Consider the following 51,297-nt stretch of genomic DNA (forward strand, 5'->3'; position numbering starts at 1 on the left):
TATCACTGTCTGTATATAAACCGTTGGAAGCCTGTAACCCCAGCTCCCGTATCCTCTGCAGACTGTCTGATATAGAGCCTAAAGCCCCATCTGCGATTTTTGTCATATCCTGGAATGTCGCTGCATTATCCGTTGCCTTATTCAGGCTGTTGCTCTGGCTTAAGAGCTTCTGGGCAATGGCTAATCCAGCCGCATCATCCGCTGCCGTATTAATTTTCTTACCGCTGCTCATCTGCTGGTATGAGCGGTACATATTTTGATTTGATATAGAAGAAATCCTCATAATCTGCCTCCTCCCTATAATTTTACACCTTATTTTAACATAACTATAACACGCCCTTTGATTTTACACAAGGGATTTTTTGCCAAAAATAATAAAAAAATTTTTATGATTTTTTACAAAACACTATAAATTAATTTATGATTTTATACGATATAAAAGTATAGGGATTGAAAAAATACGTGCATTTTGTCACCTTTTCAATGAAAAATCATATAATGTAAATGGATTTATAATTTTACCCCGCGCTTAGGCGTAATTTCATGGAAGAAAGGAGGGGTTTTCTATGGCTACCATCGATAATGCCTATCAATACTACTTAAATACCTATGGACATACTGCTGTTTCGCGTTATGATACCCATAAGAAAAGCGAGCTGCGCAGCGTCTATACCCGTATGCTTAAAGTGAACAAAGATTCCCCCCTCTATAAGATAAAACGTTCGGAGGATGTTCCAAGATTTCTCATTGACATCAAGGAAAATGCCCGGCACATTAAAAACGTTGTGGCATCACTGTCTGATGGGGAAGGGCTTGAGAACTCTTTCCAGAAAAAAGTTGCGGTCTCCTCGGATGACGGCATTGTAACTGCGTCTTATGTAGGCGGATCTTCCGATGACAGCGCTTTGCAGAATTTTGATTTGGAAGTGCGTCAGCTTGCAGCTCCCCAGACAAACCTGGGAAATTTTTTGAAAGACCAGGCTTTGGACATTCCGCCCGGAGACTATTCTTTCAATTTATTTACCACTGCTAATTCCTATGAATTTCAGTATACGGTAAAAAAGGATGACAACAATTTATCCGTATTAAATAAACTTTCCCGGCTCATTAACAATTCCAGGATTGAACTTTCCGCAGAGGTGATTTCGGATGAAAGCGGACAAAGCGCCTTAAAGATTGCTTCCAAACAGACCGGAATAAGAGATGAGGAAGACCATCTTTTTGACATCAGCCCTACCACCTCTTCCGGCTCCATTCAAGCCATGGATATTTTAGGTTTTAACCAAGTCAGTACGCCTGCAGTTAATTCAAGTTTCCTGATTAATGGTAAAGAGCATTCTTCCTATGCAAATACATTTACCATTAACAATATGTTTGAGTTGACCTTAAAGGGCATAAGCCCGGATAATGCTCCTGCCAAAATAGGTTTTAAGACCAGCATTGACGCTGTGGCAGATAATATCCAGGAACTTGTGGATGCCTACAACGGGTTTATCCAGACTGGTGAACGGTATTCCACCAATCAGCTTGGAAATCAGCTGCTCCACGATTTAAAAGATGTTTCCCGCTCTTATGTAAACGATTTGGAGTCCGTGGGATTGCTTATTGGGGAAACCGGGGCAATTTCCATTGACCGGGATTTATTGTCCGATGCACTGGAAACCGATAAGCCGGCAGAAACGTTTTCCGTATTAAATGCATTTAAAAATTCACTGTTAATTAAAGCGGATAATGCTTCTATTAATCCAATTAAATATATTGATAAAACGATTGTGACGTACAAGCGGCCGGGATTTAATTTTATTTCCCCCTATTCATCCTCTCTTTATGCAGGACTGATGCTTGATCATTATTGTTAAAGCAAAAAGAATCCTTTTAAATAAGGATTCTTTTTTATATGTACTTATCCAGAAGATATCTTCCCCTCTGCGCCCAGGTATGATTTTTCTTTGCATATGCATACCCCTGCTGTGCCAATTCCTCCAGATACATTTTATTTTCCAGTAAATTCCCTACCTTTTCCGGCAGTTCCCCCATCCTTGTAAGATAGAAGGGCTCTAAAAAAGGATACCCTGCGTTTGACAATTCTTCTTCCAGGTACGCTGACATATCCGTAACTACGGCAGCCTTTGCCAGCATACCGTTTATAATTCTGTCATGTATGCCGTTTTTATACCATGTCATTGTATTAAGCACAATTTTGCTGTGGTTCATCAGCTCTAAAACCTGAGGGGCCAAAACTTTTCCCCCGTACAAAAGATTGGGATTATCCGCCCAATCGCACTGATCCCATCCTCCCCCAAACACAGCCACCTGTATTCCTGCTTCCACTAAAAGCCGCACCGACTGCTCCCGGTAGAAGGATGTGGCATAGGAATCAATAAAACGCAGCTCTGTAATCCAGTAATTCAATTCTTCCTCTGAATAATCTTTTCCGGTGGAAGAAAAATAAGATTCAATGGCACTCTCCGTAGTTTTATTGGGATGGTTAATCAAATCTGACAATACTTCCTGGGTCAGGGCAAAGGCATCAAATTCTTTTATCTCACCTAAATCCGGCACAAGCCCTTCCGCCACGTATTTGGACAAACCGCCTGCATAGAGCACATCAATAGAACGCTCCCCCATTGCGGGGTGGAATCCTTCTTCTTTTGTGCAAAGATAACAGCTTCCCGGGCTGGCATGGTCTGATAAATCTGCCTCCATCCCGGCATGGGGCATATAATCTACCGTTTTTAATCCGGGATAAAAACGCTTTATAAAATCTACATGATTTCTGTCAGTGCAAAACACCACGGAATTTTCCGGTGCATGTCTCAAGGGATTTGCATAGTGAAAGGGATGATCCATAAGAATATTAATATAAGGAATCCCCTTTTCATCCCAAATATTTGTTCCCTCTGAAAATGACAGATTATAGCCAATATTATTAAATGTCACCAGGGCATCCACATGTTCATCCCTCAAAATCCTTTTCAGGCTTGGCATAAACTTAGCTTTTTCCCGAGTATCTAAAACATGGCAGGTGCACCCCATTTCCCTAAATGACTGGGATAATGCCGCTATGAACAAATCTATGGTATCGTAAATGCCCTGTATAAAAAGAATGGTTTTCATAATTCTACCCCAAATAATGCTGTATAATCTACGGTTTCCATAATTCGTTCACTCTTCCGTTCTGCATTCTGAAGCATCTTTTCTACTTTATTCTCCAATGCCACATCCACGAACCGGCTTACATCAATTCCCCGGAGTTCAAAAAACAGCAGTGGATTTTCATCAAATCTGGCTCCTATCCCATAAAGCACTGCCGCCACATGTTTGCACATTAATGCCCAGTCCGGACAGCTGCACTGGAAACTAATTTCTTTTGGCAGGGGAAACAAACCGTTCTTTTCTACAAACAGGCTCTTTAAATCTTCCGGGAAACCTCCGTTTATAAGCATTTCCAGATTTTCAATTTTATGGCCACATTTTTCCAGTATATTCTGGCACCGCTCCTCCGAAATCGGGCTGATTCTGATTTCCACCTTGTAAGGCGCCTTCCGCCGTCCCTGCACCCTGGCCAGGACTTTTCCTTTTTTTATAACCAGGTCAATCACCGCCCCGGTTCTGACATAACGTTTCCCCCGGTCCAGACGGCTTTCGTAATCTGCATAGCGCTCCAGATTTTCACACCATGCCTCCCCCCACCAGGTTTTTGCAATCTTTTTTCCCGAAATCACCACCGGTTGGTTTTCTTTCCCCCGTTTTATATCCTTTTTCATACTCTCACTGGCATTTTTCTTTAACTTTGCCTCCGTGGGCTGTTCATATGTCTGGATTTCCCAATACTGGCTCATATTTTCCTTATACCTCCAACCGCATTATAGACAACAGTTCCTCGTTGCCCATCTCTGTAAGCCATTTTTCCCCGCCTGAACCAATCACATTTTCCGCCAGTTCTTTTTTAGAAGAAATCATGGCGTCGATTTTTTCCTCAACGGTTTTCTCACAAATCATTTTGTGTACAAATACATTTTTCTTCTGGCCGATGCGAAACGCCCGGTCTGTCGCCTGGTTTTCCACCGCCGGATTCCACCATCGGTCAAAATGGATGACATGGTTAGCTTTTGTCAGGTTTAACCCTGTCCCTCCGGCTTTTACAGATAAAACCATGTAAGGCACATATTCTTCTCCATTGAATTTCTCAACCATCTGGCCTCTTTTACGAACTGAAGTTTCTCCGTTTAACACCAGCCCTTCCCTGCCGAATATCCCGGCAAGGAATTTGGATATGGGTTCTGTCATTTCTTTAAACTGTGTAAATACCAGCACCCGTTCCCTTTTATCATAGATGGTTTCGCAGATTTCCCTAAGCATAATAAACTTGCCACTTTCCTTTTCCGAAAAATCCCCGTTTCCCAGATACTGGGAAGGATGGTTGCAAATCTGCTTTAGATGCATGAGTGTGGCAAAAACCAGCCCCCTGCGCTGCATTCCGTCCAGCGTTTTCAGCTTTTCTGCTGTCTCCGCAACTACTTTCCGGTACAAAACCACCTGCTTTTTGCTGAGTCCCACGTATGCATTTGTTTCCACCTTTTCCGGCAAATCGGAGATAATCTTTTTATCTGTCTTAATCCTCCGCAGCATAAAAGGAGCAATCATCGCCTTTAAATGTGCATATTCCTCCGGTTGCTCCGTCAACTGCCTGGCATAAAGCGCAAACTCCTGGGCTGTTCCCAAAAGCCCCTTATTTAAAAAGTCAAACAGTGACCAGAGATTGGCCAGTTCATTTTCTATGGGCGTACCCGTCATAGCAATTCGCATTTTGGCGGGAATTTTTTTGATGGTGCGGGTCTGTTTTGTCAGAGGATTTTTTATCGCCTGGGCTTCGTCCAAAATCAGGCAATCCCACTCTGTCTGCTGCAGTTCCGGGATCCGCACACTCATGCCGTAGGTTGTCACCGTAAGATATGACTGATTTTCCAACACTTCCTGCCCCAGCTTTGCCGTAGGTTTCCCGTGGAGAATCCTCACCTCCATCCCAGGCACAAATTTTTCCGCTTCTTTTTTCCAGTTTCCAAGGAGCGATGCCGGGACAATTAAAAGAATCCTTTTCTTACTGCCTCCTTTTTCTTTCCGTATTTTTTCTAAAAATGTCAAAACCTGCAGTGTCTTTCCCAGCCCCATGTCATCTGCCAGGCAGGCTCCAAATCCCAGTTGGTACATAGTATAAAGCCAGGTGTAACCGATTTGCTGATAAGGTCTGAGTTTTGCATTTACTTCCGCCGGAACTCTTGCTTTTTTGATTAATTCCGGTTTCTTTAACTTCTGCAAAAAATCCGCAAGCCATTTCCCGTTGGAAATCAAAGGTCCCACATCCGGATTTTCTTTCTGCTCTTTTAAAACCCCATCTCCCCTTAATGCCTCAAGAAGCGTAATTTCCCCCTGGCTTTCTTCCATTTCCGAAAGAAGGCGGTTTAAGCGGTCATGATCCACTTCCACCCATTTTCCCTTCAAAAATGCCAGACCCTCTGTCTGGGATAAAAGATAGCGGATGTCTTCCCCTGTCAGTGGGACACCGTCTACGGTGAGGGATGGTTTCAGGCTTATAATCGTGTCAAAACCCAAAAAAGAAGGACTCTCCTCTCCCATATTTACCGTCATATTTAGGGATGATGCCTTTTTTCTCCACCAGTTTGGAATCCTGCATAAAATTCCTGTCTCCTCTATAGACGGAATATCTTTTAAGAGCCGGTATGCTTCCTCTGCCGTAAGCCGCAGGGGATGAAACATTTCTCCATTCTCAGTACTTTTAGCGACAAACTCTGAAACCTCCGCCGCCCGGTTTAAACAGGAGAGAAGCGCTAATAATTTTTCCCGCTCCGCCTTGTACTCCGTTAAGGCATAAGAAAGGGGCATATGGCGTATACTCCCGTCTTCGCACTTTGTGGCATAGGTTGCCAGAAAAGCAAAGGGGAACTCCTCCTCCTTATTTTCCACAAGATGGAAAAATATCCGCTCCGGCACATGAAGATTCTGGCTCCTCTCCGCCAAATACATGGAAACCGTTCCCTGATAAATACGAATCTCTTTTTGAAAAATTTTCTGCAGCTTACGGAACGCATGCTCCGCCCAGGACTTGTCTATATATTCCGCCCCAAGGGCATAGGGAATGGAATTTTTCAGCCGCTGCCAGGTGTCCTCACTAAGTTCTGCCCTGGTTTGTTCCCTTGACACTTCAAGATCCGGCTGGCTGGTAAGTTCTTTAAAAAAAGCATCCGCAACCATATATAAAAAAGTCATGGCATGATCGCTGTTCTCACACCTTCCCCTAAGTCCCAGCTGATACCATGCCTGATACTTATCTTTCAAAAACTCCAGATACCACTGCCGCAGATCCTCCGGCAACTTTTCATCCTTTCCGAATTCCAGATAAAAATCATCCTGTGTAAATATAAAGCCCATGTCACGCTCTCCTTTTGCGCTTATCTTTTCATCTTCATTACTTTAAGCAGCAGTTTCTGTATAGATTTATCCACATCCTCCCCTAAGACTATCTGAAATGTGGTTTTCGTCATATTTTTTATGGTCTCATGCATTTTTGCAGCATCTCTTTCCGCAGCACACTCTTTTAAGCTGAAACAGGACTTGTACTGAGGGTTTGCCATGCCCAGCTCACTGCACCTGCGTTCAAAAAAATCTTCCAGCATTTTCCACTCATCATCTGTGTAGAAAAAAGAAATGGTTTTCTCCGTGATATTTTCCACATATACACTGGGGCGCTCCCTGATAAAAAACATGGATTTCCACTTTTCCGCCGTGTTTTCCCCCGGCTTAATCTCTGCCCTGCGGCTGTTATTCATCACCAGCTTTACCATATCCATAGTTTCTACACGTGAGACTTCCATATCCGTGAAATTCAGGTAATATATCCCCCCCTCTTCCTCATTGCTGTTTTCCAGCTTTTCCCGAACAACTTCCATAGATTTCCGCACATATCCAATGTCTTTTCCGGCAATCTGATACACTCTTCCAGAGTAGGTTTGAATTTTTAAAAGATGTGGCCTGAAAAAATTCCAAAGCACCCCAAGTATCAAAGCTGTGATTCCCACCACAACAATTATCGTTCCCACAGCCTGCCACATACCTCCCGGCAGATAGAAAATCACTCCAAATACAATCAGTACCAACGCAGGTATTAAAGATGTGTCCTTTACCTCTTTTACATCTATATTTGATACCGCCTTTATGGGAATACAGGCATCCACCAGCTGGATTACCCCTTTTCCAATATAAAAGCAGGTATTTTTTTTGTTGAAAAGATTGCCTGATATCATTCTGCTTTTCCTCCGTGTTTACATAAAAATGATTCTCTGGAAATATCCTGTCCTTTCATATTGTAGCATATTTCAGATACAAGGGGAACACTTAAAAGAAATCTTGCAATTTTACAACTGTTACCCATGATCTGTACTTTTTAATTATATAAAACTTCCATTATTTCTTTCACCCGATGGACAAATGTATGCTTTTCTTCCATTTTCCCCAGGACATTTGTTGTAATCTGTCTTCGTTCTTCTTCATGAGATAAATAATAACCTATTTTTGAAAGACAATCCTCTTCACTTTCATAATATATAAAATCTTCACCGGGAACAAAATAATCTAAAAAATCTACCTGAAAATTTGTAAGTAAAAATCCACCTGCTCCCATAATATCCATGCAGCGGAGAGGAATTCCCGACTGAATACTTCTCAGTGTAATATTGAGATTTATTTTGCTGTTTTTAAAAATCAAGGGCAGACTGTTATATGGGTCTATTGTTCCTGCAAAATGAACTTTCGGCAATAGCTCTGAAGGCTGATGAGTATATAACGTTAAATTGTAGTTTTCTGATATCAGCCGCAAAAGCGAGATTCTCTCATTGGAAGTTACTTTTCTGGCCAGAAAATAATTTGCATACACATAGGCAGAACTTTCTGCCCCATCAGACATAGGAGAATAGGGAACCACTTTCTGAATATCTGAAATGATATCTGGTGTTAAAAGTTCTTCCATCAAAAAACAGCCATAAAGTTTTTGCTGCGCAGCCATCAATCCTTCAAGATACCCCCTGGTATAATCGGTAATCCCCAAAAGACGTTCGTAAAAATTATGTTCTTCATTATAAAGTGAACCCACAAAAGATACATCTGCTCCTATCTGCCTCTTCACATCTATGGGACAGGATAAGGCACGCAGACGCTTTACATTTGCTGCCAGAGGAAGATAATGCACCGTTGTGATGCCTTCTTTCCTTAAAGCTGCATAAGTGACTTGGTCAAATATAAAAACGTAATTGCAAGAATTCAGTATTGTGCAGGAATATAATGCCACCAACGGACTATCATAAACATAAGAAACATATTTCAAATTATGTTTCTGGCAGCACCTCGAAAGAATAGGATAATAATTAAATGAAAAAACAAATTCATATCTCCCCGTTTCCACTTTTTTATCAAAGGCCTCTTCGTAATCCCTGTCTATACGTTCCTTATATTTTTCATGTATAAAAAGTTCACATTCAATTCCACATTCCTCAAATGCATCTATCATATCCTGTTTTGCAAAAGCAGGTGCATCTAAAAATAGTATTTTCATATTTATATCCATTCCTTTCGCTTCGCTCAAGCACGAATATTTCTAATTGCATTATACCACATACTGAAGAATATAGAAAACTATAATGCGTAACTTTACCGAGAATCCGATATCCTTCTGCCAAACCTTGAAATCACAATAGAACTGGCAATCATTATGACGAAGAATCAAGGTATCGGATCAAGCCAACAACTACATAACCTTAACATTCTCAATATTCCGTTTTTCTATGAAACATCAAAAGATGGCTTGCTTGTGTTGCAATTTTGATAATGAATAAACTCATACTTCTCATTGTCAATCCTTTCCAACTTTTTATTCACAACTAATAAATACAATATTATTAAATACCAGATGAGAGATTTTGAATAATAACTTGACACTTATTCAGTAACCCTCTTAACTCTTCATTTTCGGTCTTAAGTAACTGAATCTTCTCCTCAGCAAGACGGCTATCCATAGAATGATAAAAAACCATCTCCAAAAGTTCCCGATAGAAAGGTGCATCTTTTGCATAATCCCACCAAACTTTCTGAATATCATAGCGAATCAAATTGATAGTCCATGGCTTTGCCGGTCCGGCAAAATGTAAAATTGAAACATTCATACGCACGTCTTCATAAGTCATTCCCATTTCATGAGCTGTAGACGCATACAAACCAATTTGCAATTCATCAACAAGCTTTACCTGCCTATAATGTACATAATTCAATAAGTCCTGATCCGGAAACTGTACCTTGTGGACAATAGTATTAAAAATTTCCATATACTTCTTAAATGTATACTCTTCCTTAAGCTTTAAAAGATTCATCAATAAAATTCCTGAACAAAAATATGTCATTCCCTTTTTTGAAAGATTGTTAAAAAAAGTATGCCAAATACGATATTCTGGCTCAGCATTATCCTCAACTGCTTCATCTCTCGCAAGAATTGAATCTGAAACCATGTCCTTGCTAGCTATTAATAGATTTCCCTCAAAATCCATACTATAAAAATCGTATATATCTTTATTTACAATAATATCAACATCTAAATACAAAATTCTATCAATTTTATCCCCTAGCAATTCCGGTAACATAAGCCTATAATACATTTCCAAACTCCAAGTCTGCGTACACGGCAAACCGGAAACTTTGGAAGAATCAATCTTTATAAACTCTATATAATTTTCCGCACTGGCTCCCCGCATTAGTGCATCCTGCAAAAATTTGAAGTCTTCTGCGTTAAGTTCACTATGTAACACATATAAATATATTGGATAAGAATTGTTATTTCTAACCAAAGAGCGTATCATAACATATGCAGGATACAATACATTTCGGTTCAGTGCAATGGCTGCATTTATTCTGTCCATTATATTTCTCCTCCTCCATTCAAAGCCATCATTTATCTTTTAAGGCAAATAGATATCTTATGCATTAGCCGAAAATTTTCGAATAATTGTTTGACACCTATTCAGCAGTTCTTTTAACTCAGAATTTTCTGTCATAAGCTCCTGTAACTTATCTTCCACAATGCTGCTTTCCATACTATCATAAAACACAGTTTCCAATAGTTCCCAGTAAAACGGGGAATCCTTGGCATATTCCCACCAGACTTTACCAATATCATACTGAATTAAATTCACCAACCATGGTTTAGAATATCCTGCAAAATGAAGAATAGAAACATTGGAACATACATCTTCATACGTCATTCCCATTTCATACGCTTTATCCACCAATAACCCAAATTTTCTTTCATCCACAATTTTTGTCTGCTTATAATGCATATAATTCAGTAAATCCTGATCTGGAAACGCAACCTTGTCAGAAATAAGACAAAAAGTATCTATATACTTTTGAAAAGGAAATTCTTGCTTTAGCCCAGAGAGATTCATCAATAAAACCCCTGAACAAAAATATATCATTCCATCCTCAACAAATTTTCCGAAAAAAGCATTCCAAACGTGTGCTTCCGGGGTATCCATGGCTACCCTCTCATCAAACCCTGCATCTTTTGCTGCTACTAACAAATTGTCTTCAAAATCGGTATTATAAAAATCTGATATATCTTTATTTACAATAACGTCCGTATCTAAATATAAAATCCTGTCGATTTCTCCTCCCAGCAATTCCGGAAGCATAAGCCGGAAATATATTTCCAACGGCCAGTACTTATGAGGCAATTCAGAGATTGTTGTAATATTGATCTCAATAAATTTCATCTGATTTCCTTTTGTATCTCTCAATAATGCATCCTGTAACAAAAGGCGATCTTTCTCATTTAATTCACTATGCAAAACATAAACATATAATTGATGGGAATTATTATTTTTTACAAGAGAACGTATCATTACATACGCCGGACGCAATACTTTTCTATTTAATGCAATGGCTATATTGATTCTACCCATTCTGTTATCTCCTTATCTTTTTAATTACATTTTACTATCTCAAAACAGAATTCATATAGTTCTGCAAATCATCTTCTGTAAAATCGCCATTTCTAATGGCTTTATATAATATCATTTTTTCCGGTATATCTTTGGCGTAAGGTGACTCATCATAATCATCTATCTCTGACTTTACCACATCCACAAGCCTAAGAAACATTTCTAACGATATATAAAATCCTCGTGATTTTACAAAAAACAACGTCTCGTATAAATAACTATGTAAAAAGTACAATTTTATTTCTTCATAATAGGTGTGAAAAAATTCTGTATTTTTCATAAATTTCCATACCGCCAACTGAACCTGAGCATGCTCCATCAATGTCTTTTCTTTCTGCATTTTACTGTACATAGTCCCGCTGGCATTCAGTCTATGATAATATAATGGCTCTTGCATTATTACCATACGGGATACATAAAAATACAATGGATAAACAAAGAGCGGTTCCTCGTATATTACATGCTCTGCAAACTGAACGTTTGCCTGCTCAATCAACTCTCGCTTGTATATCTTATTCCAACATCCACAGTGAAGCTCTCCGAATACCAGCCATTTTTTTCTTTCCTCCGGATTTGTAATATGAATGATTTTATCTGGCACAGAAGAATCTGTTTTTCTTACGATTTCATCCATATATAGGTACTGCCCAAACTGTACAATTTCTGCCTCTCCTGCCTTTGCTTTTCCATACACCTTTTCATATAAATCAATCTCTACCCAATCATCGGCATCCACAAAAGATATATATTCTCCTGTAGCATATTTAAGCCCCTCATTTCTGGCTCCGCCCTGATGCCTGTTCTCAGGGAGATCAATAATCAACACATCTTCTGGATAAGCCTGCTCCATTTCCTTCAAAAGTTCCCATGTAGCACCGTCATCCGTAGAAGCATCATTTACAAATATTAATTCCAAATTGTGTATGCCAATAGTCTGCTGGACCAAACTTAAAAAACACTGCGGCAGCCATTTCGCCACATTAAAACAGGGAATAATCACACTGATCTTTTTCATAAAAGAACCTCCTCCAATATCCTTTCCCTTACTTCCCATGTTTCATTACAGCAGGCCTTTCTCCATCCTCGCTCTGCTATTCCATGCCGTTTCTCTTCATTTTCCAGATACATTTTCAGCTTCTGAGGCAATGTCTTTAACTCATCCAACCGAAAAACAATTAAATCCTCATCCGATGCATATCTGCCATGTAAATACGAGGTATCATCTGTTACCAACACTGTTTTACAAAGCATAATATTGGCCATCCGCTCAGTAAATCCCCCTTTATGCCAAGACATTATGTTAAGAGACATCTTCGACTGCTGCCAAATCCGTACAGCTTCCTCATATCTAACATTTGGATGGCATACCAAATTCGGGTACACACTTAAAGGAGACGTTTGCCACGTTTCCCCAAAAACGTCCACCCGTAACCCTGCATCCAGCAAACTTTTAATAACACAATGCCTGTAATAATATACAGCACAAAAATACGGCCTATAAAGCTCCCAAAGCATCTCCAAAAATTCTTCATCCGTTGGCTGATATCCCTTTTTGCGATAAACCTCCGCCAATGCCTCTTCTGCTGTATAATTTGTATTTTTCCGCAATTCCAGCAAAAAATGATTTGCAATAAAACGGATTTCCCTTGGCATTTCATGGATAAGCAATGCCTGATTCCAGTAATCACCATAGGTTCCAATAAAAGAAATATCATATATTTCCCTTAAGTCTTCTAATGTTACTATTTGCCCTGCCGGTGGTAGCAAATAAGTTTTATGGTGATAATAATGTTGTGTAAATTGTACATAATTTATATCATGGGTAATAACATAAAAGTTCTTAGGTACATTTGTTAAATGATGCCTCATCCAAACCGGATGATCAAATATAAAATTAAATTTAGGTCCGATTATATAATCATGCAAATAACTTCCGTCCATCATTCTCACCCCGAAAAGATATGTTTGCATTCCAATTACTGCCCGAAAATGCCTTCCCCTAAATTTGTTAAGATCATTGATTTCCTCTGTTTCCGTATCAAAATATTCAACTTCCTGGCCCGCCCTTTCAAATGCAGCCCCTAGCTGCTCTGCAAAAATATTTAGCACATTATGACAGACATCATCACTTTTATATAGCAATACAGGACAGCCCGCCTCCTCAATCCACAAGTATTCCTCCGAACGAAGCAACATTTGTTCCATCAATGCCACCGCTTCCAGTTTTTTATTGCAAATTTCTGCTTTTTCCAAAATATTTTCTATCAAAAAGTTAAACCTATCCCAGTTTAAAAGAACATCTTTATATCTGGAAACAAGAAAACATTCTTCATAAATTTCCTTCCACAAATCATCCACAGAGCCTGCTTCTACCTTATCTGAATTTATTGGCTGCAGACACAAAATCCCCTTACATTCTTCAACATCCAAATTATTTTTTTCTGCCTGATAAAAAAGCACTTCATCCTCTTGCCTTACTTTTAACCTGCAATTTACCCTTGTCATTAATAAAATACTCTCCTTAAATGTTAACATCGTCAGATTTTATACTATTTACATAAATAGAAAGATTAAAACAGCGCTTCTTCTATTTCCTGTGCCCTCACATTCCATGTATGCTGTTTCTTTGCCCGCTGGTAACCACGGTCTGCAATTCTCTGAGCCTCTTTTAAATGTCCCAGCAAATATTTCACCTTTTCTTCCAGTTCCTGAATTTTATCCAGTTCAAAAAACACTATTTCGGCATTTTCTGTAGAATATCCTAATCCATCCGATAATTTTTCCATATCTCTAAAGTTTTCAGCCAAATATTTTGACGTATCTGCAACTACCGCTGCTCCTGCAAGCATACCATCAAATACACTGCTCTGTGTCCCATCTTTAAACCATTTTAAAATATTTATAATAATTTTGGCATCATTCATTTTTTCCAAAACTTTTTTTACCGGCAATGAGCCTTCATAGGTTAAATTAGGATGGTTTATCCAATTACATTTCTCCCATCCTTTTCCATATAAAGTAATTTTCACTCCGGAATCAGCTAAACACTTTAATACCTGTTCACAAATGCAGGACACTGCTGCTTTTTCCATATCATGGATATCTGCCATGAGAAGGCAAAAATCTTCACCTGTCAAATGCACATCATGTCGGGCTAACCATTTTAACACAATCACTTCTGTTGTATAAGATGGATTTTCCATTAAATCCTGCAATATTTCCTTCGACATTTTTTTTACATTAATAACAGGATGTGTAAAAAGACTAATTTGTGTTTTTTTATTTTCAGGCACAAATAAATCCCCTGCAAAAAGTACATCAATTTTGCGTTCTTCCATATTTTTATATGGAGCTATCTGAATACAGCCTGCATTTGGCAAAAATCCTGTTACAGAAATATTTGGATAATTCATCCCAACATACTTCATGTGATTTTGGTCTGCACATAAAACAACAGCGTTAAAAGGCGCCTTCAATAAAGCGCCGTGATAACAACAGGGATGTTCCACTAATATGTTAATACATGGTATATTTAACTGTTCCCATATATTTTGTCCTTCCACCAATTCCATGTTAAGGCCAAGGCTGTTAAAAGTGATTGCAGCTATGACCGGCTCTTTGATAAACTGTGCCAGTCTTGCCCAGTCATCATGCAAATTTCTCACATCCAATTTTAGTGTTTCATACCCCATCTGCACAAATGCATGATTTAATTCCTCTGTAAATAAGTCTAAAGTTTCATCCAGGCCGGACAAAAACAGTAATCTTTTTGGAGGCCGGACAGCTTCTTCTCCTGACCTTTTCAACTCTTTTAACCGTTTTTTCTTCCACAATACATCAATTTCTGTTAATTCTACTTTTTCTTCCCGAATGTTTTCCTGCTGCATCAATAACCAGACACGGAACAGCCTTTCAGAAAGAAATCCAAACACTCTCTGCTGATAAGAATCATATCCTGTCATATCCAGTCTCTTCTCAACCTCAAATAGAATATCAAAAAGCCATTGGCAATATCTGTCGTATACATCCTTTCTGGTAATCCACATATTGCCCATAGAAACTAAGATAGAATCCATGGAGAAATCAAAAGCATCCAAATATTCCGGATACTTTTCCTGAATTACTTCACGGCACAAATCCAAATCTTTTCCGTAATGCCGCGAAGCATAATGTTCGTAAACCTTGCTGCCCTTAGGCACGCAGGCACTGTCAGGGACAATAACAGAGTAATTTTTCATCAACATTTCTATATAGGATTTGCTTAACAATTCATCATCTTTTATAAAAAAGCGTCTGTAATGACAGATTCCCACAATATCACAAGTAACATTTTTCCAGACCCAATACATACCCGTCAATTCACAGTAATAGGGATTTTTCTCAGAAATCTCTTCCCCTGTATCGTCTCCCGGATACCCCAAATCCATTTTTCCTTTCTTTCCCACATGAAAAGGGATATACGTATCATCAGGAAGTTTTTCTATACTTTTGTGCGTCATTACATATATTCTGGTATCCATTATCTGCTCCTATAGTCTATAAAATAATAGACTTCCCCTTCTACTGTTATTTCCTGTACATTTACATCGGACAATTTTTTCACATTTTCACTCAAATAAGAATCAACCAAAAGTCGGGATACCCTGCTGCCCATCCATAAAAGTAACTCTTCACATGATACTCTGCCCTTTAATGAATCACTCCCCAGCAAAATGCCCAAATCATAATTGGACACCACTTGTATCTCAGAAAGTCTCTCCCCCTGATATATTTTATTATATATGGTTTTCCAAACCGGGAGTTGAAGCTCCGGGAAAAAATCAATTCCATCCAGACGGACATCTTCTGAAATTCCACAGCCCATCATCTGCCTGGAAACACTGCCAGCACGTTTTAAAAACATTCCTGCATCCAGTACGGAATCTGGCTGTAATTCATTTATCATTTGAAAATATAGGTACATGTCATTTTGATTATTTAATATCATCCGCTAATATTCTCCTCAATTACTGCCAGCCATCACAGCTCCTTAAGATACTCCATAAATTTCTTTTTATTTTCCATTGCAGTCGTGGTGGGCCGTCCTAAGTCCGCCCTGGCTCCAATGGCGGATTTTACCTCAATAAAACTTAAGGCATTTCTTTTTTTTGCCTCTGACAGTTCTCTGTCCAAATCTTCAAAATTATCCACACAGACCCCATAGGGGTACCCGCAGGATTTTGCAATTCCCACCAAATCTATTTTTCCGGCCACGGTAGGCATGCCTCCCACAGTTTCATGGGCGCCGTTATTAATCACAACATGCACCATATTTTTCGGCGCATTTGCCCCAAGCACAGCCATTGCCCCCATATGCATCAGCGCTGCACCGTCCCCGTCAATACACCAGACTTTTGTATTTGGCTTATGAAGGGCAACCCCAAGGGCAATGGAAGAACTGTGCCCCATAGAGCCAACGGTGAGAAAATCATACTTATGGCTCTGGCCATTTTCTTCCCGGATTTCAAACAACTCCCGGCTGGCCTTTCCCGTTGTGGATACAATGGCATCCTCCCCGGATACTTTTGTAATATGCCGGATAATCTCTTCCCTTTTCATGGAATTCCCATTTTCATATTTAACCTTACCCTCATAGGTCAATGCGCCTTTTCGGACAACAAACGCAGCGTCTTTACCGGAGGAAAGCACCTCCTGAAACTCATCCATAGCCGCCAACACCTGTTCCTCTGTAGTTTCTTTCCCAATGACAAAGGAAGGGATACCCATATCCTCCAAAAGCTTTACCGTAACCTCCCCCTGGTAAATGTGCTGGGGTTCATCATGGATTCCAGGCTCCCCCCGCCATCCCACAATAAAGAGACAGGGAATGCCATACACTTTTTCATGCAAAAGGGAAGCCGCAGGATTTATAATATTTCCCTCCCCGCTGTTTTGCATATAGACTACAGGATTTTTCCCCGTAGCCAAATGATATCCCGCTGCAAGAGCCGCACAGTTTCCCTCATTTGCAGCAATCACATGATGTTTTGCATCAATTCCAAAACGCTCCATTAAAAAATCGCAGAGAGGCCGTAACTGGGAATCCGGAACCCCTGTATAAAAATCCGATCCAATGATTTCAAACAATTTTTCTGCTTTCATAATACGCCCCCATCCCTTTCAAATTATAATTCATCTATTAGAGAAATAATATCCTTTATGGGCATCAGCCTGTCGTCCACTTCCTTTGCCCTGTGGTATTTTAAAATATCCACGGCAGTCTGCTGCATGGCAGGGAATGCGCTTCTGGTAAGCTGGTTTGCATATATGGCAATATTTACCCCATGCTCCGCCAGCTCCTCCTCCGTAATGACATTATAAGATGTGGGCACCACCACAATCGGCGTCTCTTTATCCTCTTCCCTGAATTTATCACAAAATTCAAGAATCTCATCCGGCTCCTTTTTCCGGCTGTGAATCATAATCCCATCCGCCCCGGCATCCCGGAAAGCCTTAGCCCTTTTCAGCGCATCTTCCATGCCCCGCTCTAAAATCAAACTCTCGATTCTGGCAATTATCATAAAGTCATCTGAGAGCTGTACCTTTTTTCCTGCTTTTATTTTCTCACAGAAATTTTCTATGGTTTCCTGGGTCTGCTCCACCTCTGTGCCGAAGAGAGAATTTTTCTTAAGGCCGGTTTTATCCTCAATAATCACAGCGGAAACTCCCATACGCTCCAGCGTCCTTACCAGATACACAAAATGCTCTGTCATTCCGCCGGTATCTCCGTCAAAAATAATGGGCTTGGTGGTAACTTCCATCACATCGTCAATGGTTCTGCACCGGGATGTAATATCCACCAGCTCTATGTCCGGTTTCCCTTTTGCGGTAGAATCGCAGAGGGAACTAATCCACATAGCCTGGAACTGATCATACTCACCGTCGTGCTCCACCACAGTCTTCTCCACAATCAAACCTGTAAGGCCGCTGTGAACTTCCATTGCCTTTACAATGGGGCATAATTTTAAAAATTGTTTCAATCTTCCCCGGCGGTACTCCGGCATGGCTAGCTGCTCATTTTCACACATGTCAATGTGCCTGATTTTTTCACTGCGTGTGTAAGGAACATCTACAATCTGCCCTCCGTACTCCGCCAGAAGAGATGCCACGTTGTTTCGGATTGCCCGCATAGAGCCTCCCTTCCAGTTATCCCCATGAATGACATAATCCGGTTTTAATTCATGTATCACGGCATCATACATAATCTCTTTTTGAATAATTACCTTGGAAACACCCTCGATATTTTTTGCCATCTCCACCCGCTCTTCCAGGGTAACTGTAGGGAATTTATTAAAACGGATCATGGACTCATCACTGAGCACCCCGATAATTACCTCTCCGTATTTTTTTGCCTCATTTATAATGTTCAAATGCCCTTCATGAATCACACTGGTACAAAAGCATGTATAAACTGTTTTCATTCGTTTGCTCCTTATATGTTTTTCTCAATAATATTTTTCACGATAAACTCCGCCACCTCATCTATTTCCTGAAAGGCAACTTTTTTTACCAAATCCACCCCAAAGGCTTTCTTTACCTTTTCTAACAGTTCATCAGTATACGTCAGGGTTCCCCCGGAAATATCCTCTATTCCGTCCAGATAAATGGATTCCCTGTTCTTTTGTTCCATGATTTTAAAGTCGAAATAGTCTTCACATATGTAGGAGGACACCTGCTCTTTGGCTCCGTCGATGATAACCGGATATCCCCCGATTTCCCCAAAGACTCCGGGGCAGTGAAGCTTTACTTTCTCCCCGTCTCTTACGGCAGATAAAATCCCCTGGATAATCTCAAAATTGCTGGAAGCGTTCATCATATTCCGCTTTGCGTCCACAGGCATTTTAATGCCGCATCCCGCCACAATTTCTTTTCTGTCCACATCCAGTTTTTTCCCCTGGTATCTCACATCCATCAGCATATCCACCCCTTCGGTATGGCCTTCCTTGCTGATGACAACGTCATGGAAATGGGACACTGCAAAAGTGATATCAATGTTCCAGTAATCCTCTATTCCATATTTTTCAGAAATGGCAAATTTAAATCTGGGAATGAGATGGTTGATATTTCCGCTGCCAAAATCAGGATAAGCTTTTCCTGCGGATTTCAACCAGGGAATCACTGCGTCAGAATAAGAAGTATTGATCACAACAGCGAAAGATTCCGCCTGTTCGTAAGCCTCCATAATATTTTTTGTATACTTAATGGAAAGAGGGCTCCATATTCCGTAGGCCCGCACATTGGCCCAGGAAATACTCCCGTATTTAAGCCCCGCATAGGCGCGGCTGCTGTTCACGATTATGTCCGGCTGAAAATCTCTGATGGCATCTGCAATGGAGGGAACATGGTTTAAGTCCACCCCGCCGATGACCTTTACCCTGCTTCGATTCTGCCCTCGGATAAGGGATGCCACACGGACAATATTTACATCCGACTGCATTTTCTCCTCATTGCGCCCCACAACACAGATTTCCATTCCTTCATCCTTTGAAGACATAAGATAATCCAGAAGATAATTGCCTACACTGCCCAGGCCAATAATCATAATCCTGGCTTTTCTGCCTTTTAACTCCTCCCGAAGCCTGTTTAATTTATCATCTAAATGTGTCATTTCTGTTCTCCTCATTTTCGATTTTCAAAAAATCATCTACAGTATTGCAGTTTATCCATTTTTTAAACTCTATAAGCTCATACCCTTCTTTGTCAATTCCATCAAAATACTCCTGGACAAATTTAAGATTCGTCTCTTTCCACTCCTCTTCTGTAAGACTGTCCATCACATGTAAAACCCTTTTGCGTGATACAAATTTCCAAATCTGTCCGGAATTAAAAATCCCCCGGAAAGGTTGTCCAATTTCAAGGAGGGAGTGACTGGTATCAAATATGTAATGGATATGATAATTCCTGTCATAGTAAAAGGCCACGGATTTGCTCGCCAGCACAGGCTCTCTGCTGCAGGTTATCACATCCCTCCTGCAGTCCCATACCCTGGTATAGTCCTCTCCGTCCACCCACAGGTCGCCTTCCGCAAAAACCACCTCATCAAATTCCATGTTTTTTATGGCCAAAAGCCCCATATAAAGGCTGTACCCTGACCCGTACTCTTCAAATTTTTCATTTTTTACAAGCAAAATCTTATCCTGAAATTCACCAAATTTACTGTCAATGGTTTCCTTTAATTCCTCAAATAAAAATCCCCCCACAATCACAAATTTATCCGCCTGGGGATTGCCTTTTAAAATCCGGTATAACAAAGACTCCCGGATATCCTTTTCATAGTAAATGCATTTTAAGCAGGAGCGGCCTATAGACTGGCTGAATCTGGTGGATAATCCTGCCACCGTAACAATTAAAACTCTCACTTTGCCAACTCCTTTACACACATCTCAATTCCCGCATCCAGGGTCACTGCCGGGGCCCATCCTGTTCTCTCTCTGATTTTTTCCGTATTTAAAACCCTTCTCTCAGGGTCTGACTCTCTGTAGCCTTTAAAGATAATCTGAGGATTGTCTATCCCAAGTTTCTTCCCGCAGAGTTTTACCAAATCTATAATAGAAATCTCTTCCTCTGTGGCCACATTATATACGGAGCCATCCAAAGCCTCCTCCGCCTGGGTTAAGGCAATTACCGCCGAACAGCTGTCCTCATTGTACAAAAAGGTTCTCTTGTTCACCTTTGAATTTTCCAAAAGCTCCACACTTCCCTTTTCTTTTAATTCATGGAGAATGTGAGGGATAATATGTTTGGGATACAGTTCGTTTTTGCTGTAAACATTTGCAAAACGGATAGAGCACCCCTTTATTTTATGTTCCATCACAGCGTCTTTCATAAAAAACTCCGTGAGAAGTTTCCCTGTGGCATAGCTGGTTCGCTGGCTGTGCTCCGCATTGGCCATAGTGATAAAATCAGACTCCCTCACTCCCCCGTCTGCGCTCCAGGAGTTCATGGAATATACTTCTGAGGTGGAACAGTTGATATAAATCTCCGCCCCCGCTTCTATGGCCTGATCCAAAAATGCTTTCATTCCCAAAACATTTGTCTCAAAGGTGCGGTTTACATAATAAAAATGCTCTGTGTGAACTACAGCCGCACAGTTAATATAAATCAACCGGCTGTAATCAGTTTTCATCTCTTTTACTTTCGCCTTAAGCCTGTCCATCTGTTCTGCATTGTTGATATCATACTCAAAAAATTCAAAATCCGGCTTGTCCAAAACATCTTCCACCGTATGTAAGGAAGAGGCAAAGAAATTGTCAAACCCAATCACATGATTCTCTTTTCCCACTAACTGTCTGACCAGTTCATTCCCTGTCATGCCTGTCACGCCGCTGATTACATATAAATCTTTCATATCATTACACTCCTGACTCTAAACGCTCTCTGTAAAAATCATCCACCTGCCCATGGTAAGACGCCTGCTCTTTTCCGATATCATAGGGCACCTTCCTCATATCCACCTGCCCTGTGCCCGTATTTAAGATACAATACTGGGCCATAGGATTTAAATTCCTGGGCTGTCCCACAGACCCCGGATTAATAAAAACCGTCTTTTTCTTATTCCGCATCTTGGGATTATCCGCCGGATAGAACACCTCAAAATAATGGGGGAGATGGGAATGCCCGGAAAAGACATAGTCGTATTTTCCATATTCCGGGGAATCCTCCCCGGGGAATATGGACTTCCAGTAGTTATCCTCTAAACTTCCATGGACAGCTAAACATCTCTTTTCTTCTAACATAAACTCTGACATTCCAGATGGATTTTGTATATTTTTCATATAATTCCAGGTGTTTTCATTTAACACAGAATGGGTATACATTGCGCAAGCGCTGCCCCGTTTGGAAGAAAATCTGTCATAACTTTCCGTTATAATCGCCTGCTCATGGTTTCCTCTCAGATTGCTAAGAATGGGATATTTCAGGCTCTGAATCATTTCTATCACTTCGTTGGAATGCATTCCATAATCAATCAAATCCCCCAGGAACACAGCCCCCTCAATCATGTCATCTTTCAGGGAATCCATAACCCTTAAAAAAGCTTCTCTATTGCCATGGATGTCCGATATTACCACTATCCTGATATAAATCCCCCCATATACTCTAAAACTTTATTAACTTAAATAATCATAACCTCTTTTTCTTTAAAAGTCAACAAAGGCTGGCTGCTACCGCTGTTAATCCACAGTTTTTAAATATTAAATGACAGCCCCTGCCTTCGCCTTTACATATCCATGCGAAGGCAGGAGCTGCCATATCCATTCATTCTAATATATTCTTCTTCACTTCCCCATACCCATCATCTGTTTCAAACAAATATTCCGCTATCACTTCCATCAGTGCAAAGTCATTTTCATGATCCAAGTCCAAAATCCCCGTATCCTTCATCTCAATACACTCACAGTATCCGTCTAAAACACCTTTCCCCGTCAAGAGATATTCAGGATTATATGCATAAAGGGAAGCATTCATATCAAAAACTTCCGGTGCCTGCTGCCTTGCTGTAAAATCTGATTCAATCACTTTTTTAAACCCATGCTCTGTGCGTTTCAGCTGGTTAAAATAGGGATTGCGCCTGGCATCCGTAACAGAAGTTGTCACGTCCGCATTTGTGTCCCAGTGTTTCTTTATGAGATTTTCCAATTTATATATTGAATCACAGCATTATATCTTAAAGGACATGCCACGTAATATACGGCATTTTTCGTTAAGTCCAATGCACACGCCCTTTTTAACTGCCCCAAAGAACAAATTGGTTTTTCTATAAAAAAATGGCGGCCAAATCCGGACAGCTTTTCTAACGTTTCCAAATGCAGCGCCGTGGGGTTTGTGATAAAAAACACATCATAAACTTTTTTCATTTCACTGCAGTCCTTATAGACATTGCAGATACCAAGACACTCTGTCTCTTTTGTATCGTAATCCCCGTGTCTTAAAGCATCTATTCTCAGGTAAATGTTTCGCTTTTCACAAACCTTTTTTAAATTTCGTATATGGCGCTTTGCAATCGCGCCCACTCCAACAAAACATACATTCAGTTCTGTCATCTTTCTCCCTCCAGGGAATCAATTAATTTCAAAGTTTCCATGTCTTCCTCAAATCCGTACAGCGGTTTTTTCCCCTGGAAAACAATATCAAAAAATTCCTTGATTTCATTTTTGTATGCATTTTCTGTAATAAAGGCTCTATAACCTTCCCTGTGTTCTTCCTTTTCGCATAATACGGCCTTTTTCAGTTCCTGTGCGTTAGCATCATACTCATACAGACCATCCGGCGTGCCGTCCCACCTCAGGTATTTATGTTCCCCGTAAACCTCCAGCCGCCTTACCGCTGCCGGAGAAACCACATCCACAACCAATATGCCTTTATTTCCACTCTCGTGGAAAAGCTGTATCAAATAATTATCTTTATAATCAATAGGAAGGCCAGATATTTTGTCAGAGACAACATGATAATCTGTCACTTTCCCAAATGTTTTTATCATCCACGGAAGTTCAATTGCCATGATTTCCCGGCATCCGTTCGTCCGTTTATCCCCCACAAAAAAGTCTTTGAAATTTTCCCAGTGATGCCAGTCAGGGAGGTATTGGCCCACATGGTAGACATAATTCCATTTTGTATTTTCATCTATGCAGCTGCGGATATAATTTATCTCTTCCCGGTACAAGAAGGTGGAAGATAAGAATAATTTGCACCCGTTTTCCTCTGCCGCCCTCATGTTTTCCTTATATCCGTCAGATACCAGATTTAGTTCTGTAAAGACATTCCATTTGTTGTGCAAACACTCTGCTATGATTTGGCGGTGGGATAAAGGAGCGGTACATACAAAGGCAGCGTCCACATGACATGTCTTTTCCATTTGACATATAGATTCTTCGCAACAGACCCCATACAAACTCCTTGCCTCTTCTCTCCGGTCCTGTCTTGCGTCAACGCCATATATCACAGCTTCCGGAAACAATTCCAGTATCAGCCTGATACGCCTTTTTCCCATGGAGCCAAGTCCAATCACTAAAATATTCATTGCGTTATTCTCCCAAAATTTTACTCTTACATTTCTTGCGCATTCATATCATAAAACTTTTTCTTTAGGTCGATATTGCCTGCTTTTACCGTGTCCACTATTTTTTTAGCTATCCGCTCCCCCGCATGTCCGTCTCCATAAGGGCTTACCACATTCCGGCACAATGAGCGAAATTCCTGTGTCATTGCTTTCTTTATGGCACTGGATATGCTCCCGGCGTCTGTCTCACAGTTAATAATGCTCTCTGCCTGGAGCCTGCCTTTCTGCCTGTCCCCAATATTTACTGTGGGAATTTGAAATCCCGGAGTCTCAATAATCCCGCTGGAGGAATTGCCTAAAACAAACCGGGCATGTTTCATAAGGGACAGATACCGCACCATCCCAAGGGAAGCATACACATGCATATTGGAAATAGAAGTTTCTGTTTCTTCAAGGATTTTATTGATATAAGCCCCTCCTTGGTCCGCATTCGCCTTTGTGACAATAAACTCTATTTCCGGAAACAATTTTATTGCTTTTAAAAATTCTTCCATCTGGTTTTGTGTGTTTCCATCATCTAAAGTAACAGGATGGTAAGTGCAAATGGCATATGTACATGGCGAAAGCCCAAGGCTCTTTAAAGCTTCCCCCTCAGGCATTGCGGCATTATTTAAAATATTATCCATACTGGTAGAGCCAAAATTAAAGACACGTTCCGAATTTTCCCCTAACTGAATGACCCGCCTGTAACTCTCACGATTTGTAACAAAGTGAAGGTAACTCATTTTTGTAATAGAGTGGCGAATCCACTCGTCAATGGCCCCCTCCGTTGTATCTCCGCCGCAGAGGTGAAAAATAGGGGTATTGGTAATTCCTGCCGCAACAGCTATAGCTAACATCTCATATCTGTCACCAAGAATCACTATGGCAGAATATTTTTGTTCCATAAACAGACGGGCAAACTGCTTTAAGGTCTCTGCCTGGTTCATTGCAATATCAATTGCCTCCCCTGTTTTTAATGGAATCTCTATCTCATGGTCAATGCGAAACTTAAAGTTAATGATTTCATCTATGGTGTGGCCAAATTCTTTCCTCAAATGTGTTCCGGTGACAACCAACTCTGTTCTTAGATTTGTATTTTCGTATTCCCGCAGAACTTTTAAAACTGGCATTAACAGCCCAAACTCAGCTCTTGTGGAAGTGATAACGGCAATTTTCTTCATAAAGCTTACCCTTATCTACCTAATTTATGGCTTTTACCACAGGAACTCCAATTGTTTCCATCCCAAAATGCGCATGTACAAATATAATCTTTTTCTCCATAAAATCACGGCTCATGCACCTACTCCCCCCCCCCCCCGTATCTCGAGTAATTACTGTCGCCATTTAAAAGTTTTAGAATATCCAAATCATATTTGTAGGCCAATCTGCAATAATCATAATAGCAAAAATACTCAACACGATCCATTTTGTGCTGCCTCCATATAAAGCGATCTGTTTCAAATTTTCCATAAATATCTTCATCCCCGTTATAAAATAATATTTTTTTCCAAGGAACTGATTTAAATGCCTCTATCAAAATTTCTTTATTCTTGTCAGAAATCGAAAACCTCATCTTAACAAAAATATTTTCTAAATTGATTCGTTCTTTCCTTCTGTCCCAGTTTTCTTTTCCTTCCGCAAATGTCGCATCATGTACAAGCTGCATCTTAACCTGGTTACTTCCCTTACCCAATGCAGCAATGGGAAAAATACCTTCCTGAAGGTTTCCCTCACGTACCATGGTTAATTCAGATTTCAAATAATAATCAATGTTCTGAATTAATTTCATATACTCTTCATTCTCAATATAAATATTTATAAAGGGTGTGGAAAATGGAAGCTTCAGACGATTATATACATACCCGCTCCAACAGTCGTCTGATATTATCGTGACAGGATTTTCTATTAAATTAACATATCTCTTAAAATCAAAAAATGGCAAATAAAGTACGGATGCGTCAATAATCCGGCTTTCGGAGATTCCTTCGTCCATTGCATCTTTTTTGATTTCTTCATAATAATGGCGGCTCGTGACCAAGACATAATCAAACTCCAGCACCTTAACGTCTTTTTTCGTGACAATCCGGAAACCGTCTCTTTTAGATGTAAAAATATCATCTATTTTACAAACCACAGCCTCCACAATTATATTCCCTTTATGTATTTCAAATAATATCGAATTTAAGAGATTTTCATATTCATTGCCCATTCCCCAAAGTAAAACTTTTCTGGCCATTCCAATAATTCCTCCTCTATGTCCTTTTAAATAGCATTTGATATATTTTCTTTATAATTCAATCAATTCATCTTCCTTAAAATCTCTTCCTGCAGTTTTTCCAATCACATCATACCATTGCATTGGACTGATTCCGGTTCCAGGTCTTTTCGTTGTTAAATTACTGGCTGAAAATTTTTCTCCTGCCCTGATAACTTCTTTCGCCACAATACTTTTTCTCACTGCAGCTTTATTTTCTTTCTCTAACGGTGATGCTTCTTTGTTTCCATTTCCCAGTGCTTTTTCCACATTTCGCACAGCACAGACCAGCGCTTTTAATTCTTCAGGTTCTAGGCTTGCCTTATGGTCAGGCCCCGGCATATTTTTGTCCAATGTAAAATGCTTTTCTATTACCACCGCCCCCATTGCCGCAGCAGCAACAGAAATTTCAATACCCGGGGTATGGTCTGAATATCCCGTCTTTTTATGTGACGCCTTGGCAATACTTTTCATTGCGGAAAGATTCACATCCTCATAAGGGGTGGGATACTGGGTATTGCAATGCAGCAGGACAATCTCTTTTGCACCGCAGTTTTCTAAAATTCTGACAGCATTTAAAATTTCTTCCAGATTACACATGCCCGTAGACATAATAACCTTTCTTCCTGTTTTTCCAATGGCTTCTAAATAGGGGAGATTTGTCACTTCCCCGGAAGGTATTTTCCAAAAATCCATATTAAAATTTTCAAGAAATTCTATGCTTTCCAGATCAAAAGGAGTGGAAATAAAACCGATGCCTGTTTTGTCACAATATTTTTTTAGTTCCAGAAAATTTTCATTTGTCAGCGACAGCTTCTTTAACATCTGCAACTGTGTTTCCCCTGCCCCAGTGGTTTCTTTCTGGTATTCCGCCTTTTCGGCATATCTGGAAACAAAATTTTCCGGCTGAAATGTCTGAAATTTTACATAGTCAGCCCCTGCAAGTCTCGCTGTATCCACCATTTTTTTTGCCAGGGACAAATCGCCGTTATGGTTTACCCCCGCCTCTGCAATAATTATTACATGCTCCATGAAATGCACCATCCTTTTACCGTACCACCGCCCCTGCCGGAACAATCTGATGCGGTTTTATTTTCATACCCTGAATTACTGTTGCATTTGCCCCCACAAAAGCTGCCCTGCCTACAGAAACCTCCCCACAGAGGACAGCGGCGACTGCTATATGGGAAAAATCCCCCAAAACACATTCATGCTCCACTAAAGCCATAGAATTTATAATTACCATCCTGCCAACCTGGGCCCCGGCATTTACAACAGCCCCTTTCCCGATGAATGTCCCTTCTCCAATCCTGGCGGATGAAGAAACAACCGCAGAGGGGTCTTTTATTACAGGCAGTGTAAAACCGATTCCTTTTAGTTTTTCAAATATTTTTTTCCGGATACTGCCCTTGCCCAAATATCCCACACAGACTGCCGCATTTTTTATTCCCTTTTCAAAGTAGTTAAAAAGCTCCTGGTCTGTTCCCAGATAAGGATACCCACATGACTGTTCCTTATTGTCCGTATAGCCTGCGATTCTAAAAAGCTTTTCTCTTTCAATACAATCTGCCACGCTTTTTCCATGGCCGCCAAAACCAACTAATATAATATCTTCCATACTCTAATCCGAAACAATGTTTAATTTTTCTTCCATGCGGTGCATTTCACCAAATTCTCCCATATCCAGAAAGGAATCCTCGCTGATGGGATACATACCCACTTTTCCTCTATCCCTCATAACAGAATCCACCAAGTCCGTCATGTGAAATACGGTATTCCCCGGAATTTTATCTATCACCGAAGGATTTATGACATACATTCCCGTATTAATAAAATATGACAGCTTTGGTTTTTCTTCTATCTCCGTAAGCTGGCCGTCTTCTTTTGAATGGAGCACACCATATGGAATTGTTATATTCTTTAAAGATGACACGATTGTGATATCGTTTCCCACCTTTATATGATACTGATAAATATCAAAATAGTCAGCAAAGACCAATGCATCACAATTTACAACAAACAAAGGTTTTTCAAACCTTGTTTTAATAAGTTTAATACTTCCCCCTGTACCTAAAGGCTCGTCTTCCTCCACATACCGGATATTGTATTCCGGATTTACCTCCTCAAAATAAGACTTTATCATGCTTTTTTTATAGTTCACTGTCATATAATATTCTTTTATCCCATATTTTACAAAACAGTTTAGAACACGCTCCACAATAGGTATTTCGCCTATGGGAATTAAAGGTTTGGGCAGTATTTTCGTATAGGGATACAGTCTGGTTCCCATACCTCCTGCCATAATTACCACAGGAATCCCCGACAAACTCTTATCTGTTTCTGGGGCATTACATTCCATGCTATCGGTGGAAAAAAGAATATCGGCCACAGACTTATCCTTTTTTAAAACAGGCAGTACCGAAATCAATTCAGATTTCATGATTTTATCCGCTTTGAAAACTTCCTCTTCAAAAACATATTTGGGATCTGTATGCATTGCCTCCAAGACAGACCCATTTAAATCACCAGTCTTTATGAGCCACCTGCGGATATCGCCGTCTGTAATACTGCCAAGCAAAACTCCGCCCTCATTTACTATAAACAGGATACCTCTTGCGTTTTTATCTATTTTTTCCATGGCATCCACTACTGTCATGGCCCTGTTTCCGATAAACATCGGAATCTGTTTTTTACTCACCTGCACACGCCCCCAAAACTTCTTTCACCTGCTTCGCAACATAAACAATTTCATCTCTTGTAATGCCTGTACTGCAGGGAAGATTTAAAATTCTTTCTGCATAATAGGGCGCCGCTTCCAACCGATATGCAGGCTCACTTTGATATGGTTTCTGTTCGTTGATCAATCCCCAGACAGCCCTGGTTCCGATGCCCCTTTTCTCCAATTCTATAATAATCTCCCCTATTGGAGCTGATATTTTTTCCCTGTTAATCTCCAGAGAATAAAACCACCGATTGGAGAATGTCCCTTTTCTGAAATCCATAAGCCTCCCCAACTCATATCCAGCAAACAATTTTTTGTATAACTCATAATTTTTCTGTTTGCGCCTGATAAACCCTGGCAGTTCTTCCAGCTGGGCAACTCCAAGCGCCGCCTGAAGATTTGTCATTCTGTAATTGTATCCCACCTCATTGTGGATATAAAACCTGGCATCGTCCTTTGCCTGGGTGGAAAGATACCTCATATGGTCCGTTTTCCCGGGAATGTTTGAAGTGACGGCGCCCCCGCCCCCAGTGGTGATAATTTTATTTCCGTTAAAGGAAAAAGTCCCAAAATCCCCTATGGTTCCGGCAAATTTCCCTTTATAAATTCCTTCTGTGTATTTTGAACCCAGCGCTTCCGTTGCATCTTCGATCACTTTGAAGTTATACTTTAAAGCAAGCGGCATAATACCCGCCATATCCGCCAGATTTCCAAATACATGGACAACTATCACCGCTTTTACGCATTTTCCCTTATAGGTAAGGACTCCCATATTAAAATCACATTCTTTTTCACAAAACTCCTGAAGCTTTAAGGGGTTTAGACAAAGGCTCTCGTCACAGTCAAGAAACACCGGCTCTGCAAATTGATATTTCACAGGGTTTACAGCCGCTATAAAAGTAAGGGGCGGCACCAGCACAATATCCCCCGGTTTTACCCCTGCTTCCACCAGGGAAAGATGAAGCGCCGATGTCCCGCTCTGACATGCCGCAATATCTTCCACCTGCAAAAATTCCGCCAAGTGTCTTTCCAGCTTTTCTATGTATGCTCCCCCTGTGGAAACCCAGCCCATTTCAAGGGCTTCATCCACATATTTTTTTTCATTTCCCTGAAAATTGGGAACCGATAAAGGTATAAAATTGTCCATGTTTCAAACTCCAAAGGTAAATTTACATTTTTGCATCCAGGTTTTTTCCTGTTTCCACATGTTCAAACTCAGGCAGATAATTTTTTAAAAGAGTTACAACTTCTTCCTTTTTTGTCCCACTGCCTGCAAACAATTCTTCCAGTTCCTGTATCCATGTTTCAATTTCACGTATGTTTCCGGAAATTTTCCCTTCCACTACACCCAGAGAATGAAACCTGTGGAAATTTACCTTTTCATCCTCTGTATAAAATTCTTCATAGGGCTTTTCCCCTGATGTATCCGACTGGGAAAAATATACGGGATACTGTGCGCTTTCTATGGGCCTGGATTCCATTTTGCAAAGGGCATCCTCTTCCGATGCGCAGCATAATGGCTCAAAGCCTTTCTGTCTCAATAATTCCACAGCAATTTTATCAAAAGACATCATGCATCCCTCTTCCAATTTCGGGAAAAATATTTCTCTGCTCTCCCCCAATATGCAGGACAGTAAACAAATCTGTCCGCTTTCCTCCGGGGAAACAAAATATCTTTTCACATCACAGGGAGCGCTTAAGGGCTGCTGCTTTTCTATCCTCTTTAAAAATCCTTCCGGAAGGGAACCGTTAGAAAAAGCCACATTTGCAAATCTGGCGGTTTTCACAGGGAATTTTTCAGAGTAGGAAAAAATCAAATCTTCCATAATCCGCTTACTTGCCCCCATAATATTTACAGGGTTTGCCGCTTTATCAGTGGACACGCAGAAATACGCTTCCGGCGGAAATTCGCTGAGCAAATCCAGCAATTTTTTTGCATTTATTACATTATTGTACAAAAGGGCTTCTATGGAATAGATGTCTTTTTCGCTTCTCACATGTTTATGTGCCGAAAAGTTTGCAACGATATCAAATCCCCCTCTTGCCCAGAACATTTTTGAAAAAACGCCGGAAGCGTAGTCCATGGGATATGTCACATAGTCAACGGGAACAGGGATACTGCTGGAACTTCTCAGTTCGCGGGTAAGCTCTGTCAATGCGTTTTCGTTTAGGTCAACAACCACCAGCGTCTGGGGCTCATAGGGCAAAACTGCTTTAATAAAGGAACTGCCGATGCTCCCCGCACCGCCGATGACTAAAACGGTTTTTCCCTGAATTTTATTTTGCAGTTTTTCTCGATTTTGCTGTAAATCTTCAAGAAACATGCTGCTCTGGCGTTTAGTTACATGGTCTGATATAAATCTGTCTAAGTCGAACATTTTCTACTCCAATTAATATTACAAATAAGCCTTTTTTCTTTTTCACTCTATTTCACCATCACATCAATCATTTGTATTGTTTAGCACATACTTATGATATAAATCCTCGCGCCTGTCATTTTTAACAGGAAAATTTTTTCTGAACATCATCGTGTTGTCTATTAATTCATATTCCACTATTCCTTCTGTATCAGCCAATCCTGCTAGAATCTGACCATTAGGGTCAATAATGCAACTATCCCCCGAATAATTTTGGTCACCTACCTGTCCCACACAATTAATTGCTAAAATATATACCTGATTTTCAATTGCCCTTGCCTGAAGCAAACATTTCCAATGTTCACGTCGATTTGCCGGCCAGTTGGCAGGCAATAAAATAACACTGGCTGTTTTAGACGCTATTTGAAATACTTCTGGAAAACGAAGATCATAACAAATAAAAGATGAAAAATCGATATCTTCCAATTTGAAACTTATAATATCGTTTCCAGGCCTAATTTTTTTATCTTCACCGTAAAAAGAAAAAGGATGAATTTTGGTGTAATCTGATACAATGTTTCCTTTTTTATTTATTACTGTATAATGATTTTCTGACTTCAGTCCACAGTCTTTTACCCATCCAAATCCAATTGCCATATTATATTGTTTTGCAAGTTTCCCTATTCGCTTGATACTTTCATTAGTTCCTTCTTTGGTTAATGTTGTATTCATTGAAAATCCAGTAAAACTCATTTCTGGTAATAGCAAAAAATCTATTTTGCGTTTTTTTATTGATTTCAATTTTTCTTCCAGATGCAAATAATTTGCATTCTTATTTTCCCATTTAATATTCATTTGAAACAAGGCTACTTTTATCATTTTTTATCCCGTTCAAATCCTCCATCCGAATCTTCCAGTTCCTCTAAAAGCCTTAAAACTGCTAAATCTTTATCAATCGTATTGGGATATCTTTGAGCATTCTCTATTCCATCTAAAAATGACTTTATTTCATCTATATACATGTTTTCATTAATATTTTTACTATAGCCTTTTTCATGTATCAGCCTGCCTATTTCTATACTCTTCCAATCATTACTTTTAGAATCGTATATTTCCAACTGGTTTCTATCGCATCGCCATTGTAGTTGTGCATATTCAAAATTAATGACTAAATTTCTCAATGCGTTACGTCCTACAACATCAACTAACAAGCTCCCTACCATATTTGCATAATCCAAGGAACACACATAACTATCTTCTATATCACAATCCAAATCCATTGTTTTTCTAAAATACCCCTTAATTTCTTTTGGGTATCCAAATAGACTTGTAATCCAAGTCAACTCATAGGGCACAATTTCTCTGGCCCCACCAGTCTCTCTGTTGCCTACATAAAACTCTCTTACATTTTCCCAGGGATGCCAATCTGGTAAATATTGCCCACTATGATAAGAAAAATTGCAAATTTTTCCGTAAGTTTTAGATTCAATGATTTCTTTAATTTTTCTAACTACTGGATGAAAGAGAAACGTACAAGAGGGAGCGATAAATATATTTTCTGTATTTCTTTCTTTAATCCTATTAACCTCTTTTAGAATAACGCTTGCTTCGACAAAAACCGGCTTATTATGTTTAATGGCTATTTCTACTCCCTCAAAATGCTTATTAGGTGGTAATGAAACGATTATTGCTCTAATTTCAGAAAAATCAATATTTTCTTCTATATTGGCAATAGCAACATTATATTTTTCTTTTGCTTCGAGACATCTATCCTTTCTGGCATCCATACCCCAAATATTTTGTTGGTCTATTCCCAATGCTTGCAAGCATCTTATCCTTCTTTTGCCCATTGAACCCAAACCAATAACTAAATATTTTTTCATACCATTGTCCTTCTTTCGCTTATTTAATTTATACCCATTAGTCTTTAACATACTCATCATTTAATTCCAAATTGCCCTTTTCCATCTGTAATATTGTTTCGATGCATTTAAAATCGTATATATCATCAATTTCATAACTCTGCCACCTCTCAATATAGTAAGGCAACATATTAGACGTATAAATCGTATGCTCAGCATTAAAAACAACTGTTTTTATCAAATAGCCAACTCCATAGGGAAATAAAGCTTCATCATGCTGTTGCCTCTGATATGCAACAGCTTGTCCCATCATATAAGGCACAATATTTCCTTCTTCCGAAATCTTCTTTACAATCATAGGATGTTCCAAATGGACTTTTCCCACTGAAATCACACCATCTTTGTCAGAATTATCCACTGCTAATTTAATCATATTATCTAAATCTCCTTTTTTTCGCAATGGAGACGTCGGTTCCAATAGCATAACATATTCATATTCTTGTCCATAACTTTTCAATCGTTCTAGTGTGTATACTATTACATCCATTGATGATGAGCTATCTGTTGCCAAATAAGCCGGACGCAACTCCGTTACACATTGCCCATAAATCTCACATATTTCTGCAATTTCCTTACTATCTGTTGAGATAAATAGGTAATCTATCAACTTACTGTTTTTTACATGCTCAATTGTCCAGGCAATTAAAGGTTTTCCATGCAATTTCTTAATATTTTTGCCTGGCAGTCCCTTGGATCCTCCTCTGGCTGTAATAATTGCCAAGATTTTTTGTTCTTTATACATTATTCTACCTCACTTAATTAAATCTTCTAAAAACCGGCTTTATTACATTTCCCATAAGAAATTGATTCACGTTTCCGTTTAATGAGTCGGAATAAGTTTTTATTGCATGCCTTGCCGCTTCAAGAGTTTCATCAATTACTTTCTCTGTGTGCTCATATGCAATTGCAATATAAGGCATTAAAATCCCTTTTCTAATCATTTCCTGGCAAAATACTGTCCGATATTCGTTGGATGGTTTTTTATTTTGATCACATACTACAAAATTAGGAGAACAATCTGCACCTTGGATATAAAAGTAGTCCTGCAATGAATACTCCCTAGAAATATCTTTTAGTCCATTTACCAATTTTCTTCCCATTTGCCAAATCTGATCCGTTACATTTAAATCTTTATATACCTGTACGGTTTCAACAAAAGCTCCCAGGCTACTCATTTCTGCTCCATGAGTTGTAGAAATTAGGAATACCCGTTCTTTGCCCGAAGTTAAACCTCCCATATCCATAATCTCTCTTTTTCCTGCCAATGCAGCCACAGAAAAACCATTTGCCATACCTTTACCATATGTCACTAAATCTGGTTCGACATCATAATACTTACACGCACCCTGAATATCCCATCTAAAACCCGTAATCATCTCATCTAAAATATATACTACTCCATATTCCGTACACAATTTTCTTACTTCCTGAAGAAATCCATTCGTCGGTTCCTCTGAATCACAGGGTTCCATGATAAGGGCAGCTATTTCTCCTTTGTGTTGTTCAAATAGCATCTTGACAGATTCAATATTATTGAAACTGAACTGTAATGTCAGTTTTTGTATTTCTTGTGGAATTCCGGAATTCATAACTGTGTCTCCGATGAACCAGTCATCATATGAAAAAAAAGAATGATCTTTACATCTAGCAATATACTTTTTCCCCGTATATGCCCTGGCTAGCTTAGTTGCTGCAGAAGTTACTGTGGAACCATTTTTAGCAAACTTCACCATATCTGCCCAGGGGATTAAATCACATAACAGCTCCGCTGCCTCAACTTCTATTTTAGATGCTTTGGATGCAGTATTTCCATTGTGAATCTGCTCTATGGCTGCATTAGAAATTCTGTCAAAATTATATCCGACTGTGACAGAACGGCATGCCATTGCATAATCGATATATTTTTTTCCATCAACATCCCATGTACATACCCCTTTGCTTTTTTCCATTATTCTTGGGGCATTTTCGGGAAACACTTCGTCCGTTCTGCTATATGTATGGGCACCTGCTGGTATAAAGAGATGCGCTTTGTTCCGATATATTTCATTTAGTTCCATTTTTTCTCCTATCTTTTTGAAATTTTATTCACAAATTTTTAACATTCCATCTAATTCAACTCTTTCAAAAACTTCCAATTCCCCCCCACGAGTTGCATTATATATTTTTATTCCATGAGAATCTGCATATTGGTGCGCCGCCATGTAAGCTTTTTCATGCATTTTTTCATTGGCATAAATACAAATTTTATCTATTTCCTGTTCTAACTCTGCTTCCTTCTGCTTTATTCCTTCCGCATAACTATTGCTATAATCAACTGTCCCATCCTCAAGAAACTTAGCTGAATACGACATATCTATTCCCAATAAGTAAATCTCATGAAACCCCATATATACTGCCAACTGAAGCATTAAATACGTCACTGTGCCAGATGCATAACAGTAGCTACTACAATCATCACTAAACAAAGACAGCCCAGATTTCTCATCAGACTTCCATCTAGCTCTAACAAAAAACAAGTTTGAAAAATCTACGTCAGAACGTAAAAGACGGGTGTTCTTATTTGCACTTGTAAAAGCCGCATCACAGTTAGACAGTAGATATTTAACATTTTTTCTTTCTTTTAGTATACTTTCACAAAACACATCGTCCCACGCACACCAAAATGTAGGTCTCCATTCGGTTCTGCTATAAAGCCCATAAATGGAATTACAGGCAAATGTAACCTCATTTTTCAGTTTTTCCAGATCTTCTATGGCAAGACTCGGTCCATTACCAATGATAAAACATTTTTGTCCTTGATACAAATTGTGGAATTTCTGAACTTTCTGTAGATATCCTCTCCAATCATCAATAACGGCAGGACACTCCCATATAATATCTACAATGTTGCTAAACTTTAATATATTACCCTCTTGAATATGCGCTCGTTTTAACTGCTGTTCCATTTTATCTGCATAAACTTTAGACGAAATAATAAAACAATCCTCTTCTGTAAAAGAAGCAGAGTAAGAATATATCATTTTACCAGTTTCCGTTTCATACAGTTCTTTTAAATATCCATCTACAAAGCCATTCCATTCTATTCTATTGTCCGTAAGCAGTTTTCCTATTTGCTTCCCATATTCCCCTGCCCCGACTACATATATATTTCCTTTTCCTTCGTAAGAACGGATGAAATTTATAAATTCATCCACATGTTGTATATTAAATTGCACTAAAACACCTCCAATCAAAATAATTCATGTTACAATTCTTAAGGAATTTTCCTGTTTTATTCTTTGCCGCTGAGACAGGACAGTTTCCCTTATTGGGATATCCCGTACAAAACCGTGTCACCGGCAGACAGCATATAATGTCTTAAAAATAATTTATAATCACTATCTAATGACTGGATAAAATCAGATAAAACCAATAAATCATCTTGTAGATGGTAAGCGCAAACAGCCAGTACAGGTTTATATTTCTTTATGGTGTCAACAGCTCCTAGAAGCGCATTTCTTTCAGCGCCTTCTATGTCAAGTTTAATAAGCCCGACTTTCTCATAGGGATAATCATCTATCCGTTCTGTAGGAATATAATTGCCCAAGCCCTTTCCGACACATCCTGACAATCCATTCCCACCAAATTGGATCATCCCTTTTTTATCCCATAAAGCGGCCTTATGCAGTGTGATATTATGGGGCAGGTATGTATCTGATGTTATTTTATTTTCCAATATTTCATAATTTGCGGTGTCTGCCTCATAACAATGGATATTAAGGTTATTCCGGCTGCCCAGCATTTCTGAGAACATTTCCACCGTATCACCGTCAAATGCCCCGCCATCGATGATTATGCTGCCGGCAATTTCCTTCAGCTGCTTTTTCGCCAGCAGTACTTTGTCTATGTATATGTTTTCTTTGCTCCTGATTTTTTTAAGCCATTCTTGTTTCCTTGTCAGACGGTAATTTAAAACGCCTTCCAATACCATTTTTGACTGTTCGTCTGCTAGAGCCTGGTGCAGGTTTTCATAAGCATCCATATTTTTTCGGATATAATCCATTTCATTTGATTCATACAGCCGCTGGTTTGTTTCCCATGCCATAGATGTCAGCATATCGTAGATATGTTCTGAAAGCAGTGGGTTATACGCACATATCTGCCGATATATTTCTTCTTTCCACATAGAAGCTATGCAAATTGCCGCATCTTCATATTCCTGCACAGCGTCTGTAAATTTTCGGATGAACAGTCCGTTTTTTTCTTTTCCCCATTTCTGCTGTGAATTATCACAGTAACACCTTGGGAAAATATCATGCTGCCGCAAAAATTCCAATGTCCAGTCTCCGCTGTCACCGGCGCCGAAGATAATAATGTTTTGGTAATTTTTCAGTTTTTCCAGTATGGCACTATCTATGAGGCAACCCGTTGCCTGCTCCCATTCGAGATACATTTGTCGTTCTCCTTATAAAATTTTTTCATTCCTAGATGTGCAAAACATTATCTGCCAATATTTTTGCAAATTCTAAATCTTCCATTGTATCGATATCAACTGATTCTATTTCCCCGACTTCCTGAATATACGGATGAAAGCCTATTCTGCGTCCGTGTTTAATCCATAATTCTTTGGTAAATATAAAAAATGCGCTTGTTTCAACATAAACAGGTTCCATATCCTGAGTGCGCGGTACATAATTAATATCATAATTTATTGGATTGCCTTTATACCACGCAAATGTCTGCATCCTCTTTGCCGTAAAGGCAGAATCATATCCTTCATATAAAACCTTCTGTAAAGCATTTTCTATTGTTTTCCCCTGGGTAAAGGGGGAAGTTGTACACATTGCAATATAAATGTCCGCCTCAACATCGTTTACAAAAGCCGTATAAGTATCTTTTGCCCTGATTTCATTCCCATCCAGCCATGCTTCACGTTTTAGGAACTCAGCGCCAGGAGGAACATATTTCACAATATCTTCATTACTGCAATAAACGCATACACGGTTAATTTCTTTGACTTTCAATGCCGTATCGAGAATATGATAACATAATGGCTTACTGCCGATTTGTTGGATGTTTTTATGCGGTACCCGTTCACTATTCATTTTAATTGTGGCAAATGCGACTATCTTCATGCTTTTTTCTCCTTCCTATGGCATTTAAAAGCTGTTGCATATTTTCCTTGTAATTCATATTTCCATAAAAAAGCCCTGCTGTCCCTAATACAAAATTTTCAACGCCCTTTTTACTTAAACGGTTGATTACATCCTTGTTGCATGCACCGTCCATTCCAATAGAGAATTTGTATTTCTGACTTAATTCTAACAGTTGCTCAATTTTGTTTTCTGCATACGGGAGGTACATTTGTCCGGCCTGTCCAGGGTTTACACCCATAACCATAACTCTGTCTACCACATTTAACAGTTCTAATATGGAACTTACTGATGTGCCCGGATTTAATACAATTCCGGCCTGCAGCCCTAACTCCCCAATTTTTTGGAGGGTTGTAATTGCATGGTATTCGGATTCCGGATGAATGTAGATAATATCCACACCACAGGAGGCGAATAACTCAATATGTCTCATAGGATGTTCAATCATTAAATGTAATTCTGTTTTAATAGACGCATTTTGGCAGATAAACCGTACGTCCTGCAGCCCCATTCCAAAATTAGGCACATATTGTCCATCCATAACATCCAGATGAAATATGTCAGCACCCGCTTCTTCCAAGAGAGAAATTTCACGCTTCAAATTACTGAAATCTGCACACATCATAGAAGGGCATAGATTGATATTCATTTTATAAATCCTTTCATATACTTTCCACTATATCATTCCCACAGCTAAAAGCCATTCAATAAAGTCCCTGACAGCTCCCTCGCCGCCTTTTTTGCAGGAAACATAATCGGCCGCAGCCTTTATTTCCGTTACAGCATCTGCAGGGCATCCTTTGGCTCCACAAAGTTCCATTGCGTCAAGGTCAATGATATCGTCGCCGATATAAGCGATTTCATCAGTATCGCATCCCAGAGTTTTAGCTAATTCCTTTATAGCATTTTTTTTATCCTTAATATTTTGCAGGATATGGTCAACTGCCAATTCTTTCCCACGGTTTATTACAATGTCAGAAAACCGACCCGTTAATATCACGGTTGTAACATTATGTGCTGGCAGTATTTCATGAATTCCATATCCGTCTTTTATATCAAAAGCTTTAAATATTTCACCGGTTTTTCCCATATATATTTTGCCATTTGTCATGGTTCCGTCGACATCCATGACAAAAATTTTAATTCTCTTTTTCATCCGTTACCCTCAGCCTGGCCGCTATGGCATCGCATATAGTTATATCCGTAAGTATCTCTCCCGGAAGCAGAAGGATACTCATTCCGCTTTTTATACTACAATTGTCATATGTCCCGTTCCCTTTAAGCAATGAAATACATTCTACGGTTGAAGAATTATTCTTATAACCGCATATATCTTTTAACCTGCATAGTTCATAATACTTCTCCCTTATCCAATTTCCACCAGTAAAACTTTTGGCAGCCGGATGCTTTTCGGGATATATAGACCGAATAGCTTTTTCAATATGCAATTCCCTGGCATTCCCATTTTTGTCTGTTCTGTTATAATCATAAAAACGGTATGTATAATCACTGCCATATTCAATTTCATACACAAGGCTTCCGGCTGTCATTGCATGCAATGTCCCTGCCGCCACACAGACGTAATCATTTTTTGTAATGTCCAGGCGGTCTGTAATCTGTTCCATTTCGTTATTTGAAATAGCCGCCTTTATCATTTCTGTCGACGCACATTTGCAACCCGCATATATCCAGCCAGACAAAGGTGGCTCTAGAAATACCCATGATTCTGTTTTTCCAATCCGTTTATGTTCGATTTGTTCAGCCGCTTCATCATCGGGATGTACCTGTATGCTTAAATTTTCATTTGCGTCTACCAATGCTATTGTGAGGGGGAATTCCTCAAATCTTTCCATATTCCAAAGATGTTTTTTTTCATTAAAAAGCTCCTGCAGCGTCATTCCATACTTACTGCCATTTAATATGATATTCGACATATCTTTACGTCCACTAACCATATATAAATGCCCTAATTGCATAGAAGAATCCACTGTAAATTGCTTTAATTTTTGTCCACCCCAAATTGTGTCATGGGCAACAGGTTTTAATATGTACATTTATATTGCTCCATATGAATATTTGTTTTGTATAGCTCTTATTTCTAGCAACTGGTTTAAAAGCGGCTCTAATTTATCCAGATGGAGCATACAGCTCCCATCACATTTTGCCTGATCCGGATTATCGTGTACTTCCATAAAAATGCCGTCTAAAACCCCTGTAGCCATAGCAGCCCTTGCAAGATATGGTACAAATTCCCGTTTCCCGCTGTTTCCATAACCTTCGCCGCCGCCGGATATCTGGACGCTGTGGGTTGCATCAAATACAACCGGATATCCTAGTTTTTTCATCCTTACCAATCCGGTCATATCTACAACAAGATTGTTATAGCCGAAACATGTGCCCCTTTCACATAACATGAGATTTTTGTTGCCAAAATATTCGCATTTGCTAATGACATTTCCCATTTCCTCTGGACTTAAAAATTGTGCTTTTTTAATATTTAATACCTTGCCGGTTTTTGATGCTGCTTCAATTAAATCTGTCTGTCTGCATAAAAAAGCTGGAATCTGTATAATGTCTACAACTTCTGCTACTTTTTCAGCCTGCCAGGCCTCATGGATGTCTGTTGCTATACACACATCAATTTTCTCTTTGATTTTTTTAAAAATGCGTATACTCTCTTCTATACCCGGGCCTCTATACTTTATAGCCGAAGTGCGGTTTGCCTTGTCCCACGAAGCTTTAAAGCAATACTTAATACCTAAGGTATTTGTGATTTCTTTTATTTTAGCTGCTAGATACATGGCATTTTCTTCCGACTCCAGCGCACATGGGCCTGCAATTAGGAAAAAGTTTTTTTGGTTTATAAAGGGATTCATTACTGCTGCCTTTCTGCTTTATTTTTCTGCATATATAATAATATAATCTGCCAGTTCCCGCTCTTCACAATTTAAAGCCCAGTTTTTGCTTACACTTTCAGAAATATACGGCCAGCTGACATTACCCATCGGTTTCTTATGCTTCAGCCATGCCACAAGGTTTCCCAAACCATACCGTTGTCTATATGAAACATGGATATTTTTAAACCCTGCCTGCCTTGCAGACAATTCCAGGCTCTCCTTATTTAATATCCACAGATGCTGGGTAGAAAACAAAAATCTGTCATATTCTGCACCCAATGCCATCCGCATAACCGGCTGCTCGGTAGGGGTGCCAATAATAATCCTCCCCCCCGGTACAAGCAGGCGGTGGCATTCTTTCAAAAATGTTACTGGATTTTCCACATGCTCAATAACATCAAAAGAAGTAACTACATCAACCGTATTTTCAAAGTCTTCCAGTGCATCATTTGCATAAGCATATACATGATAACCTTTTTCCAGAAGTATTCCATGATAAGCACTTGTCGGTTCAATTCCGATTACTTTATCTGCAGCGCCTGACACAAAATCCAAAAAACTTCCCCCAGCACATCCAATATCAGCAACTATTTTATTCCTAAAAATATCTGTTCCAGTATAATTCAGCTTTTCTAAAACTTCTCTGTCATGTAAAGCTTCATAATCTCCTGGTTTTTCCCCCATCTTTTCACGATACTCAACACTCTCATAATATGAGGCGCTTTTTGTAATATTTTCATGATAAATGGCTCCACAACTGCAACATTGCCACATTTCTACCGGCTTTTGAGTATAATTCCCAAAAATCCCATCACGAATAGTTCCATTGTATATTTGTTTAGAATCTTTACAGCCACATATCTTACATTCCATTAGAACAGTTCTCCTTTAATCCACTACATCTTCCAGAGAAACTCTCTGAAAGATTTCCAGTTTCCCCCCTCTGGTTGCATTTCTGATGATTATGCCTTTTTTTTCACAGCTTTCTTTTGCTTTTTCAAACGCAAGCCGGGTTGCATATAAAGTCCCTACAACAGCAATTTTACCTTCAAGGCCTTCATCATAGCTGTCGTCAAAATGATTCTTTTCAATGTTGTTTTCTACAATAGATCCATTTTCCAAAACTTCAAGTTTGTAACCGCAGTCCACACCTAATAAGTAAATTTCTGAAAAGCCCATATATGCGGCAATCTGTATTGCATCAAATAGTACAGTCTGACCACCGTACACAACGTCCTCAATATTGTCTGAAAAAGCAAATTCTTTGCCCCTTACAATTTTTCCATCCTTGATGTCAACACAGTTAACCACCCTGTTATAATACGTCACTTCGTCATAGATTTCCCCTGCCGCAAGGGCTCTTTCCAGCGGGACGAACCGGAGTTTTGAATCAATGTGGTTTATTTCTTTGTAGTCTATCCCGTACATCAGGTAATCTATGCAGATATAATAAGTGGGACGCCAGTCAGTTCGAGGAAAAATTTTAAATATACGATTTGCGGCAAATGTTATTTCACCTTTTAGCTTATCTAAATCTTCTGCTTTCAAACTGGGACCATTTCCAATGATAAAACATCTTTTTCCTTTATGGATATCTTTTAGGTTTAAATGATTTAAGACAGACTTCCATTCTTTGTAAGGTTTTTTTTGGATTTCTTTTTCAAAAAAACCTTTAACATCTAGTTCGGGATAACTGCATACCACATTATACATATAGCAATCCAAATCAGAAATTTCCGGAATGGTTTTCAACTGTTTATATATTTCAACGTAAAAAGCGCAAGTAATTAGCAGAACATATTCTTCTTGATTTACATTTTTTAAAACATTTACGTTTTTAATGTCATAGATATGATTGCAATACTCAAATTTCATGCCATGCTTTTTTGTATCGTTATCTACAAAGAAAGCGATATGATTCTCTAAATCATTTATTTTCTTTACTTCAAAATCTGCTTCTATCAATGTGCTGCCTGCACCGAAACAAATTATTTTTTTTCCACTTAATTGTTTTATAAAATTCTCTGCATTACAGTTTTTCAAATTCATTTACTTTGTCTCCTAAAAATCAAAACTTGACGCCGGTATATGCGTCTCCCTGTCTTCCTCCGGGGGCGGGGTCATGTAATCCCTGCCGTACAAAGTCACCAGCAGTTCATTTTCTTTCTGGGGAACATTTATCTCTTCTCCCTCAAACAGCATCCGCTTGGTGTTTATATAAAACTCCCGTTTAAATCCCGGTTCTCCTTTCACCCAGCAGTCCGGGAAAGACAGACAGGTCACATATTTTGATTTCCTCTCATCATATTTTTTAGAAAGAAAATCAAGCATGTCAAATGCCCTGTCTACCGGAATCCGGTTCAGACACCAAAACCACAGCCTTTTAAGCCAGCTTCCACCGCACACTTTTCCTGCCTCCGAATACATAACCTTTCTACAGCAGAGCCGCAGGAAATTGTAAAACTTCTTTTCCAGGTACTTTTCAGGAATTCCATCCATAGGAAATATTTCCACATATACACCCCGGCGCATTTTCATATGCTCCTGTCCATAACGGATAAAAGAAGTCCCGTTTTTTAAAACCTTTGCGTATCCCCACCGGTACTCCGGGTCGGTTTCATTGTTTTGAAAAAAGTATTTCTCTGTATTCAATTCTTTTTTACAAGCCCTGCAGAACCTGCGGTATTCACTCCGCACCATGGCAATATCTACATCATCATCCCATGGGATAAATCCCTTATGCCGCACCGTGCCAAGAAGGGTCCCGCCCTCCACGGAATAAGATATATTGTATTTCAGACAAATCCTGTCAACTTCTTTTAATAGTTCCAACTGAATGAGCTGCATTCTGCGCAGTTCTTCCGGTGTCATTTCACGGACCGTATATTTTTGCGTATTCTTAGACATATCTCTTCCCTAATTCATATATTTTTCGCAGAATGGCTTAATCTGCGAAATTTTACGTTATTGTTCTCTTACTCTTTTTACATCATAATCCATATACCGACTTTTATCAAGCCATTTTTCTTAATGATGTGTTGAAAAAATAGTCCACTTACAATGATTTCATTATATTTATCGTACAAAATGCTATTTTTCTTAAGACATTCCGTCATTTTAAAACAAGACTGCAGATACACATTTATCCAATCAATACAGTTTTTCCCTCAAAAGCAAATCCATATTTTTTTATTTTCTCTGATGGGATTCCTTTTCTTTTAAGAACAGCATCATATTGTTTGTCTTCTATCTGCCTTAAAGCGGCTTCCACCGTTTCCTCAAGGCTTTTTTCTTTCCTGGGGTTATGCACCTTGAACTCTAAAATATACGCATTGTCTTCTTCTCTTTGCGGCTCTAACATCACATCGTACCGCCCAAATCCGCTTTCACGGTTAGAGGTAATTGTATATCGGTTTCCTAAATCCACCATAAGCCCCAGGACAAATCCATGATAAAAACGCTCCGGCTGAGACTTTGCGGAAGGCCTCTTCCCTGTGTCAAAATTGCTGAACGTCTCAAAAGCAACCTGATTCATATATTCATTCATGGCGTCTATATCCTCTGAAAGCAAGGATTTAATAAAGTCGTTATAGGACGGGGTATAATTTTTAAACCATCCCTCTATCATGTCCTCAAACATATATTTCACTTCATTGTTGGTAAGCTTTAACTTATATTCACTTTTTACCCTGTCCGCATCCATGTTGCGTTCTTCAACTTTTAAGTAACCGCTGGCAAGTAAAAGGCTCCAAATGGCATATTCGTTGTAGTCAAGCTGGTTAAATACAATCTGCTCATCTATCTTCGTACACAGGGCTTCTCCTCTCAGCAGGCTCTCCATAGTAATTTTTACATCTTTGCTTCCCTCTCGGATTAATTTTCCTGCAAGGCTGTTGGAACTGGTGTTGGCCCAGTAGGTATCAAACATTCTTTTGTCCAGATAATTGATAACAGACCAGGGGTTGTAGATATCCGGCTGGTTCCCGAATATAAAACCGTCATACCAGAATTTTACTTTCTCTTTATCTTCTGAAAGTCCCATAGTGTCCATAGCATCAAATACTTCCTGTTCTGTGAATCCGAAAGACGCAGCATATTCACTAGAAGTAGTTGTAACAACATTCAGATTGTTTAAATCAGAAAACATGGATTCCCTGCTTACTCTGGTAATGCCCGTCATTAATCCCCTCTCTATATATGGATTTGTCTTAAATGTGGAATGAAACAGGTTTCTGGTAAAGGAAACCAGTTCTTCCCAAAAACCGTACACATACGCCTCCTGCATGGGGGTATCATATTCATCTAAAAGGATGATTACTTTTTTTCCATAATAGCGGAAAAGATAGCCGGCCAAACGGTGCAGGGCTATTGCCGCCTCTGTTTCCCGGATATCCCCCCGTTCTACCCGCTCAAAAAAGCTGCATTCGCTGTCAGTCAATTTCTCTTTATCTTTTATCTTACCAAACCGGATATACAACTCCGACAGCATCTGGCAGATTCTTTCATATGCTTTTTGGTATGTGTTTTCTTTGACTCCTGCAAAAGAAAGGCTGATGACCGGATATGTCCCCTGGAGATTTCGGTATTCCTCTTTTTCCCAGATGGAAAGCCCCTCAAATAAATCAGAACGCCCCGCATAATCTAAGGAAAAAAACTGTTCCGTCATACTCATGTTCAGGGTTTTTCCAAACCTTCTGGGTCGGGTAATCAAGGTCACTTGTGCTCCATTTTCCCACCACTCACGGATAAAATCCGTTTTGTCTATATAAAAATAATTCTTTTCCCGAATCATGGAAAAATCCTGATAACCAATGCCAATTGTTTGTTTCATCCATTTCCCCCTGCCTTCCTCATTATGAATACCAACAGATATAACTGCCTGTATTATATCATCTCTTTACATATATGTAAAGTTTATTATCCTTCTTCCTTATCCATGGGCTTTCAAGGGATTTTAATAGAAAACTGCTTCTGCTATAAATAGTATACTATAAATCATAATTTAATACTGGAGGAAAGTGTATGATAAGAGAAAAAACAAACAATTTAAACACGGTTTCAGAACAATGGCTGCAATATGTGCTCTTTACAAGAAAATATTCTACCTATGTGAAATATCAGAATATATACAGCAAATATATTCAGCCGCAAGTCGGAGAAAAAGATATGGAGCAGATTACAGTTTCGGACTGCACCAATCTTTTAGAAACTGCATACGGACAGTATCGGGAAAACGCTATTTCCCACAGCACTTTTAGCAGTATTAAAATCGTGCTGTTTCAAATTCTTACTTACGGAAAAAGTCCTGTTTCTGTTCCGGAGATAAAAGCAAGCCTTCCTGCTGCCAGAAAGAATTATCAGCAGATATCTGTTTTAACAAACGAAGAACAGGCAAAATTAAAGTCTTTTTTACTTTGCGGTATGGATTCCTACAAGCTGGGTGTGCTGGTATGCCTGTACACAGGTTTAAGGCTTGGAGAAATCTGCGCATTAAAAACGGAGTCCATCGACCTTTCCAGGAAATGTATTTATGTAAATCAAACGGTACAAAGGATAAAGTCGGAAGATAAAGTTGGAAAAACTCAGTTAATGATTTCAGAACCAAAAACCGCATCCTCAAGACGGGAAATTCCACTGTGTGATTTGCTTCTTAAGCTGCTTATGGAAAATAAACCCAAAACTGAATACTTGCTGGGCGATAAACCTACAGAACCAAGGACGTATCAATACAGACTGAACCAATATTTTTCCGCTTTATCTATCAAAGGGAAACATTTTCATTCCCTCCGCCACACCTTTGCCACGAATTGTATTGAGAGTGGTATGGATCCAAAATGTTTAAGCGAAATCCTTGGCCATGCGGATGTCAATACCACATTAAACAGATATGTACATCCATCTTTTAATTCAAAAATTCGTCAGATAAATATTTTTGCTGATAGTTATGGTCAAATGGACTCATTTTGATGTCAAAGAAGAATCCAACAGGAATCATGGTTTCTAATACCTTGATTCCTGCATTTTTCCTTATTTTCGCAGATTAAGCCAGTCTGTGAAAATAAGGTAATCTATTAATAATGGAGGTAACTGCGAAATGAAATTTTTAAACTGCAGTGAATGTAAAGAACTGTTCGCAGACAAAGAAATATATGTATTTGGAGCAGGCGTGGACGGTGAAAAATTGCACAATAAATTGGCAGATACCATATCCATTGGCGCATTTATAGATAATAAAAGATACGGCGATGGAAACAGCCTTTGTGGAAAAGAGATTATAAGTCTGGAAGAGTTCCAGAAGCGAAGGACAAATAACCAGCCTATTATAGTGGCCGCATACAGGTTTATGATGGATATCTCTAATCAGCTGATAAAAGAAGGTTTTATCCCGGACAAGGATTTTTTTATTTGGGATGATATGTGTATCCACCACAGAGATAAGATAACAGACAGATATATTACTTTCATGTCAGATATCTGGAAAGATAAGAAAAAGGAATTAACAGACAGAATTATCCTTGTTCCTTTTGACAGCAGGCATGACCAGAATTCTGTACAATATGCATACTGTTCCAATTATCTTGCAGAAAAATACGACGCTTCTATTTACGGATACTGCAGGTATGGTGCCTCCGTAAAAAATGCATCGGAAGTAGTTCTGGATATCTATAAGGCTTTTAATGTTGTAGGACTGGTAGACAGCTCTCTAACCGAAGAGCTGCAGAAGGAATCCGATGCGATTTTTGAAAATGTCTGGGATGGTCTGTATACCTGGAAGGACTGGAAGAATATAACCATTTATGGGATTTGTTTTGGAACCACATTTATCCGGGATTTCCTCCGGGAAAACGTACCGGATTATAATTTGCGTTCAGAACGGATGCGTGTCTTTGTGAAAGCAACGGTAGATACCATTGTTTTCTGGTATCACTATATACAGGATCATGATATAAAAACCGTTCTGATGGCAGATGCTGTCTGCTGGGAAGGCTATATCAGGGACATCGCTATTACAAAGGGAATTCCCGTATATGCTGTGGAATATATCATGGAAAAAGCTTGTTTCGATTTTCATGGTCATACGGATGCATGTCTGCATTATAAAGACATGTGGCAGGAATTAACCCCTGAAGAACAGGAATACGGCCTGAAATGGGCCAAAGAACATATCAATCAACACATTAACGGCAGTGTGGATGAAGTTGATCCCAGCGGCATATACATTTTTAGTTTTGCGGAAGAGTTTAAGAAAGAAAACGTGTTACATTCAGATGATAAGATTAAAATCATAATCTGCCCCCATATATTTGAAGAAGACTCTTACTGGTGCGGAGAGCAGATATTTGACAACAGTTATATGGAATGGCTGTGTCATCTGGGGGAATTGTCAGAAAAAACTCCGAATTACCACTGGTATTTAAAAATGCATCCCTATGTGCGCCGAAGGGACTTAATGATATTAGAAAGTTATGTAAAGCGTTATCCCAAAATACAGATGCTGCCGCTGCATGTTTCTCCACTTCAATTAAAGAAAGAAGGAGCCGCTTATGCCCTTACTGTCTGCGGGACCATTGGACATGAATATCCTGCCATCGGAATAGAGGTTATTAATGCAGGAATAAATCCCCAATCTGCTTTCGATTTCACATGGAATCCAAAAACCAAAGAAGAATATGATGACCTGATTATGAATCTGGAAACCTTAAAGCCCAAAGGTAACATAGAACAATTATACCAGTTCTACAGTATGCATTACCTGTTTTATGACAGAGAATATATTCCTTACCGGACAATGTTTTATAAAAATCCTCTTCTGCCCATGTGTAAAGAAGAACTTGAAGTATATGGAAAAGAGTTGGGAACCTGGAAATATGAGGAATATATGAAAGAATGGACAATTCAGAAACATGAGAAACTTTGGAATGAAATGGGCGGTATATTTAAAAAGATGGACGACTGGCGGCCAGATGTGTTTTATAAACGTAAAGTATTTTAAATTCTAGGAGGAAGAATATGAAATATTGTAAAAAGTGCTTACAGCCCGATACAAGACCGGGAATTTTATTTGATAAGGACGGGGTATGTTTTGCATGTAAATATGAAGAAAGTAAAAAGAACATTGACTGGCCGGCAAGAGAACAGGAACTGCAGCAAATAGCAGAATGGGCAAAACAGGAACGCCGGAAACGGCAGATTTCCTACGACTGTGTAATTGGAGTCAGCGGAGGCAAGGACAGTACTTTTCAGGCAGTGTATGCAAAAGAACGGTTAGGCTTGCACCCCCTGCTGGTAAATTGTGCGCCTGATGAAATTACAGAAACGGGCAAAGCAAATATTGACAATTTAAACCGTCTTGGTTTTGATATTATATCCATACATAACAATCCTAATATTGCAAAACAGCTTGCAAAAAAATGTTTTCTGGAAAAGGGCAACATGGTGATAGCCTCTGAATATTGTCTCTGGGCTTCTGCTTATATTATGGCAGACAAGTTCAATATACCCTTAATCATCCAGGGAGAAAATGCTGCTTTGACACTGGGAACTGCCGGAATTCAGGAAACAACCGGAAATGCATACAGTGTAGTGCAGCTTGATACTTTAAGCGGCGGGGACGCAGAAGCACTAATCCGGGGTGAAAACAATATTGATATAGACGATGTATATTTCTATCGTATGCCCAATATTGAATCCATGAAAGAAAAAGGGATAAAAGCTGTCTTTTTACAGTATTATGCCAAAGAATGGTCACAGGTATACAATGCTGATTTTTCTGTGGCCAGAGGTTTAATGGGACGGACATCAGAGGATTTACACGATATAGGACGGTATCGCAGATATTCAGCATTAGATACCGATTTAGTGGTAGTCAATCAGATGATTAAGTATTTAAAATTTGGTTTTGGCTTTGCCACAGATGAAGCATGCTACGATATCCGGGAAGGCAGGCTTACAAGGGAGCAGGCAATTTGGAACGTAACGGAATATGACGGCAAATGCGGTGAAAAGTATATTAAAAAAACCTGCGAATATCTCTCTTTAACAGAAGAAGAATTTTGGCAGGTAGTGGACAGATATGTAAACCGCAAACTGTTTGAAAAAAATGCCGATGGGAAATGGATTCCAAAATTTAAAGTAGGCGAAGATTTTGATGAAGGTTAAGGGATAGCAGGGAAAATAAAGATGTATAAAGCAGTTATTATAGGAGCCGGAAATATTGCCGCAGGATTCGACTCCCCAAAAAGCGAAAAAGTCTTAACCCATGCACACGCCATAACCTTACACCCGGATTTTGAACTGCTGGGATTTTTCGACAGGGATGAAAATAAGTCCCGGGAAGCAGCTGGCCGCTGGGGGGGGAAAGCCTTCCGGGATACCGCATCCGCCTTAAGGGATGCGGACGTGGTTTACTGCTGTGTCCCGGATGCTTTCCACGGAGTGGTGTTAAAAGAAATTGCATGTTTTTCTCCCAAGCTTGTGGTTGCAGAAAAGCCATTGGCTTCCACTTTTAATGAGGCGGGGGAAATACAAAGCCTTTATGAGGGGAAAATCCCCTTAACGGTAAACTACAGCAGGCGCTTCTTAAAAGAATTCCATAACTTAAAAAAAGAAATCCCATCCTACGGCAGGTTTTTAAAAGGGGTGGGCTATTACGGAAAGGGCGCCCTCCACAACGGCTCCCACATGATAGATATCCTGCGATTTTTGCTGGGGGAAATAGGAAATCCCTGTGCTTTTGGGCGGGAAATATTTGATTTTGAAAAGGAAGATTCCAGCAAAAACCTTTCTTTAGAAATACGAAATGGAAACTTCTATATGATGGCCATAGACGCAAGGGCTGTCACCATTTTTGAACTGGAACTGTTTTTTGAAAAAGC

General features: G+C 39.4%; 48 protein-coding genes (1 of these 48 cut by a window edge). 5 read left to right on the plus strand and 43 right to left on the minus strand.

All coding sequences use genetic code 11. From position 1 onward, the window contains the following. Window positions 1–283, minus strand: the beginning of a protein-coding gene (locus D7Y06_RS07715; protein WP_120407229.1) for a flagellin. Its footprint begins 488 nt before the window's first position; the window shows 283 of its 771 coding nt (coding positions 1–283); the start codon lies at window positions 281–283; its stop codon lies beyond the left edge, outside the window. A 283-nt stretch (window positions 284–566) separates the two neighbouring features. Here D7Y06_RS07715 and fliD point away from each other — a divergent pair, with 283 nt between their 5' ends. Beyond that, window positions 567–1,859 (plus strand): flagellar filament capping protein FliD, encoded by a 1,293-nt coding sequence (gene fliD / locus D7Y06_RS07720; protein WP_120407230.1) that lies wholly within the window; start codon window positions 567–569, stop codon window positions 1,857–1,859. A 34-nt stretch (window positions 1,860–1,893) separates the two neighbouring features. Here fliD and D7Y06_RS07725 read toward each other — a convergent pair whose 3' ends face one another. From D7Y06_RS07725 to D7Y06_RS07930, 42 genes are all read right to left on the minus strand, one after another. Further along, window positions 1,894–3,117 (minus strand): glycosyltransferase family protein, encoded by a 1,224-nt coding sequence (locus D7Y06_RS07725; RefSeq protein ID WP_120407231.1) that lies wholly within the window; start codon window positions 3,115–3,117, stop codon window positions 1,894–1,896. Then, window positions 3,114–3,842 (minus strand): SWIM zinc finger family protein, encoded by a 729-nt coding sequence (locus D7Y06_RS07730; protein ID WP_120407232.1) that lies wholly within the window; start codon window positions 3,840–3,842, stop codon window positions 3,114–3,116. The genes D7Y06_RS07725 and D7Y06_RS07730 overlap by 4 nt, the downstream gene beginning before the upstream one ends. 7 nt (window positions 3,843–3,849) lie before the next feature. After that, window positions 3,850–6,450 (minus strand): DEAD/DEAH box helicase, encoded by a 2,601-nt coding sequence (locus D7Y06_RS07735; RefSeq protein ID WP_120407233.1) that lies wholly within the window; start codon window positions 6,448–6,450, stop codon window positions 3,850–3,852. 20 nt (window positions 6,451–6,470) lie between these two features. Next, window positions 6,471–7,322, minus strand: a complete 852-nt coding sequence (locus D7Y06_RS07740; protein WP_120407234.1) for a hypothetical protein — start codon at window positions 7,320–7,322, stop codon at window positions 6,471–6,473. 140 nt (window positions 7,323–7,462) lie between these two features. Then, complete coding sequence (locus D7Y06_RS07745) at window positions 7,463–8,626, minus strand: CgeB family protein (RefSeq protein ID WP_120407277.1); 1,164 nt, start codon at window positions 8,624–8,626, stop codon at window positions 7,463–7,465. A 343-nt stretch (window positions 8,627–8,969) separates the two neighbouring features. Further along, a complete protein-coding gene (locus D7Y06_RS07750) occupies window positions 8,970–9,980 on the minus strand; it encodes a glycosyltransferase family 8 protein (RefSeq protein WP_120407235.1) in 1,011 nt (336 codons plus the stop codon). Between the two features lie 57 nt (window positions 9,981–10,037). Next, window positions 10,038–11,021, minus strand: coding sequence for a glycosyltransferase family 8 protein (locus D7Y06_RS07755; protein ID WP_120407236.1), 984 nt, complete (start codon window positions 11,019–11,021; stop codon window positions 10,038–10,040). Between the two features lie 34 nt (window positions 11,022–11,055). Continuing rightward, window positions 11,056–12,075 (minus strand): glycosyltransferase family 2 protein, encoded by a 1,020-nt coding sequence (locus tag D7Y06_RS07760; RefSeq protein WP_120407237.1) that lies wholly within the window; start codon window positions 12,073–12,075, stop codon window positions 11,056–11,058. Then, window positions 12,072–13,565 carry a glycosyltransferase family protein gene (locus D7Y06_RS07765; protein WP_158591314.1) on the minus strand — a complete coding sequence of 498 codons (1,494 nt, stop codon included), beginning with the start codon at window positions 13,563–13,565 and terminating at the stop codon, window positions 12,072–12,074. The genes D7Y06_RS07760 and D7Y06_RS07765 overlap by 4 nt, the downstream gene beginning before the upstream one ends. 65 nt (window positions 13,566–13,630) lie before the next feature. Then, window positions 13,631–15,580 (minus strand): DUF4422 domain-containing protein, encoded by a 1,950-nt coding sequence (locus D7Y06_RS07770; protein ID WP_120407239.1) that lies wholly within the window; start codon window positions 15,578–15,580, stop codon window positions 13,631–13,633. Further along, window positions 15,580–16,047, minus strand: coding sequence for a hypothetical protein (locus tag D7Y06_RS07775; RefSeq protein ID WP_120407240.1), 468 nt, complete (start codon window positions 16,045–16,047; stop codon window positions 15,580–15,582). Before D7Y06_RS07775 ends, D7Y06_RS07770 begins: the two co-directional genes overlap by 1 nt. Before the next feature lie 32 nt (window positions 16,048–16,079). Continuing rightward, window positions 16,080–17,201, minus strand: coding sequence for a phosphonopyruvate decarboxylase (gene aepY, locus D7Y06_RS07780; RefSeq protein WP_120407241.1), 1,122 nt, complete (start codon window positions 17,199–17,201; stop codon window positions 16,080–16,082). 23 nt (window positions 17,202–17,224) lie between these two features. Then, complete coding sequence (gene aepX / locus D7Y06_RS07785; protein ID WP_120407242.1) at window positions 17,225–18,520, minus strand: phosphoenolpyruvate mutase; 1,296 nt, start codon at window positions 18,518–18,520, stop codon at window positions 17,225–17,227. Between the two features lie 11 nt (window positions 18,521–18,531). Then, a complete protein-coding gene (locus D7Y06_RS07790; protein ID WP_120407243.1) occupies window positions 18,532–19,707 on the minus strand; it encodes a hypothetical protein in 1,176 nt (391 codons plus the stop codon). Beyond that, window positions 19,691–20,458: a DUF6564 domain-containing protein gene (locus D7Y06_RS07795; RefSeq protein WP_120407244.1), complete on the minus strand. Its 768-nt coding sequence runs from the start codon at window positions 20,456–20,458 to the stop codon at window positions 19,691–19,693. The genes D7Y06_RS07790 and D7Y06_RS07795 overlap by 17 nt, the downstream gene beginning before the upstream one ends. Continuing rightward, a complete protein-coding gene (locus tag D7Y06_RS07800; RefSeq protein ID WP_120407245.1) occupies window positions 20,455–21,447 on the minus strand; it encodes an NAD-dependent epimerase/dehydratase family protein in 993 nt (330 codons plus the stop codon). The genes D7Y06_RS07795 and D7Y06_RS07800 overlap by 4 nt, the downstream gene beginning before the upstream one ends. 4 nt (window positions 21,448–21,451) lie before the next feature. Continuing rightward, the gene (locus D7Y06_RS07805; RefSeq protein ID WP_158591316.1) at window positions 21,452–22,168 is read right to left on the minus strand and encodes a metallophosphoesterase family protein; all 717 of its coding nucleotides are present in this window, start codon (window positions 22,166–22,168) and stop codon (window positions 21,452–21,454) included. Window positions 22,169–22,355: 187 nt separating this feature from the next. Then, window positions 22,356–22,694, minus strand: coding sequence for a hypothetical protein (locus D7Y06_RS07810; RefSeq protein WP_199714665.1), 339 nt, complete (start codon window positions 22,692–22,694; stop codon window positions 22,356–22,358). A gap of 26 nt (window positions 22,695–22,720) precedes the next feature. Then, a complete protein-coding gene (locus D7Y06_RS07815; RefSeq protein ID WP_120407247.1) occupies window positions 22,721–23,140 on the minus strand; it encodes a Gfo/Idh/MocA family oxidoreductase in 420 nt (139 codons plus the stop codon). Beyond that, window positions 23,137–24,117 (minus strand): Gfo/Idh/MocA family protein, encoded by a 981-nt coding sequence (locus D7Y06_RS07820; RefSeq protein ID WP_120407248.1) that lies wholly within the window; start codon window positions 24,115–24,117, stop codon window positions 23,137–23,139. The genes D7Y06_RS07815 and D7Y06_RS07820 overlap by 4 nt, the downstream gene beginning before the upstream one ends. A gap of 26 nt (window positions 24,118–24,143) precedes the next feature. Further along, window positions 24,144–25,319, minus strand: coding sequence for a UDP-N-acetylglucosamine 2-epimerase (gene neuC, locus D7Y06_RS07825; protein WP_120407249.1), 1,176 nt, complete (start codon window positions 25,317–25,319; stop codon window positions 24,144–24,146). A 119-nt stretch (window positions 25,320–25,438) separates the two neighbouring features. After that, entirely contained in the window at window positions 25,439–26,374 is a 936-nt protein-coding gene (locus D7Y06_RS07830) for a DUF1919 domain-containing protein (protein ID WP_120407250.1), read from the minus strand. Window positions 26,375–26,425: 51 nt separating this feature from the next. Next, window positions 26,426–27,424 (minus strand): N-acetylneuraminate synthase, encoded by a 999-nt coding sequence (neuB, locus tag D7Y06_RS07835; RefSeq protein ID WP_120407251.1) that lies wholly within the window; start codon window positions 27,422–27,424, stop codon window positions 26,426–26,428. 16 nt (window positions 27,425–27,440) lie between these two features. Beyond that, a complete protein-coding gene (locus tag D7Y06_RS07840) occupies window positions 27,441–28,010 on the minus strand; it encodes a NeuD/PglB/VioB family sugar acetyltransferase (protein ID WP_120407252.1) in 570 nt (189 codons plus the stop codon). 3 nt (window positions 28,011–28,013) lie between these two features. Beyond that, window positions 28,014–29,090: a sugar phosphate nucleotidyltransferase gene (locus D7Y06_RS07845; protein WP_120407253.1), complete on the minus strand. Its 1,077-nt coding sequence runs from the start codon at window positions 29,088–29,090 to the stop codon at window positions 28,014–28,016. After that, window positions 29,083–30,261: a DegT/DnrJ/EryC1/StrS family aminotransferase gene (locus D7Y06_RS07850; protein ID WP_120407254.1), complete on the minus strand. Its 1,179-nt coding sequence runs from the start codon at window positions 30,259–30,261 to the stop codon at window positions 29,083–29,085. Before D7Y06_RS07850 ends, D7Y06_RS07845 begins: the two co-directional genes overlap by 8 nt. 22 nt (window positions 30,262–30,283) lie before the next feature. Then, window positions 30,284–31,492, minus strand: coding sequence for a polysaccharide biosynthesis protein (locus D7Y06_RS07855; protein WP_120407255.1), 1,209 nt, complete (start codon window positions 31,490–31,492; stop codon window positions 30,284–30,286). 63 nt (window positions 31,493–31,555) lie between these two features. Next, the gene (locus D7Y06_RS07860) at window positions 31,556–32,350 is read right to left on the minus strand and encodes a nitrilase-related carbon-nitrogen hydrolase (protein ID WP_243119163.1); all 795 of its coding nucleotides are present in this window, start codon (window positions 32,348–32,350) and stop codon (window positions 31,556–31,558) included. After that, window positions 32,347–33,354: a Gfo/Idh/MocA family protein gene (locus tag D7Y06_RS07865; RefSeq protein ID WP_158591318.1), complete on the minus strand. Its 1,008-nt coding sequence runs from the start codon at window positions 33,352–33,354 to the stop codon at window positions 32,347–32,349. Before D7Y06_RS07865 ends, D7Y06_RS07860 begins: the two co-directional genes overlap by 4 nt. A gap of 37 nt (window positions 33,355–33,391) precedes the next feature. Continuing rightward, complete coding sequence (locus D7Y06_RS07870) at window positions 33,392–34,135, minus strand: acylneuraminate cytidylyltransferase family protein (protein ID WP_120407257.1); 744 nt, start codon at window positions 34,133–34,135, stop codon at window positions 33,392–33,394. 13 nt (window positions 34,136–34,148) lie between these two features. Beyond that, on the minus strand, window positions 34,149–35,450 hold the full coding sequence (locus D7Y06_RS07875) for a glutamate-1-semialdehyde 2,1-aminomutase (protein ID WP_120407258.1): 1,302 nt from the start codon (window positions 35,448–35,450) through the stop codon (window positions 34,149–34,151). 24 nt (window positions 35,451–35,474) lie between these two features. Continuing rightward, window positions 35,475–36,608: a 6-hydroxymethylpterin diphosphokinase MptE-like protein gene (locus tag D7Y06_RS07880; protein WP_120407259.1), complete on the minus strand. Its 1,134-nt coding sequence runs from the start codon at window positions 36,606–36,608 to the stop codon at window positions 35,475–35,477. An 89-nt stretch (window positions 36,609–36,697) separates the two neighbouring features. After that, window positions 36,698–37,825 (minus strand): FkbM family methyltransferase, encoded by a 1,128-nt coding sequence (locus D7Y06_RS07885; RefSeq protein ID WP_120407260.1) that lies wholly within the window; start codon window positions 37,823–37,825, stop codon window positions 36,698–36,700. A gap of 31 nt (window positions 37,826–37,856) precedes the next feature. Next, window positions 37,857–38,507, minus strand: coding sequence for an acylneuraminate cytidylyltransferase family protein (locus D7Y06_RS07890; protein ID WP_120407261.1), 651 nt, complete (start codon window positions 38,505–38,507; stop codon window positions 37,857–37,859). Next, a complete protein-coding gene (locus D7Y06_RS07895) occupies window positions 38,479–39,174 on the minus strand; it encodes a ribulose-phosphate 3-epimerase (RefSeq protein ID WP_120407262.1) in 696 nt (231 codons plus the stop codon). The genes D7Y06_RS07890 and D7Y06_RS07895 overlap by 29 nt, the downstream gene beginning before the upstream one ends. Window positions 39,175–39,201: 27 nt before the next feature. Further along, the gene (locus tag D7Y06_RS07900; RefSeq protein ID WP_120407263.1) at window positions 39,202–39,681 is read right to left on the minus strand and encodes a KdsC family phosphatase; all 480 of its coding nucleotides are present in this window, start codon (window positions 39,679–39,681) and stop codon (window positions 39,202–39,204) included. After that, entirely contained in the window at window positions 39,665–40,579 is a 915-nt protein-coding gene (locus D7Y06_RS07905) for a type I phosphomannose isomerase catalytic subunit (protein ID WP_120407264.1), read from the minus strand. Before D7Y06_RS07905 ends, D7Y06_RS07900 begins: the two co-directional genes overlap by 17 nt. Beyond that, window positions 40,580–41,401, minus strand: a complete 822-nt coding sequence (gene kdsA / locus D7Y06_RS07910) for a 3-deoxy-8-phosphooctulonate synthase (protein WP_120407265.1) — start codon at window positions 41,399–41,401, stop codon at window positions 40,580–40,582. Between the two features lie 18 nt (window positions 41,402–41,419). Beyond that, window positions 41,420–42,295: a class I SAM-dependent methyltransferase gene (locus tag D7Y06_RS07915; protein WP_120407266.1), complete on the minus strand. Its 876-nt coding sequence runs from the start codon at window positions 42,293–42,295 to the stop codon at window positions 41,420–41,422. Window positions 42,296–42,310: 15 nt separating this feature from the next. After that, window positions 42,311–43,471: a 6-hydroxymethylpterin diphosphokinase MptE-like protein gene (locus D7Y06_RS07920; RefSeq protein WP_120407267.1), complete on the minus strand. Its 1,161-nt coding sequence runs from the start codon at window positions 43,469–43,471 to the stop codon at window positions 42,311–42,313. Window positions 43,472–43,483: 12 nt separating this feature from the next. Further along, complete coding sequence (locus tag D7Y06_RS07925; RefSeq protein ID WP_120407268.1) at window positions 43,484–44,329, minus strand: LicD family protein; 846 nt, start codon at window positions 44,327–44,329, stop codon at window positions 43,484–43,486. A gap of 235 nt (window positions 44,330–44,564) precedes the next feature. Beyond that, entirely contained in the window at window positions 44,565–46,253 is a 1,689-nt protein-coding gene (locus D7Y06_RS07930; RefSeq protein WP_120407269.1) for an AAA family ATPase, read from the minus strand. Window positions 46,254–46,444: 191 nt separating this feature from the next. Here D7Y06_RS07930 and D7Y06_RS07935 point away from each other — a divergent pair, with 191 nt between their 5' ends. From D7Y06_RS07935 to D7Y06_RS07950, 4 genes are all read left to right on the plus strand, one after another. Beyond that, window positions 46,445–47,389 carry a site-specific integrase gene (locus D7Y06_RS07935; protein WP_120407270.1) on the plus strand — a complete coding sequence of 315 codons (945 nt, stop codon included), beginning with the start codon at window positions 46,445–46,447 and terminating at the stop codon, window positions 47,387–47,389. A 127-nt stretch (window positions 47,390–47,516) separates the two neighbouring features. Next, complete coding sequence (locus D7Y06_RS07940; protein ID WP_120407271.1) at window positions 47,517–49,415, plus strand: hypothetical protein; 1,899 nt, start codon at window positions 47,517–47,519, stop codon at window positions 49,413–49,415. Between the two features lie 17 nt (window positions 49,416–49,432). After that, window positions 49,433–50,581: an N-acetyl sugar amidotransferase gene (locus D7Y06_RS07945; protein ID WP_120407272.1), complete on the plus strand. Its 1,149-nt coding sequence runs from the start codon at window positions 49,433–49,435 to the stop codon at window positions 50,579–50,581. Between the two features lie 21 nt (window positions 50,582–50,602). Then, on the plus strand, window positions 50,603–51,297 hold a 695-nt coding region (locus tag D7Y06_RS07950), incomplete at its 3' end, for a Gfo/Idh/MocA family protein (protein ID WP_147415608.1).

Source organism: Roseburia sp. 1XD42-69 (assembly GCF_003612565.1).
In the GTDB taxonomy this organism is placed as follows: domain Bacteria; phylum Bacillota; class Clostridia; order Lachnospirales; family Lachnospiraceae; genus Roseburia_B.

Bases quoted from the DNA above. Each gene is read 5' to 3' on its own strand.
- fliD (WP_120407230.1), top strand. From the start codon at position 567: ATGGCTACCATCGATAATGCCTATCAATACTACTTAAATACCTATGGA.
- D7Y06_RS07725 (WP_120407231.1), bottom strand. From the start codon at position 3,117: ATGAAAACCATTCTTTTTATACAGGGCATTTACGATACCATAGATTTG.
- D7Y06_RS07730 (WP_120407232.1), bottom strand. From the start codon at position 3,842: ATGAGCCAGTATTGGGAAATCCAGACATATGAACAGCCCACGGAGGCA.
- D7Y06_RS07735 (WP_120407233.1), bottom strand. From the start codon at position 6,450: ATGGGCTTTATATTTACACAGGATGATTTTTATCTGGAATTCGGAAAG.
- D7Y06_RS07740 (WP_120407234.1), bottom strand. From the start codon at position 7,322: ATGATATCAGGCAATCTTTTCAACAAAAAAAATACCTGCTTTTATATT.
- D7Y06_RS07745 (WP_120407277.1), bottom strand. From the start codon at position 8,626: ATGAAAATACTATTTTTAGATGCACCTGCTTTTGCAAAACAGGATATG.
- D7Y06_RS07750 (WP_120407235.1), bottom strand. From the start codon at position 9,980: ATGGACAGAATAAATGCAGCCATTGCACTGAACCGAAATGTATTGTAT.
- D7Y06_RS07755 (WP_120407236.1), bottom strand. From the start codon at position 11,021: ATGGGTAGAATCAATATAGCCATTGCATTAAATAGAAAAGTATTGCGT.
- D7Y06_RS07760 (WP_120407237.1), bottom strand. From the start codon at position 12,075: ATGAAAAAGATCAGTGTGATTATTCCCTGTTTTAATGTGGCGAAATGG.
- D7Y06_RS07765 (WP_158591314.1), bottom strand. From the start codon at position 13,565: ATGACAAGGGTAAATTGCAGGTTAAAAGTAAGGCAAGAGGATGAAGTG.
- D7Y06_RS07770 (WP_120407239.1), bottom strand. From the start codon at position 15,580: ATGGATACCAGAATATATGTAATGACGCACAAAAGTATAGAAAAACTT.
- D7Y06_RS07775 (WP_120407240.1), bottom strand. From the start codon at position 16,047: ATGATATTAAATAATCAAAATGACATGTACCTATATTTTCAAATGATA.
- aepY (WP_120407241.1), bottom strand. From the start codon at position 17,201: ATGAAAGCAGAAAAATTGTTTGAAATCATTGGATCGGATTTTTATACA.
- aepX (WP_120407242.1), bottom strand. From the start codon at position 18,520: ATGAAAACAGTTTATACATGCTTTTGTACCAGTGTGATTCATGAAGGG.
- D7Y06_RS07790 (WP_120407243.1), bottom strand. From the start codon at position 19,707: ATGACACATTTAGATGATAAATTAAACAGGCTTCGGGAGGAGTTAAAA.
- D7Y06_RS07800 (WP_120407245.1), bottom strand. From the start codon at position 21,447: ATGAAAGATTTATATGTAATCAGCGGCGTGACAGGCATGACAGGGAAT.
- D7Y06_RS07815 (WP_120407247.1), bottom strand. From the start codon at position 23,140: ATGACAGAACTGAATGTATGTTTTGTTGGAGTGGGCGCGATTGCAAAG.
- D7Y06_RS07820 (WP_120407248.1), bottom strand. From the start codon at position 24,117: ATGAATATTTTAGTGATTGGACTTGGCTCCATGGGAAAAAGGCGTATC.
- neuC (WP_120407249.1), bottom strand. From the start codon at position 25,319: ATGAAGAAAATTGCCGTTATCACTTCCACAAGAGCTGAGTTTGGGCTG.
- D7Y06_RS07830 (WP_120407250.1), bottom strand. From the start codon at position 26,374: ATGGCCAGAAAAGTTTTACTTTGGGGAATGGGCAATGAATATGAAAAT.
- neuB (WP_120407251.1), bottom strand. From the start codon at position 27,424: ATGGAGCATGTAATAATTATTGCAGAGGCGGGGGTAAACCATAACGGC.
- D7Y06_RS07840 (WP_120407252.1), bottom strand. From the start codon at position 28,010: ATGGAAGATATTATATTAGTTGGTTTTGGCGGCCATGGAAAAAGCGTG.
- D7Y06_RS07850 (WP_120407254.1), bottom strand. From the start codon at position 30,261: ATGGACAATTTTATACCTTTATCGGTTCCCAATTTTCAGGGAAATGAA.
- D7Y06_RS07855 (WP_120407255.1), bottom strand. From the start codon at position 31,492: ATGTTCGACTTAGACAGATTTATATCAGACCATGTAACTAAACGCCAG.
- D7Y06_RS07860 (WP_243119163.1), bottom strand. From the start codon at position 32,350: ATGATAAAAGTAGCCTTGTTTCAAATGAATATTAAATGGGAAAATAAG.
- D7Y06_RS07865 (WP_158591318.1), bottom strand. From the start codon at position 33,354: ATGAAAAAATATTTAGTTATTGGTTTGGGTTCAATGGGCAAAAGAAGG.
- D7Y06_RS07870 (WP_120407257.1), bottom strand. From the start codon at position 34,135: ATGTATAAAGAACAAAAAATCTTGGCAATTATTACAGCCAGAGGAGGA.
- D7Y06_RS07875 (WP_120407258.1), bottom strand. From the start codon at position 35,450: ATGGAACTAAATGAAATATATCGGAACAAAGCGCATCTCTTTATACCA.
- D7Y06_RS07885 (WP_120407260.1), bottom strand. From the start codon at position 37,825: ATGTATCTCGAATGGGAGCAGGCAACGGGTTGCCTCATAGATAGTGCC.
- D7Y06_RS07890 (WP_120407261.1), bottom strand. From the start codon at position 38,507: ATGAAGATAGTCGCATTTGCCACAATTAAAATGAATAGTGAACGGGTA.
- D7Y06_RS07895 (WP_120407262.1), bottom strand. From the start codon at position 39,174: ATGAATATCAATCTATGCCCTTCTATGATGTGTGCAGATTTCAGTAAT.
- D7Y06_RS07900 (WP_120407263.1), bottom strand. From the start codon at position 39,681: ATGAAAAAGAGAATTAAAATTTTTGTCATGGATGTCGACGGAACCATG.
- D7Y06_RS07905 (WP_120407264.1), bottom strand. From the start codon at position 40,579: ATGTACATATTAAAACCTGTTGCCCATGACACAATTTGGGGTGGACAA.
- kdsA (WP_120407265.1), bottom strand. From the start codon at position 41,401: ATGAATCCCTTTATAAACCAAAAAAACTTTTTCCTAATTGCAGGCCCA.
- D7Y06_RS07915 (WP_120407266.1), bottom strand. From the start codon at position 42,295: ATGGAATGTAAGATATGTGGCTGTAAAGATTCTAAACAAATATACAAT.
- D7Y06_RS07920 (WP_120407267.1), bottom strand. From the start codon at position 43,471: ATGAATTTGAAAAACTGTAATGCAGAGAATTTTATAAAACAATTAAGT.
- D7Y06_RS07925 (WP_120407268.1), bottom strand. From the start codon at position 44,329: ATGTCTAAGAATACGCAAAAATATACGGTCCGTGAAATGACACCGGAA.
- D7Y06_RS07930 (WP_120407269.1), bottom strand. From the start codon at position 46,253: ATGAAACAAACAATTGGCATTGGTTATCAGGATTTTTCCATGATTCGG.
- D7Y06_RS07935 (WP_120407270.1), top strand. From the start codon at position 46,445: ATGATAAGAGAAAAAACAAACAATTTAAACACGGTTTCAGAACAATGG.
- D7Y06_RS07940 (WP_120407271.1), top strand. From the start codon at position 47,517: ATGAAATTTTTAAACTGCAGTGAATGTAAAGAACTGTTCGCAGACAAA.
- D7Y06_RS07945 (WP_120407272.1), top strand. From the start codon at position 49,433: ATGAAATATTGTAAAAAGTGCTTACAGCCCGATACAAGACCGGGAATT.